We start from the raw sequence: 56,453 nt of genomic DNA, 5'->3' as shown, positions 1-56,453 counted from the left end.
GTCGGCGCGGACGCGGCGCATCTCCAGGCCGCCGCTGCCGAGCTGCTGTTCCAGTCGGTCGACGGACCGGGTGAGGTCGTCGAGGCAGCGCTGGACCGCTGTCAGGTCGTCGTGCACGGACATGCCATGACCTCGCTTCCGTGGGCGTCTCGCCCGGGACGGCAACGTTCATGCGCCTGCGAGTGTTGCGCGTCACACCGGTGGATGTGAAGGCGTGTGCAGCGATTGGCGGATGCGGAAGGGGTGCGTTGCTCCGCACGAGTGGCCTTGGACGGCCCCGCCGCCGTGTCGCCGTCGGCAGGCGAACCGTTTCCCTTTCAGTGGGCCGTAGATCTGATGAACACCAAAATACCGCCAAATGTGATCAGAACGCACCGGCAGCGGCTCACCGGAGGTACCAGAGATGTCCCACCACGGCGTCGGCCCGCGCGCGGTGACGCGCTCGGTCGCCTTCCTCACCGCAGGCGTGCTCGCGGTGCCCCTGCTGACGGGCTGCGGTTCACCCGACGAGGCCGGCCGGCCCCTGGCCCGCCAGGACGTCGCCCGGGCCGCCCGCGCATCCGTCGCCGAGGGCGGCACACTGCGCTGGGCGGTGGACGCCGTCCCGGAGACTTTCAACACCTTCCAGTCGGACGCCGACGCCACGACCGCGCAGGTCGCCCAGGCCGTGCTGCCGTCCATGTTCCGGATGGACGCCAACGGCCGGCCGCAGCGTGACGCCGACTACCTGGAGTCCGCGAAGGTCGTCGCCACCGAGCCCAAGCAGGTCGTGCTGTACAAGCTCAACCAGCAGGCCGTCTGGAGCGACGGCCGGGAGATCGGCGCCGCCGACTTCGCCGCCCAGTGGCGGGCTCTGTCGGGCAAGGACAGCGCGTACTGGACCGCACGCAACGCCGGCTACGACCGCATCGAGAAGATCGAGCGCGGAGCCAACGACCTGGAGGTCAGGGTCACCTTCAGCCGGACCTACGCCGACTGGAGGTCGCTGTTCTCCCCGCTGTACCCGAAGGACGTCATGGGCACGCCCGACGCCTTCAACGACGGCGCGCGGCGCAAGCTGAAGGTGACGGCCGGGCCGTTCGCCGTGAAGAAGGTCGACCGCAAGAAGAAGCAGGTGAGCCTCGTCCGCAACCCCCGCTGGTGGGGGAAGCCGGCCAAGCTCTCGGAGATCGTGCTGACGGCCGTCCCGAGGGACGAGCGGACGTCCGCGCTGGCCGCCGGGAAGATCGACCTGGCCGAGATCGATCCGTCCGACGCGCAGAACCTCGACGGCGCCGCGAAGGGCACGGCCGGACCGCCCGCCGGCTCCGGACCCGCCGGCGTGGAGGCCCTGCGGAAATGGGCCCTCGCCCACGGCATCGACACGGCCAAGGACGCGTCCGACGACGAGTCCGACGAGCAGTCCGACGACGGGTCCGACGACGGGTCCGACGACGGGTCCGGCGACGAGGGGAAGTCCTCGGACGGGGCCGCGGGCGCGGACGGGGCCAAGGCCCGCGCGAAGCTGACCAAGGCGATCGCGAAGTGGGAGAGCCGGCAGAAGGCGCTGCGCGCGTTCGAGGTGCGCAGATCGCTGGAGCCCGCCTACACCCAGCTGGCCCTGAACGGCTCGCAGGGGCCGCTGGCGGACGAGCGGGTGCGGCGGGCCGTGGCCCGCGCCCTGGACCGCAAGGAGCTGGCCAAGGTCGTCCTGAAGCCGCTGGGGCTGCCCGCGGAGCCCGTGGGCAGCCATCTGGCCCTGGCCGGGCAGGACGCCTACGCCGACGCCAGCGGAGCGCTCGGCGGGCAGGACACGGCCGAGGCGCAGGCGCTCCTCGCGGACGCCGGCTGGGTGGCCGGGGGCCCCGTCAAGGGCAAGGACAAGGGTGAGAAGGCGGCCGGCTCGGCGGGCGAGAAGACGGACGGATCCGCCGACAAGAAGACCGACGGTTCCTCGGGCAAGAAGTCGAAGGGTTCCTCGGGCGAGAAGTCGGAGGGTTCCTCGGGCGAGAAGTCGGACGACGACGGCACGTACGTCGTCGGCGAGGACGACAAGGCGCCCATCGAGACCGGCCGTGACGAGCGGTACCACGCCGCGAAGAACGAGACCGGCGGGCAGCGGCTCGCCCAGGACGGCAAGCAGTACAAGGGGCCGCACCAGGGAGGCGCCCCCGGCGCCTACGCCCCGATGGGCACCGCCGCGCCCCGGACCGACGCGGAGCTGCAGGCCGGCGCCGCTCCGAAGGGCGGCGCCACGCCCGTCGGCGCCCCGGCCAAGGCGCTGGCCAAGGACGGCAAGGCGCTCGACCTGCGGTTCGTGCTGCCGTCCGGCCCGGGGTCGCAGTCCCTGGAGACGGTCGCCGAGCGGATCACGAAGATGCTCGCGAAGGTCGGCATCCGCACCGAGATCACCAAGGTCTCGGACGCGAGCTACTTCAAGGACCACATCGCGTCCGGCGAGTACGACCTGGCCCTGTACTCCTGGCCCGCGTCCGCCTTCCCGGCCACCGACGCCCGGCCGATCTACGCCAAGCCGCGGCCGGCCGCCGACGGCTCCCTGGCCGTGGAGCAGAACTACACCAGGGTCGGCACCGACCAGGTCGATCAGCTGTTCGCCCAGGCGCTCGCGACCCTGGACCGGGACGAGGCCCGCTCGCTGATCCGCAAGGCGGACTCGCGCATCTGGGCGGCCGCCGGATCGATTCCCCTCTACCAGCGGCCGCAGCTCACGGCCGTGCGGAAGAACGTGGTGAACGCGGGCTCCTTCGGTTTCCAGACGCCCGTCTACGAGGACATGGGCTTCCTGAAGAAGGGCGCGAAGGCCGCCGGGAGCCCCGCCCGGAAGTGAGCCCTGACCGGGCCCGGAACCGGCGTGGAACCGGGCCCGGAGGTGGGCGCGGACCGGGCCCGGAGGTGACCGCGAGGTGATCGCCGGATGAACCGTGCGGCCCTGCGGAGGCCTTCCCCCGCGGGGCCACGTACGATGGGGTGAGGCCGTGGCGTGTCAAGCCCGGCAGGGCCCGCGTAACACAGACGTACGCAGCAGGGTCGCCCTCACACTCCGGGAGAACGCCGCTTTATGGCCACGCGCCACGACATTCGCAACGTAGCCATCGTCGCCCACGTCGACCACGGCAAGACGACTCTGGTCGACGCCATGCTCAAGCAGGCCGGCGCCTTCGCGGCGCACGCCGCCGAGTCGCTCGACGACCGCATGATGGACTCGAACGACCTGGAGCGTGAGAAGGGCATCACGATCCTCGCCAAGAACACGGCGGTGAAGTACCACCCCAAGGACGGGGGGGACGTCGTGACCATCAACATCATCGACACCCCCGGTCACGCCGACTTCGGCGGCGAGGTGGAGCGCGGCCTGTCGATGGTCGACGCCGTCGTGCTGCTGGTGGACGCCTCCGAGGGCCCGCTGCCGCAGACCCGCTTCGTGCTGCGCAAGGCGCTGCAGGCCCGCCTGCCCGTCATCCTGTGCATCAACAAGACGGACCGCCCGGACTCGCGCATCGACGAGGTCGTCAACGAGGCCTACGACCTCTTCCTCGACCTCGACGCCGACGAGGACCAGATCGAGTTCCCGATCGTCTACGCCTGCGCGCGGGACGGCGTCGCCTCGCTGACCAAGCCGGAGGACGGCACGGTCCCGAAGGACAGCGACAGCCTGGAGCCCTTCTTCTCCACGATCCTGTCGCACGTCCCGGCCCCCGAGTACGACGAGGAGGCCCCGCTCCAGGCGCACGTCACCAACCTGGACGCCGACAACTTCCTCGGCCGTATCGCGCTGCTGCGCGTCGAGGAGGGCGAGCTGCGCAAGGGCCAGACCGTCACGTGGATCAAGCGTGACGGCTCGATGTCCAACGTGCGCATCACCGAGCTGCTGATGACCGAGGCGCTCACCCGCAAGCCCGCCGAGAAGGCCGGCCCGGGCGACATCTGCGCCGTCGCCGGCATCCCGGAGATCATGATCGGCGAGACCCTCGCCGACCCCGAGAACCCGATCGCGCTGCCGCTCATCACGGTCGACGAGCCGGCCATCTCGATGACCATCGGCACCAACACCTCGCCGCTGGTCGGCCGGGGCGGCACCGGCAAGGGCGCGGACAACAAGGCCGCGGTCAAGGACCGCAAGGTCACCGCCCGCCAGGTCAAGGACCGCCTCGACCGCGAACTGGTCGGCAACGTCTCGCTGCGGGTCCTGGACACCGAGCGTCCCGACGCCTGGGAGGTGCAGGGCCGCGGTGAGCTGGCGCTGGCCATCCTGGTCGAGCAGATGCGCCGTGAGGGCTTCGAGCTGACCATCGGCAAGCCGCAGGTCGTCACCAAGCTCGTCGACGGCAAGGTCTACGAGCCGGTCGAGCGCATGACGATCGACGTGCCCGAGGAGCACATGGGCGCCGTCACGCAGCTCATGGGCGTCCGCAAGGGCCGGATGGACAACATGTCCAACCACGGCTCCGGCTGGGTCCGCATGGAGTTCGTGGTTCCCTCCCGCGGCCTCATCGGCTTCCGCACCGAGTTCCTCACCGGCACGCGCGGCACGGGCATCGCCCACTCCATCCACGAGGGCCACGAGCCGTGGTTCGGCACGCTGACGACCCGTAACAACGGCTCGCTCGTCGCCGACCGCGCCGGCGCCGTCACCGCGTTCGCGATGACCAACCTCCAGGAGCGCGGCGTCCTGTTCACCGACCCCGGCACCGAGGTGTACGAGGGCATGATCGTCGGCGAGAACTCGCGCTCCGACGACATGGACGTGAACATCACCAAGGAGAAGAAGCTCACGAACATGCGGTCGTCCTCGGCCGACTCGTTCGAGGCGATCGTGCCGCCGCGCAAGCTGTCGCTGGAGCAGTCCCTGGAGTTCTGCCGCGACGACGAGTGCGTCGAGGTGACCCCGGAGGCGATTCGCATCCGCAAGGTCGTCCTCGACCAGCGCGACCGGGCCCGTACGGCGAGCCGCGCCAAGCACAGCTGATCCGCGAGCAGTTCGCGGGCGGGCGCACGCGCTCGCAAGCCCGGGTTCCCTCAGGGGCCCGGGCTTTTCGCGGCCCGCCGCCGCTTCAGGCCGGCACGGCCAGGGTGATGATCTCCGGGCTCGTCGCCGTCAACGGACCCCGGGCCCAGTCCCCGTACTGCGCATCCACCCGCAGCCCCGCCTCCGCGAGGAAACGGTTCAGGGCCGCGGGCGTGAGGAAACGCAGGGTCGCGCGGCTGGTACGGCGCTCGGGCCAGTCGTCCGAGTCGAAGCTCTCCGTGAAGGTGACCCGGTCGCCGGAGGGCTCGTCCTCGACCTCGTGCCAGACCCGTACGAGGCGGCCGTGGGCGTCGGCGACCTCGCGCACCCGGTCCGGGGTCCAGGCCTGCCAGGCCCGCGCCGCCGGGTTGCGGGTCTCGAACACGAACCGTCCGCCCTCGCCCAGGGCGCACCGCACGGCCCGCAGGGCGGCGCGCAGCTCCTCGTCGCCCAGGAGCGCCTGGAAGGCGTGGCCCGTCATCGTGACGAGGTCGAACTCGCCGTTCCACAGGCGGGTACGCAGGTCCCCGAGCAGCCACTCCACGCCGGGCGCCCGGCGCCGTGCCTGAACGAGCATCGCGGCCGCCGGATCGAGACCCGTGAGCCGGCCGGGGTGGCCGTCCGCGGCGGCTCGCGCGAGGAGGCGGCCGGTGCCGCAGCCGACGTCGAGCACCGCGTCGGCCGAACTCACCAGGTCCAGATAGAAGTCGTCGTCCGGCCCCCACGGATTGATGCTGTCGTACAGCGCGGCGAGTGCGAGATCCGCGAACGAATGATCGACCACCGCGGCAGTGTGCCACAGCCCGCCGCGCGGGAAGACGAGATCCACGACATCGCGGACCCCCCCCGGCCAGCAGGCGACGCGCCGCCGGCCGAACCGGGGTGGAGTCCCGACGGGGAAATCCGCGCGGCCGCCGCCGGAACTCCCTCGACAGGGAAGCGGGGACCCGGACATGCTCGGCGGGATGACGAGAACAGACGACATGCCCACCGCCTGGGACGAACGCACCCAGCTCACCACGTTCCTCGACTACGCCCGGGACACCGTCCGCGTCAAGTGCGCGGACCTCTCCGACGCGGACGCCCGCAAGGCGCCCCTGCCGGGCTCGCCGCTGATGACCCCGAGCGGCCTGATCAGCCATCTGCGCTGGGTCGAGTACTACTGGTTCCGGGTCGTGTTCCTCGGCGAGGAGGACGAGGGTCCCTGGACCGACGACGACCCCGACCGCGAGATGCGCATCGCCGTCGGCCTCCCGCTCGCGCGCCTGCTCGACGAGTACGCCGAACACGCCGAAGAGCACCGCGTGCTGGTGGCCGGGCAGGACCTGGGCGCCCGGGCGCGGCGGCCGTCCAGCGGCGGCCGCCATGTGGACCTGCGCTGGATCCTCCTGCATCTGATCGAGGAGACGGCCCGGCACAACGGCCACCTCGACGTCCTGCGCGAGCTGATCGACGGCAGGACCGGCGTCTGAACACCGGGCGACCCGCCGCCCTGCCCGTGCACGCCGTGACCGAAGACCGCTCGACGACCCCTCGAAAGCGCGATGAAAGACCGACGAAAGACCGACGAAAGACCGACGAAAGACCGACGAAAGGACGCTGAAAGACCGACGAAAGGACGCTGAAAGACCGACGAAAGGGCGTGGAAAGGGCGTAGAAAGGGCGTTGAAGGAGCCGGGAAAGACCGTTCGCGGAGACTGGTGGTGCGGGGCGGGCGACCGACGGGGGACACGCGGCGCCCGCCCCCGCGTCGCCTCGTGCCAGCCCCGCGTCGCCTCGCGGCGGGCCACGCCGACGGCGCCCGCACCGGACGCCGGCAGTTGGCCGGATCCCGACCCCGGGCGGCCCGGAGATTCGCGTCGGCGAAGCCTCGCGTTGCTCGGCGGTCGACGCTGGACTACGTTCTGTCAATGCTCACCCCACGGCTCCGGTTCCGTCTGCTCGGACCCCTGGACGTCGAGATCGACGGACGGGCCGTCTCGCTCACCGGACGGCAACGGGCGCTGTGCGCGGTCCTCCTGCTGCACGCCAACCACGTCGTCTCCGTCGACCGGCTGATCCAGTGCCTGTGGGACGACCGTCCGCCCGGGGCCGGCGCGGCCCGCGTACGGGCGCTCGTCGCCGAGGTGCGGCGTGCTCTCGGGCCCTCGGGGCCGGACCTGCTGACCACCCGCCGCCCCGGCTACGTCATCCACGCCGGCCCGGCCGAACTGGACCTGCTGGCCTTCGAGAACCTCGTCAGGGACGGTTCGCGGGCCGCGGCCGACGGCGACTGGCGGACGGCCCGGCGCTGCGGCGAGGAGGCCCTCGAGCTGTGGCGGGACGAGCCCCTGGCCGACCTCCCGGAGGTCGCGGTGCGTGAGGCCGAGCGTCAACGCCTGGGCGAACTGCACCTGGTGGCCCGCGAGAGCGTGGCCGAGGCGGAGATCGAGACCGGCCGGCACCGGCAGGCCATCGCCGAGCTCCTGCGGCTGACCGCCGCCCACCCGCTGCGCGAACGCCCGCACGGACTGCTGATGGCCGCCCTGCACCAGGACGGCCGCAGCGCCGAGGCGCTGGAGCTGTACACCGCGCTGCGCCGGCGCATGGTGGACGAACTGGGCATGGAACCCTCCGTCGACCTCAGGGACCTGCACCAACGCCTGCTGGGCGGCGGCAGAGCCGGCGCGGTCCTCGCCGGCGGACCCGGCGTCCGCCCGTCGCGGTTTCAGCCCCGGTCGCCGTCATCCTCACGGTCGCATCCGCAGCCGCAGACACATCCGCAGGCGCCGACCGCCGCTCCCGAGCGGCCCGTGCCCCGCCAACTCCCGCCCACACCGCGCCGTTTCGTCGGCCGGGGCCGGGAACTCGACTGCCTCGACTCCTGCCTGCGCGACGCCGAACCGCTCGCCCTCATCGTCGGACCGGCGGGCGTCGGCAAGAGCGCCCTGGCGCTGAACTGGGCGCACCGGGTCGCCGACCGCTTCCCCGACGGCCAGCTCTTCCTCGACATGCGGGGCTTCGACAACGCCGAGCCGATGACCCCCGACGAGGCCCTGCCGCTCCTGCTTCAGGGCCTGGGCTGCGCCCCGCGCGACATCCCGCTGGGCGCCGAGGCGCAGACCGCGCTGTACCGGACGATGCTGGCGGACCGCCGGGTGCTGGTCGTCCTCGACGACGTGGCCGACGCGTCCTACGTACGGCGGCTGCTGCCCGCCTCGGCCGGCTCGCTCACGCTGGTGACGAGCCGTGACAAGCTCAGCGGCCTGGTCACCCTGGACGGCGGCTACCGGGTGTCCTGCGACGTCCTCGACGACGCCGCCGCGCTGGAGCTGATCAGCGGCGCGGTCGGCGCGGAGGCCGTCGCCGCCGATCCGGAGGCCGCGACCCGGCTCGTCGAACTCTGCGACCGCCTGCCTCTCGCCCTGTGCGTGGCGGGCTCCTGGATCGGCGACCGGCCAGGCAGTATCCGGGCATACGTCCGTGACCTCGCCGACCGGGGGCGACTGGCCCGGCTGCACGTCGAGGGGGAGGAGTCCGTCGCCGTACGGGCCGCGCTCGACCTGTCCTACGGGACGCTGCCCGACGACGCCCGGCTGGCCTTCCGCCGGCTGGGCACGCTGCCGGGCACCGGCCGGTCGGTCCCGGCGGCCGCCGCCGCCGCCGGGCTCGACGAACGCCGCCTGGCCGACCTGCTGCGGCTGGCCCAGCGCGTGCACCTGCTGCGCGACGTCGAGCACGGCCGCCCCGCATGGCACGACCTCGTGCACGAGTACGCCCGCGACCGCACGGCAGCCGAGGACACCCCCGACGAGCGCGAGGCCGCCGTCACCCGGGTCCTCGACCACTATCTGCAGAGCGTCGTCAACGCCGCCGCCACAGCGGGCCTGTACGTCATGCGCACCCGCCCGGGGCCCGTGGAGGGCTCGCTGCCGCGGGAGTTCGGCACGACCGAGGAGGCCTACGCCTGGTTCGACGGCGAGTGGGACGACATCGCGGCCGCGATCGGACACGCGGCCGAGCACGGCCCCGCGCCGTTCGTGTGGTGGCTGGTGGACGCCCTCCAGGACCTCTTCCACCATCGCCGGCCGCTGTCCGACTGGATGCGGCTGGCCACCCTCGCCCGGGAGGTGGCCGCGCGTCACGGGGACGAGGTCGGCCAGGCCTCCATGTGCCTGTCCCTGGGCAGCGCCCGCTGGCGCAACGGGGACCTGCGGGGCGCGCTGGCCGAGTACGAGGAGGGGGAGCAGCTGGCGCGCCGGGCCGGCTGGGCGTACGGCGAGGCCGGCAGCCTCCAGGGCAAGGGCGTGACCCTCAAGCTCCTCGGCGAGCTGCGCCGCGCACTGCCCTGCTACGACCGGGCGCTCGCGCTCTACCGCACCCTCGGGAACGTCAAGAACGAAGAGATCATGCTGATCAACACGGCGTCCCTGAACCTGGCACTGGGGCGGCTGGACGCGGCCGAGGAGGCGGCGTGCGCGGCCCTCGACCTGGTCGGCGACACGGTCCACCACAACCGGGCGATGGCACTCGTCAGCCTCGCCCAGGTGCGGCAGCGGCAGGCCCGGTTCGACGAGGCGGCGGCGGCGCTGCGCACCTGCTTCCTCGTCTCCCGCGACTCCGGCTCCACCTACACCGAGGCGGTGGCCCTGGAGGCGCTCGGCCGGGTCCGCGCCGACGCCGGCCGGGACGACCGCGCGCTCCTCGCCTACGAGGACGCCCTCGCCGTGTCCCGCCGGGTGGAGAACCGCAACTGCCAGGTCGACAGCCTGGTCGGGATCGCCTCCGTGAAACTGCGCGCGGGCCGCGCCGAGGAGACGGCCGAACACCTCGACGCCGCCTTCGACACGGCGGAGCGCACCGGCCACCGCGCGGGCCTCGTCGAGGTGCTGCTGGCCCGCGCCGACCTGGCCCGCGCCCAGGGCCGCCCCGCCGACGCCCTGGACTGCCTGGAGCGCGCCGAGGGTCTCGCCACCGACGGCACCCCCCTCGTCCTCCCCCGGATCCACCTCACCACCGCCTTGACGCTCCTGAACATCGCCACGACCACAACCACGACCACGACCACGACCACAACGGCAGTCGCAGCCGGCGCCACGGACACAGGCGCAGGCGCCGACCCGGACACCGGCACCCGCACCGGCACCGGCACCGGCACAGAGGCGGACACGGACGGCACCGGCACCGGCACCGGCACCCGTGCCCAGGCCCTGACCCGGGCCCGGGCCGAGGCGAGCCGGGCCGTCGCCCTGGCCGAGGCCTCCGGGCAGCGCCTCCTGCACGCTCACGCCCTGACGGCTCTGGCCACCGCTCACGAGGCGCACGGCGACGCCGAGTCGGCGCACACCGCCCGGGCGCGCGCCGAAGCGCTGTACCGGACGATCGGAGTACGGACCGGGCACCGGACGCCGCCGCGCCCCCTGGCGGGGCACCGGCACCGCGAGCTGCCCCAGGACGCGGAGTCGCGTCTCACCCTCTATCTGACCGAGCACTTCGAGGGCTGACCGCGGCCGTCGGCGAGGCCGCTCAGACGGACGTGGCATACGCGCTGCCGAGCCCCAGCCGGGGGTCGCGGGCGAGGATGCGTTCCTGCAGCGACCGCAGGTCCGGACCCGGCTCGCAGCCCAGGAGGTCGACCATCCGCAGGCGCAGCACCTGGAAGCAGTCCAGCGCGTCCGCCTGACGTCCGCCGCGGTGCAGGGCGAGCATCAGCAGGCCGGCGACCTTCTCGTCGAAGGGGTGCATCTCGGCGAGCCAGTGCAGCTGCGGCAGGCACTCCTCGTGGCGTCCCGCGCGCAGGTACAGCTCGGTGCTGCCGATCAGCGCCTCCCGGTGTTCGCGCCGCAGCGCCGTCCGGGCCGACTCCGCCCAGGGCGTGCGCACGTCGGAGAGCGGCTCGCCGCGCCACAGTTCGAGAGCCCGCCCGTAGAGACCGAGGGCGGTGTCGGTCTCGCCCGCGCGGGCGGTGTGCTGCGCCTGGCGGACGAGGGCGCGGAACCGCGCGGTGTCCACGGACCGCTCGTCGACGGCGAGGACGTACCCGCCCCGCCTGCGGGCCAGTTCGAAGCTCCCGGTCCGCTGCCCTTCGGCCCCCAGCGCCTTTCGCAGCCGGGTGGCCTGGATGTAGAGCGCGTCACGCGGATGCACGGGCCGACGCTCCTGCCACACCCGCTCGATCAGCGTCTCGTCGGCCACGAAGACGCCCGGAGTCCATGCCAGCGCCGCCAGCAGCAGTTTGGTGCCGTGCGGAAGCGGGAGTTTGTCACCGGAGTGGGCGCGGGCTTCCACGCAGCCCAGCAACTGGATTTCCATGCCGTACCCCCGTACCTCGAACCACTTGAGACACCACTGTGCGCGCGGGGTGTTCGGGTGGCGCATGGATGCTGCACGGAAGGACGCCGACCGGCCGGGCGCGGGCACCCTCGGCGGGAGACCGAGGGGTTGAGGACCACGTAGGGAAAACCCTTCATCATGGCCATGAAGTCCGCTCCAAGCGGCTTTGCCACTAACCTGCGGTGTGAACGGACGGCCTGCGCGGCTTCGAGCGCGCCTCCGTGTGTCTCCGGACGCCCCGTCACGGGCAGCTCGACACGGCCGATGCACACGGTCGACCCGGAGGCAAGTGAATTTCCTCTCCTCGCTGTCCGCAATACGGACAGTCACCCCCGATAGATGTGTAACAAGTCCGTTTCGCAGGGATCTTTCTGCTAGCTGTTTGTCCGGATTTTGGAAGAAGTACACATCAGGTGTGATCGAACCGAGACCTTTGGGGTGTGGTTCGCTCTTCGCCCATGGCAGATAGTTAGGCGCGTAGAGCTCGGAATGAACGGGTCACGCGCTGCAGATGCGGCGACTCGCGAGCCCGGGGGGCACCCGACTGTTTCAGGCACCGGTGACGGTGGTGTCAGGTGTCCCTTCATGCGGTGAACCAATGGACTCATGAGGAGGAGCCCCATGCGTGGTGCCAAGAGCGCCAAGTGGGTTGCGATAGCCGCCGTTGTGGCGCTGGGTGCGACGGCCTGTGGCGGTGGCGGGGACTCGGGCAGCTCGGCCAAGGGCGACGGCACCGTGTCGGTGGAGATCGGCGAACCGCAGAACAGCCTGGTTCCCACCAACACGTACGAGACCGAGGGCGGCCAGGTCATCAACGCCCTCTTCACGGGTCTGACCAAGCTTGACGCCAGCAACAAGGTCGTCAACGCCATGGCGCAGTCGATCGAGTCCAAGGACAACAAGGTCTGGACGATCAAGCTGAAGCCGGGCTACACCTTCCACAACGGGGAGAAGGTCACCGCCCAGTCCTTCATCGACGCCTGGAACTACGGCGCGAACCAGACCAACGCCCAGCAGACCAACCCGCTGTTCAGCCACATCCAGGGCTACAGCGACCTGAACCCGGGCGAGGGCAAGAAGCCCACGAGCGACAAGCTCTCCGGTCTGAAGGCCGTCGGCGACGACACGCTGCAGGTCACCCTGACCGGCGCGTTCTCCGCGTTCCCGTCGCAGCTCTCCTTCACCGCGTTCGTGCCGCTTCCCAAGGCGTTCTTCAAGGACCCCAAGGGCTTCGGCGAGGCCCCGATCGGCAACGGCCCCTTCGAGATGAAGGGCAAGTTCAAGCACAACGAGTCGATCAGCACCACGAAGTACGACAAGTACCCGGACGCCTCGAAGATCGAGGTCAAGGGCGTCAACTTCAAGATCTACTCGAACCTGGACACCGCCTACAAGGACCTCGTCGCCGGCAACCTCGACAGCCTGCTGACGATCCCGACCTCGGGTCTGCCGACGTACAAGAAGGACCTGCCGAACCGTACGATCGACGAGGCCGACTCGGCCGTCGGCTACATCGGCTTCCCGGTCAAGTACAACAAGGCCTTCCAGAACGCGGATCTGCGCAAGGCCGTCTCCATGTCGATCGACCGGAAGACGATCTCCGACAAGATCTTCCTCGGCGCCCGCACCCCCGCGGACGACTACATCAGCCCCATCATCGACGGCTACCGCAAGGGCGCGTGCGGTGACGCCTGCACGCTGAACCCGGCCAAGGCCAAGGAGCTGTACAAGAAGAGCGGCGGGCTGCCCGGCAACACGCTGGAGATCGGCTACAACGCCGACGGCGGCCACAAGGACTGGGTCGAGGCTGTCGCCAACCAGATCCAGCAGAACCTGGGCGTCAAGGTGACGGCCAAGCCGTTCGAGCAGTTCCAGACGATCCTCAACGACCTGGACGCCAAGAAGTACAGCGGCGCCTTCCGCATGGCGTGGAGCATGGACTACCCGGACATGGAGGACTACCTCCGTCCGGTCTTCTCCAAGGACGCCATCGCCAACGGCTCGAACTACTCGGGTTACGTCAACGAGGACTTCGAGAAGCTCCTCGTCCAGGGCGACCAGGCTCCGTCGCACGAAGAGGCCGTCAAGAAGTACCAGGAGGCGGACGACGTCCTGCTCAAGGACCTCCCCTACATCCCGGTGTACTTCTACACGATGAACGCGGGCTTCAGCGACAAGATCAAGTCGATGAAGGTCGCCGGTCACCAGATCCTGTGGGACACGGTCAAGCTCAGCTGACCCGAGTCTGAGCAGTTCCGAAACACTGCGGAACAGGGTGAGCAGGGGGGCGCTTCACCAGCCTTCCCCTGCTCACCCCTTCTGCCGTCTCCCGTCCGACAGTGCCGCCTTCCCGGCAGCGGGCGGGTCGAGCACCCCCCTCTGGAGTACCGATGGGCCGATACGTCGTGCGCCGCCTCCTGCAGGTAATCCCTGTGGCGATTGGCGTCACGTTCATCATCTTCTGCCTGGTCTTCGCTCTGCCCGGCGACCCGATCCAGGCACTGGCCGGCGACAAGCGCGCCGACCCGAACATCGCGGCGATCCTGCGCGATCACTACCACCTCAACCAGCCGCTGTACCTGCAGTACTGGCACTACATCAGCGGCGTCTTCACCGGCGATCTCGGCGAGACGTACAACGGGCGTGCCGTCTCCGACCTCGTGTCCCAGCGGTTCCCCATCACGTTGAAGCTGGGGCTGACCGCCTTCGCCCTCGAAGCCGTCATCGGCATCGTCGCGGGCATCTTCGCCGCGCTGAAGCGCGGCAAGTTCCTCGACAACGTGGTGCTGGTCTCCACGCTGGTGCTGATCTCGATCCCCGTCTTCGTCCTGGGCAGCGTGCTCCAGCTCGAGTTCGGCGTGAACCTCAAGATCACACCGGTGGCCGGCATCCAGCAGGGCTGGCCGCAGAGCTACATCCTTCCGGCCATCGTGCTGGCCACGACCTCGATGGCGTACATCGCCCGGCTCACCCGGGCGAGCATGACGGAGTCGGTCCGCGCCGACTACGTGCGCACGGCGGTCGCCAAGGGTCTGCCGCAGCGCCGGGTGATCGGTCTGCACGCCCTGCGCAACTCCCTGATCCCCGTCGTCACCTTCCTGGGCTTCGACCTCGGGGCCCTCATGGGCGGCGCCATCATCACCGAGCGCGTGTTCAACATGCCGGGCATCGGCCAGCAGTTGGCGCAGTCCCTCTATCTGCGCGAGCGGCCCGTCGTCGTCGGGCTGGTCACCCTCCTGGTGCTGATCTACCTGGTCGCGAACCTGCTCGTCGACCTGCTGTACGCCGTGCTCGACCCGAGGATCCGTTATGAGTGAGAAGACGATAGAGAGGCCGACGACCGACGAGGCCGCCCTCGCCAAGGAGATCGAGGCCGACGAGAAGGCGGCGGCACGTCAGGCCAGCCTGCTCAAGGACGGCTGGGCCGACCTGCGCAAGCGTCCGATGTTCATCGTGTCGGGGCTCGTCATCCTGCTCCTGCTCGCCCTGGCGGTCGCTCCCGGCCTGTTCACGGCGCGCTCCCCGTTCTCGGACGGCTTCTGCCAGCTCCAGAACTCGATGACCCCGCCCACCTCGGGCCACCTGTTCGGCTACGACGTGCAGGGCTGCGACATCTACACGCGGACCGTGTACGGCGCCCGCAACTCGATCATCGTGGGCGTGGTGACCACCATCGCCACGACGCTGATCGGCGGTCTGGTGGGCATGCTGGCCGGCCTGATCGGCGGCTGGATCGACGCCCTGCTGTCCCGTGTCACCGAGGTCTTCTCGGCCCTGCCGCTGCTCGTCGGCGGTCTGCTGATCATGTCGATCTGGGGCGGCGGCGACGTCTGGTCGGTGTCGCTGATCATGGCGGTCCTCGGCTGGCCCCAGGTCTTCCGCATCATGCGCGGCGAGGTCATCTCCAACAAGTACAACGACTACGTGGCGGCGGCCCGTGCGCTCGGCGCGGGCTCGGGGCGGATCGCGTTCCGGCACATCCTGCCGAACACGCTCGCCCCCGTCATCGTCATCACCACGATGAACCTGGGCGTCTACATCGCGGCCGAGGCCGCCCTGTCCTACCTGGGCATCGGCATCCAGTACCCCAACATCTCCTGGGGTCTGATGATCAGCGACGCCCAGGACCGGTTCCTGACCTCGCCGCACGCACTGCTGTTCCCGGCCGGCGCCCTGAGCATCACCGTGCTGGCGTTCATCATGCTCGGCGACGTGGTGCGCGACGCCTTCGACCCCAAGATGCGCTGAGGGAGGCGTACGTGACCATCATCGATCAGACAGACGCCGTCCCGGCTCCGCGTGACGGCGAGAGCACCGGCCCGCTTCTCGACGTGCGGGACCTGCACGTCGAGTTCCACACCCGCGAGGGCGTGGTCCGGGCCGTCAACGGGGTCAACTACTCCGTGAACTCCGGCGAGACGCTCGCCGTGCTCGGCGAGTCCGGCTCCGGCAAGTCCGTGACGGCCCAGGCCATCATGGGCATTCTCGACATGCCGCCGGCCCGCATCCCCCAGGGCGAGATCCGCTTCCACGGCCGGGACATGCTCGCCATGTCCGAGGAGGAGCGGCGCAAGATCCGCGGTGCGCGCATCGCGATGATCTTCCAGGACGCGCTGTCCTCGCTCAACCCCGTGCTCAGCGTGGGCTTCCAGCTCGGTGAGATGTTCCGCGTCCACCAGGGGATGTCCCGCAAGGACGCCAAGGCCAAGGCCGTGGAGCTGATGGACCGGGTGAAGATCCCGGCGGCCGCGGCGCGGGTGAACGACTACCCGCACCAGTTCTCGGGCGGTATGCGCCAGCGCATCATGATCGCGATGGCGCTCGCCCTGGAGCCGGACCTGATCATCGCCGACGAGCCGACCACGGCCCTCGACGTGACCGTCCAGGCCCAGGTGATGGACCTGCTCGCGGAGTTGCAGCGCGAGTACCGGATGGGTCTGATCCTCATCACCCACGACCTGGGTGTGGTCGCGGACGTCGCCGACAAGATCGCGGTGATGTACGCGGGCCGGATCGTGGAGACCGCGCCGGTGCACGAGCTGTACAAGCGCCCCGCCCACCCCTACACGCGCGGTCTGCTCGACTCGATCCCGCGTCTGGACCAGAAGGGCCAGGAGCTCTACGCGATCAAGGGCCTGCCGCCCAACCTGCTGAAGGTGCCGAAGGGCTGTGCCTTCAACCCCCGTTGCGACCGCGCGCAGGACGTGTGCCGCACGGACGTCCCGCCGCTGGTCCAGGTGACCGAGCGCGACGGGACGGCACTGCCCGGCCGCGCCAGCGCGTGCCACTTCTGGAAGGAGACGATCCATGGCTGAGACGACCAAGGCCACCGAGCCCGGGGACGCCACGCCCAACGTCTCCCCGCTGGAGGTCGCCGACGTGCACTCGGTGGAGGAGAAGGTCGCCGCTCTCGACGCGCCCGTCGAGCGGGGCGAGCCGATCCTCCAGGTGCGCAACCTCGTCAAGCACTTCCCGCTGACCCAGGGCATCATCGTCAAGCGGCACGTCGGCGCGGTGAAGGCCGTGGACGGTGTCTCCTTCGACCTGTACCAGGGCGAGACCCTGGGCATCGTGGGCGAGTCCGGCTGCGGCAAGTCGACGGTCGCCAAGGTTCTGATGAACCTGGAGAAGGCGACGGCCGGCGAGGTCTTCTACAAGGGCCAGGACATCACAAAGCTGTCCGGGCGGGCGCTGAAGGCGGTCCGCCGGAACATCCAGATGATCTTCCAGGACCCGTACACCTCGCTCAACCCGCGGATGACGGTGGGCGACATCATCGGCGAGCCCTTCGACATCCACCCCGAGGTGGCCCCCAAGGGCGACCGGCGGCAGCGGGTGCGCGAGCTGCTGGACGTCGTCGGTCTGAACCCGGAGTACATCAACCGCTACCCGCACCAGTTCTCGGGCGGTCAGCGTCAGCGCATCGGCATCGCCCGCGGCCTGGCGCTCAACCCCGAGGTCATCATCTGCGACGAGCCGGTCTCCGCTCTGGACGTGTCCGTCCAGGCCCAGGTCATCAACCTGATGGAGCGACTGCAGGACGAGTTCAACCTGTCCTACGTCTTCATCGCGCACGACCTGTCGATCGTCCGGCACATCTCGGACCGGGTCGGCGTGATGTACCTCGGCCGGATCGCCGAGATCGGCTCCGACGAGCAGATCTACGAGCACCCGACGCACCCGTACACACAGGCGCTGCTGTCGGCGGTCCCGGTGCCCGACCCGGACGCCCGTGAGGGCCGCGAGCGGATCATCCTCACCGGTGACGTGCCGTCGCCGGCGAACCCGCCGTCCGGCTGCAGCTTCCGCACCCGCTGCTGGAAGGCCCAGGACAAGTGCGCCGAGGAGACTCCTCTCCTGGCCGTCCCCGAGCGCTTCAAGGGGGTGGACACGCCGGCGGCCCACGAGTCGGCCTGTCACTTCGCCGAGGAGAAGGACGTCGTCCACGCGGGGTGACCCGCCGGGCGGCGTCTGCCCGCACACACGAGAGCGGCCCGCCGGGTATCCCGGCGGGCCGCTCTCGTCACGCTGCCTCCCCTCCAGGCCCCAGACGTCGGCGTGCTTCCCAGGCCGGAGGACGGGACGCCCGAACGGCCCAACCCGGTCACTCCGCGACCGTCTCCTCGGCCCCGACACAACCCGTACGGGTGTGGTGAGGGTGCACCGCCTGTGCAATGTGCCGATATTGACTGGCAAAGGATCAAAATCCCGGCGTCGACGGCACTTCGCCGCTCAGGACAGGCGCGCGGTCAACGAGGAGGCATCCATGCGTGGAGCCACGCACGCCAGGTGGGCCGCATTGGCGGCGGCGGCAGCGCTCACGGCGACGGCCTGCGGGGGCGGGGGGAGCGGCAGCGGGAGTGGCGACGGCGGCGCGGTGCTCAGCTCGTCCTGGGGAGACCCGCAGAACCCGCTGGAGCCCGCCAACACCAACGAGGTGCAGGGCGGCAAGGTCCTCGACATGATCTTCCGCAGCCTGAAGAAGTACAACCCGGAGACCGGCGCGGCCGAGGACATGCTGGCCGAGAAGATCGACACCACGGACTCCCAGAACTTCACCGTCACCGTCAAGGACGGCTGGACGTTCAGCAACGGCGAGAAGGTGACGGCGAAGTCCTTCGTCGACGCCTGGAACTACGGCGCGAGCCTGAAGAACAACCAGAAGAACGCCTACTTCTTCCAGTACATCGACGGCTATGCCCAGGTCCACCCCGACGGGGGCACGCAGAGCGCCGACACCCTCTCCGGCCTGAAGGTCGTCAACGACAAGACCTTCACCGTCAAGCTCACGCAGAAGTTCTCCACCTTCCCCGACACCCTGGGCTACCCCGCGTTCGCGCCGCTGCCCCAGGCCTTCTTCAGCGACCACGCGGGCTGGCTGAAGAAGCCGGTCGGGAACGGTCCGTACACGATCGACTCGTACACCAAGGGCTCCCAGATGGCCCTGAAGAAGTGGGACGGGTACCCGGGCGACGACAAGGCGCAGAACGGCGGGGTGACCCTGAAGGTCTACACCGACAACAACACCGCCTACACCGACCTGCTGGCCGGCAACCTCGACCTGGTCGACGACGTGCCCGCGGCCCAGCTCAAGAACGTCAAGGCCGACCTCGGCGACCGCTACCTCAACACCCCGGCCGGCATCATCCAGACGCTCGCCTTCCCGTTCTACGACCCGAAGTGGAACACCGCCGGCTCGGCCAAGGTCCGCACCGGTCTGTCCCGCGCGATCGACCGCAAGCAGATCACCGAGACCATCTTCCAGAACACCCGCACCCCCGCCAGCGACTGGACCTCCCCGGTGCTCGGCGAGGAGGGCGGCTTCAAGAAAGGCCTGTGCGGGGACGCCTGCGACTACGACCCCGCGGCGGCGAAGCAGCTCATCAAGGAGGGCGGCGGCCTCCCCGGCGGCCAGGTCAAGATCACGTACAACGCGGACACCGGATCCCACAAGCAGTGGGTCGACGCGGTCTGCAACTCGATCAACAACGCCCTCGGCAACGACAAGGCCTGTGTCGGCAACCCGGTCGGCACCTTCGCGGACTTCCGCACCCAGATCGGCGACCGGAAGATGAGCGGCCCGTTCCGGGCGGGGTGGCAGATGGACTACCCCCTCATCCAGAACTTCCTCCAGCCGCTCTACTACACGAACGCCTCGTCCAACGACGGCAAGTGGTCGAACAAGCAGTTCGACTCGCTCGTCAACCAGGCCAACACCGAGACCGACACCGCCAAGGCCGTGCAGCTCTTCCAGCAGGCCGAGGGGGTCGTCCGCGACAACATGGCCGCCATCCCGCTCTGGTACCAGAACGGCAGCGCCGGCTACTCCGAGCGGCTCTCAGGCGTCAAGCTCAACCCCTTCTCCGTCCCGGTCTACAACGAGATCAAGGTCGGCTGACCCGGCATGGGCCGGTATGTGATCCGGCGTCTGCTCCAGATGATCCCGGTGTTCATCGGGGCCACGCTGCTGATCTTCCTGATGGTGAACGTGATGGGCGACCCCATCGCGGGTCTGTGCGGCGACCGGCAGTGCGACCCGGCCACCGCCGCCCAGCTGAAGAAGGAGTTCGGCCTCGACAAGCCGGTCTGGCAGCAGTACCTGACCTACATGGGGAACGTCTTCACCGGAGACTTCGGTACGGCGTTCAACGGTCAGCCGGTCACTGAGCTGATGGCGTCGGCGTTCCCGGTCACCATCCGGCTGACGATCGTCGCGATCCTCTTCGAGATCGTCATCGGCATCGCCCTGGGCGTCGTGACGGGCCTGCGCCGGGGCCGGCCCGTCGACACCGGGGTGCTGCTGCTCACCCTCGTGGTCATCTCCGTCCCCACCTTCGTCACCGGTCTGCTGCTGCAACTGCTGCTCGGCGTCCAGTGGGGCTGGATCAAGCCCTCGGTCTCCACGGAGGCGACCTTCGGCGAGCTGATCGTGCCGGGCCTGGTGCTGGCCTCGGTGTCCCTGGCGTACGTCACCCGGCTGACCCGCACCTCCATCGCGGAGAACAAACGGTCCGACTACGTCCGCACGGCCGTCGCCAAGGGACTGCCCCGGCGCCGGGTCGTCACCCGGCATCTGCTGCGCAACTCGCTCATCCCCGTGGTGACCTTCATCGGCACCGACATCGGGGCCCTGATGGGCGGCGCGATCGTCACCGAGCGCATCTTCAACATCCACGGCGTCGGCTTCCAGCTCTACCAGGGCATCCTCCGCCAGAACACCCAGACCGTCGTCGGCTTCGTGACCGTCCTCGTCCTGGTCTTCCTGGTGGCCAACCTGCTCGTCGACCTGCTGTACGCCGTACTCGACCCGAGGATCCGCTATGCCTGAGCCGACGCCGCCGGAGCATCACCTGCCGGGCGCGGGCCGCACCCCGGAGGACGGCGCCATCGCCGACACCGGCATGGGCGGGGCGATGGACCTGGCCACGGCGGAGGGCGAGACCCTGGAGGGGAAGCCCGGCGGACCGCCGGGCACGGGACCGTCGGGGCGGGACGCGGGAGGGGCCTCGGGCGAACGGGCCCGGTCGCTGTGGTCCGACGCCTGGCGCGACCTGCGCCGCAACCCGGTCTTCATCATCGCCGCCCTGGTCATCCTGTTCCTGGTCTTTATCTCCCTGTGGCCCTCGTCCATCACCTGGATGAGTCCCCTCAAGTGCCAGCTCTCCAAGGCCCAGGAGGGCTCCCAGCCGGGCCACCCCTTCGGCTTCGACGGCCAGGGCTGCGACGTCTACACCCGCGTCGTCTACGGGGCGCGGACGTCCGTCACGGTCGGCGTCCTGGCCACGCTCGGCGTCGCCCTGTTCGGCAGCGTGCTCGGCGGTCTCGCCGGCTTCTTCGGCGGGGCGTGGGACTCGCTGCTCTCCCGGATCACCGACGTCTTCTTCGCCATCCCGGTCGTCCTCGGCGGACTCGTCCTCCTCTCTGTGGTGACCAGCAACACCGTCTGGCCGGTCATCGGGTTCATGGTGCTGCTCGGCTGGCCGCAGATCTCCCGCATCGCCCGCGGCTCGGTGATCACCGCCAAGCAGAACGACTACGTCCAGGCCGCCCGCTCCCTGGGCGCCTCGAACTCCCGTCTGCTGCTGCGTCACATCACCCCGAACGCGGTCGCCCCGGTCATCGTCGTGGCGACCATCGCGCTCGGCACGTACATCGCGCTGGAGGCGACCCTGTCCTACCTCGGCGTCGGTCTGAAGCCGCCGACCGTCTCCTGGGGCATCGACATCTCGGCCGCCTCCCCCTACATCCGCAACGCCCCGCACGCCCTGCTGTGGCCCTCGGGCGCCCTGGCCGTCACGGTCCTGGCGTTCATCATGCTCGGCGACGCGGTCCGCGACGCCCTCGACCCGAAGCTGAGGTGACGGTCGGATGCTGCTCGAAGTGCGTGATCTGCACGTGGAGTTCCGCACCCGGGACGGGATCGCCCGGGCCGTCAACGGCGTCAGCTACGGCGTGGACGCGGGGGAGACCCTCGCCGTGCTCGGCGAGTCCGGCTCCGGCAAGTCCGTCACCGCCCAGGCGATCATGGGCATCCTCGACATGCCGCCCGGCCGGATCACCGCGGGCGAGATCGTCTTCCGGGGCCGCGACCTGCTCACGCTCAAGGAGGACGAGCGCCGCAAGGTCCGCGGGGCCGAGATGGCGATGATCTTCCAGGACGCCCTGTCGTCCCTGAACCCCGTGCTGTCGGTGGGGGACCAGCTCGGCGAGATGTTCGTCGTGCACCGCGGCCTGTCGAGGAAGGACGCGCGGGCCAGGGCCGTGGAGCTGATGGACCGGGTCCGGATCCCGGCCGCCCGCGAACGCGTCCGGGACTACCCGCACCAGTTCTCCGGAGGCATGCGCCAGCGCATCATGATCGCGATGGCGATGGCCCTGGAACCGGCGCTCATCATCGCCGACGAGCCCACCACCGCCCTGGACGTCACCGTTCAGGCCCAGGTCATGGACCTGCTCGCGGAGCTCCAGCGCGAGTACCACATGGGCCTGATCCTCATCACCCACGACCTGGGCGTCGTCGCGGACGTGGCCGACCGCATCGCGGTGATGTACGCGGGCCGGATCGTCGAGTCCGCCCCGGTCCACGACATCTACAAGGCCCCGGCCCACCCGTACACCCGAGGTCTGCTCGACTCGATCCCGCGGCTGGACCAGAAGGGCCAGGAGCTCTACGCCATCAAGGGCCTGCCGCCCAACCTGATGGACATCCCGCCGGGCTGCGCCTTCAACCCGCGCTGCCCGATGGCCCAGGACGTGTGCCGCACGGACGTGCCGCCGCTGTACGAGGTCACCGACGTCCCCCGGGCCGCCGGGACCGACGAGCCGCCCGCGGACCGCACGAGCGCGTGCCACTTCTGGAGGGAGTGCCTGCATGACTGAGCCGCTGTTGGAGGTCAGCGGGCTGCACAAGCACTACCCGCTGACGCAGGGCATCGTCTTCCGCAAACAGGTCGGTGCGGTGCGGGCCGTCGACGGCGTCGACTTCACGCTCGGCCGGGGCGAGACCCTGGGCATCGTGGGGGAGTCCGGCTGCGGCAAGTCGACCGTCGCCAAGATGCTGGTCAACCTGGAGCGGCCGACCCGGGGGCAGATCCGCTACAAGGGCGAGGACGTCACCAGACTGTCGGGCCGGGCCCTGAAGGCCGTCCGCCGCAACATCCAGATGGTCTTCCAGGACCCGTACACCTCCCTCAACCCGCGCATGACCGTCGGCGACATCATCGGGGAGCCGTACGAGATCCACCCCGAGGTGGCGCCCAAGGGGGACCGGCGCAGACAGGTCCAGGACCTGCTGGACGTCGTCGGGCTCAACCCCGAGTACATCAACCGCTATCCGCACCAGTTCTCCGGCGGTCAGCGCCAGCGCATCGGCATCGCGCGCGGGCTGGCCCTGCGCCCGGAGGTCATCGTCGCCGACGAGCCGGTGTCGGCGCTGGACGTGTCGGTCCAGGCGCAGGTGATCAACCTGATGGACCGGCTGCAGAGCGAGTTCGACCTGTCCTACCTCTTCATCGCGCACGACCTGTCGATCGTCCGGCACATCTCGGACCGGGTCGGGGTCATGTACCTCGGACGGATCGTGGAGATCGGCCGCGACGCCGAGATCTACGACCATCCCACCCACCCCTACACCCAGGCCCTCCTCTCCGCGGTCCCGCTGCCGGACCCGCAGGCGCGGGAGCGCCGCGAGCGGATCATCCTGACGGGCGACGTGCCGTCCCCGACGAACATCCCCTCCGGCTGCCGCTTCCGCACCCGCTGCTGGAAGGCGCAGGAGCGCTGCGCCCAGGAGGTGCCGGCGCTCGCCGTCCCGGCGGCGTTCCGGCTCGCGACGGGCCCGGCGGCCCACCCCTCGGCATGCCACTTCGCCGAGGAGAAACAGGTGGTCCCCCCGGAGGAGCGGGAGAGCTGACCAGGGCGGGGCACACCGGCCCATTTGCACAGCAACCGCGTTAACACGCAGGCAACTTGACCGACCCGGTTCCGATATACGGACGCGTCAGGCTGGACAGCGTACGGCCGTGCGGGTGCCGTAAACGGGCCGGGGCGCATCATGTCGCCCCGGCCCGTTGCCCGTGTCAGGGCCGCGCGAGGCCCAGGGAGCGGCGGAGGAAGTCCAGCTGCAGGTGCAGCAGGTTCTCGGCGACCCGCTCCTGCGGGGTCATGTGCGTCACGCCCGACAGCGGCAGCACCTCGTGCGGCCGGCCGGCCGCGAGCAGCGCCGAGGACAGCCGCAGCGAGTGGGCGACCACCACGTTGTCGTCCGCCAGCCCGTGGATGATCAGCATCGGGCGGGCCGGCTCGACGGCGTCCACCAGACCCTCGTCGTCGATCAGCGAGTTGCGCCGGTAGACCTCGGGACGCTCGCCGGGGTGGCCGAGGTAGCGCTCCTGGTAGTGCGTGTCGTACAGGCGCAGGTCGGTGACCGGGGCGCCGACCACCGCCGCGTGGAAGACGTCGGGGCGGCGCAACGCGGCGAGTGCGGCCAGGTAGCCGCCGAAGGACCAGCCGCGGACGGCCACCCGGGTCAGGTCGAGCGGGAAGCGTTCGGCGAGCGCGTGCAGGGCGTCCACCTGGTCCTGCAGGACGATCGCGGCGATGTCGTCCTTGATGGCCTTCTCCCAGGCGGGGGAGCGGCCCGGCGTTCCCCGGCCGTCGGCGACGATCACCGCGAAGCCCTGGTCGGCGAACCACTGCGAGGTCAGATGCGCGTTGTGCGCGGCCAGCACCCGCTGTCCGTGCGGCCCGCCGTAGGGGTCCAGGAGGACCGGCAGAGGGGTGTCACCGGGGTAGTCCGTCGGCATAAGCACGGCGCACGGGATGCGCCGTGCGCCCCCTTCGGTGAACGTCACGCGGGCAGACAGGCCGGGATCCTCGGCATATGACCGGACGGTCGTCGCCTGTTTCCCCTCCCGCAGCACCCGCGCCACGCTCCCCGGCCGGTCCGGCGCCGCCGACACCATCACGGTCACCGGCCCCGAACGCACCGCCGAGTGCACCCCGGGCTCCTGGGAGAGGCGCTCCACGCCGAGCTCGTTGACGCGGTAGACGTGCACCTCGCCGATCTCCGGCGTGGCCGCGTCCTCCCCGGCGGAAGCCGAGACCAGCACGTCGTGCGCCGTCACGTCCAGCACCGCCCGCACATGCAACTGAGCTCCGGTGAGCGGGCGTTCGCCCACGGTGAGCACACGCGCCCCACCCTCGTCCGCGATCCGGACCAGCTGTCCGGAGGGGCTCCAGCACGGCGCCCCGGGGAAGAGTTCCAGCCAAATCCGATCTTCGTCGGCATGCACCATCCGGGTCGTCCCGGAGTCGGTGTCCACCGCCAGGAACAGCTGACTGCGCTGGTCGCGCGCCTGTACGAGCAGCAGCGGCGCACCCGCCCCTGACCAGTGCACTCGCGCCAGATACGGGTAGCGCGAACGGTCCCAGGAGACCTCGGTGCGCACGCCGTCGAGCCCCAACACGAACAGCCGCACCTCCGCGTTGGCCGTCCCGGCAGCCGGATAGGGCACGTGTTGTGGGTCACGTTTCGGCTGGGCCGGATCCGAGATCCACCACCGCTCCACCGGCGTGTCGTCCACCCTCGCGACCAGCAGCCGATCCGACTCGGGGGCCCACCAGAAGCCGCGCTGTCGGCCCATCTCCTCCGCCGCGATGAACTCGGCCAATCCATAGGAGACCGTGTCCGATTCCGGCTCCGCCACCGCCCGGTCGTCCTCGCCCCCGGCGCCCACCACCCGCAGGGCGCCTCCCGCGACGTAGGCGACGAGCCGCCCGTCGGGAGACGGCCGGGGGTCGATCACCGGCCCGGCGACCTGGAGTTCGGCGGCCGTGCCGGCCCGCAACTCGGCCGTGAAAAGCCGCCCTGACAAGGCGAAAGACGCCAGCTCAGCGGCCTCGTCGGTGGCGTAGCCGACGATGCCGGCGCCCCCCTCGCGGCTGCGTTCGCGGCGTGCCCGTTCCTGGGGCGAGAGGTCCTCCGAGGCGCCGCCGAGCAGAGCGCCCGGGTCGGCGGCGAGGCGTTCCGTGCCATCGGCCGGATCGAGCACCCACAGGGCTCCCGCACGGTCCGTGCCGGAGCCGGACCGCAGGAAGACGACCCGTGAGCCGTCGGGGGCCACCGTGAACGAACGCGGCGCGCCGAGGGTGAAACGCTGGGTGCGGGCGTGCCTGCGGGGGAAGGAGCCGGAGTCGGTCGTCATCCCCCGACCATATTGGCCATGCTCCCCCCTTGTGCGGCTGTGCGCCGAGAGATGCGCGCCCACACATAGTTATGATCACTAGCGCTGTGTGGGTATCAACCTGCTGGCTGATGTATGGATTTACCAGTTCCCTCGGTCTGTCGTCCCCCACGTTCCCGGGTCCTTGGAGGTGAGCCGCCGTGGCACTCTCGATTTCGGCGGTGGTGCTGCTGGCGATCGTCGTCTTCCTGCTGGTCAAGAAGTCGGGACTGAAGGGCGGTCACGCTGTCGTCTGCATCCTGCTCGGCTTCTACCTGGCCTCCTCGACGATCGCGCCCACGATCAGCGATCTGACCACGAGCGTGGCCAGCATGATCGGCAGCATCAAGTTCTGACGGTCGAGCGGACCGTCAGCCCCTGGACGCGTACGGCACGAAGTCGGCCCAGGCCTTCGGCGAGAGCCGGAGGCGGGGGCCGGCGGTGTGCTTGGAGTCACGGACGTGGATGAGGGCGGGGGTGGTGGCGATCTCGACGCAGGAGTCTCCGTCAGGGCCGTCGCTGTAGCTGCTCTTGAACCACGCCAACTCGGAGTTCTCTCCAGCGGAACCCTTGTGGATCATGTCTCTCCCAGCAGTTGTTCGATGAAGGTCAGCGACTCCCGTGGCGTGAGAGCCTGGGCCCGGATGGTGCCATACCGCAGTTCGAGGATTCGCAGCTGCTTCGGATCCGAGATCGGTCGGCCGTTGTACGCGCCGTCGGAACGGCCCACTGCCGTGCCGTCCGGGAACTTCAGCACCTCGATCTTTCCGCTCAGCCCAGGGTGAGCCTCGGAGCTCGTCGGCATCACCTGAAGCGTGACGTGGCGCAACCGGCCCACCTCCAGCAGATGTTCGAGCTGCCGACGCCACACCATTGTGCCTCCGACCGGCCGACGCAGTGTCGCCTCTTCCTGGACGAAGCTGAGAGCGGGGGCGGGTGACCGCTCGAAGATCGATTTCCGGGCCATACGGGCAGCCACCCGCCGCTCCGCCTCCTCCGGTGAGTAGACGGGCTGCCAGACCTCGAACAGCGCCCGCGCGTGCTCCGGCGTCTGCAACAGCCCATGCAGGCTGAGCCCGACGTACACCCCGAGCTCGACCGCCTGCGCCTCCAACTTGGCGATCTCGCGGACGTTCTTGGGGTACCGGACCTTCTTCACGTCCTCCTTCATCGCCGAGAGCAGCCCGCCCGCCCCCAACACCTTGTCGGCCTTGTCCAGGTACTCGGGGCGGGGGATCCGCTTCCCGCTCTCGATCTTGTAGACCAGGTCCTCGCCGTACCCGACCGCCAGCCCGAACTCGGCCGCGCGCATCCCCACGGCCTCTCGCCGCAGCTTCAGCTGTCGCCCCACCGTCTCCACGACGGCGACGCCCCAGTCGTCGTCCGGGTCCACCTCCCAGCCAGGCTCGTCCGCCTCCTCCTTGAGCTGGACCGGCTTGCCGTTCACCTGCGTCATTCGCATCCCTCCGCCACCGAACCGACAGTCCGGACACGCCCGGACAACGCCCGGACGGTCACCGTACGCAACGGCTCCCTCACTGTTCACGGTAAGCGGGAACGGCCACTCTGAGTGACGTGATCCAGGAATCCGTCTTCTCCGGGAACCGACCCGGCCAGTACTTCCGCAACTTCAGCGTGCGGTTGTCTCCCACGCCTCGCGGAGCGCGCCTCGCCCGTCTGCTGACCGTCGAGCAACTGCGCTCCTGGGGAATCCCGGCGGACCCGGCCGGCCAGATCGTCGCCGAACTCGCGGCGAACGCGGTGACCCACGGGCGCGTGCCGGGCCGGGACTTCAGGCTCACGCTCTACGTCATCGCGCACACGCTGCGCGTCGAGGTGACCGACACGGCGGGTGACCGCCCTCCCCGGCCGCCGCACTCGGGCCCCGGCCCCGACGCCGGCGCCGAGTCCGGCCGTGGGCTGCTCCTGGTCGAGGCGCTCGCCGACCGGTGGGGCTGGGCTCCGGAGCTACGCCCGCGCAAGACGGTCTGGGCCGAGGTCGTGTTCCCGCCGGAGGACGCTCAGAGCCGCTACGACTCCTGACCGCCGGAAGGCCAGGACGGGACATGGCGCGCGTCCGTCACCGGAGCCCGGATTCTCGCGCTTCGGTGCCAGGGGCGCTCTCTCCAAAGAACCACGACCGCGGAGAAAGGACCCGACCAAGCCCCACCCCTCCCGCCCGTCGAGCAAACTCACTCCCGCGAGTGAATATGCCCAACTCGACTGGATTCGTGACGGGTTGCCTGCCTTACGCTCAGCGCAACGCAGGACCCCAGTGCAGGACCCCGAAGCAGCATCACAGCCGCAGACATGCGACGGCCCCCGCCGGGACGGCAATCCCAGTGCGAGGGCCTGACCACCGAGGAAGTAGGAGCTTCCCGATGGATACGCAAAACCCTAGCGCGCCCTCATGCGCCGAGTCCCGTAACGCGGGCAAAAACCACCCCCGCGCGGGCGGTCTGACCCACGACAACGCCCGTCACACCACCCGCTTCACGGTGATCGGCAACCACCTGGCCCAGCACCGGGAGCTCTCGCTCCTGGCGATCGGGCTGGGCGTGCACATCCAGTCGCTGCCCAAGGGCGCCCGCGTCGACATCAAGTCCCTCAGCGCCCGCTTCCCCGAGGGCGCCACCCGTATCGCCGCCGCCCTGCGCGAACTGGAGTCCCACGGGTATCTGCGCCGCGAGCGCTCCCGGATCCCGGGCGGCCGCATCGTCACCCGCACGGTCTCCTGCAACCAGCCCGGCCGCCACGACCGCAGCCCGGCAGCCGCCGAACACGCCCACGACACCCCGACCCCCGCCAAGCCGAGGACGCGCGCACCCCGCAAGCCGCTCCCCGCCGTCCCGCGCCCCGGCTACCCCGCCCCCGCTCTCCTCCAGGCGGCGACGGACATCCTTGCCGGCCTGCGCCGACACGATCCCGGCCTCCTCCTCTCCGCCTGCGACACCGCCCACCTCGCCCCCGGCGTCGCCGCCTGGCTGGAGCGGGACGTCAGCCCAGCCGCCGTACGCCAGGCCCTCACGGCCGACCTTCCGCCCGAGGGAGTGCGCCGCCCTGTCGCCCTTCTGGCCCACCGGCTCACAGCCCTGCTGCCACCGCCGCCACCGTTCCGCGGGCCCGCGGCCCCACCGTCGCCCGCCCCGCACCGGATGCGGAACTGCGACGGCTGCGACCGGGGCATCCGCTCACCCGAGCCAGGCGCCCGCTGCCGTGACTGCAGGGAGCAGTCGGCGCCGACCCTCTGAAGACCCCACAAGCAAGGAAAACGCATGGTCAACTCGTCCCACGAGGCGATGCACCGCATCTTCCAGGAGTACCCCGGCCTGTTCACACAAGGGCTCGGCGTCAATCGCCCGGCCGGGGAACTCTGGAGGAACCTGGTGGCCGTGGACCTTTCCTTCTACAAGTCGTACATCTTCGAAGAGTTCCGTGACGAGGGTCGCGCCCAAGGGCGTGCCGAGGACATCGTGCTGGTCCTGGAGGCGCGTGGCCTCGACGTCTCCGACGAGGTGCGCGAACGCATCACCGGCTGCGACGACCCCGGCCTTTTGCGGGACTGGCTCACCCGAGCCGTCACCGTGTCGTCGGCCGAAGCGATCTTCACGGGCGGCCGAGAAGGCGCCTGAGACTCGCCGGTCGCCCTGGCCGTCGCCCACGTGCTCGACGGCGAGGCGCGGCGGGCGGGTGCGTGACCGGTGGAGGGGGGTCGCCTCGTAGGGTGGGCCCATGACGGAACTGCCCGCGCGGCGTCTGCTGCTGGTGCACGCGCACCCGGACGACGAGTCGATCAACAACGGCGCGACCATGGCCAGGTACGCGGCCGAGGGCGTCCACGTGACGCTGGTCACCTGCACCCTCGGCGAGCGTGGCGAGGTCATCCCGCCGCAGCTGCGGGAGCTGACCGGCGCCGCTCTCGGGGAGCACCGCAGAGGTGAGCTCGCCGCCGCCATGGCCGAGCTCGGCGTCGACGACTTCAGGCTGCTCGGCGGCCCCGGCCGCTACGGCGACTCCGGGATGATGGGCCTGGCCGACAACGACGACCCCGCGTGCTTCTGGCAGGCCGACGTCGACGCCGCCGCCGCGTCCCTCGTCGAGGTGATCATGGAGGTGCGCCCGCAGGTCCTCGTCACCTACGACGACGACGGCGGCTACGGCCACCCCGACCACATCCAGGCCCACCGCGTCGCCATGCGAGCCGTGGAGCTGGCCGAGGCCGCCGGATGGCGCATCCCCAAGGTGTACTGGAACCGCGTCCCGCGCTCCGTCGCCGACGACGCCTTCGCCCGGCTCCGCGACGAGCTGCCGGCGCTCCCCTTCACCAGGAGCGCCGTCGTCTCCGACGTGCCGGGCGTCGTGGACGACGAACGCGTCACCGCCGAGATCGACGGCACGGGCGCTCCCGCCGCCGCGAAGGCCGCCGCGATGCGCGCGCACGCCACCCAGATCGAAGTCGCCCCGGGCGACCGGTACTTCGTTCTGTCCAACGAGCTCGCCCAGCCTCTCTTCCCGGCCGAGTACTACGAGCTCGTGCGCGGGGAGTCCGCCGGGAAGAGGGAGACCGACCTCTTCGCGGGCGTCGGCGACACGGCGGGGACGGTCTGATGTCCGACCGTGGCTCGATGCTCGCCCAGCCGCTGCGGATGCCCCCCGCCGGACGGATCGCCGCCTGTGCGGGACTCCTGCTGCTCGGCGCGGTCGTCGGCGTCGCCGGCGCACTCGTCCAGGCCGGCTCGTTCCCCGGCGGTCTGCTCCTCGCGCTCGTGGGCGCGGCCGGACTGTTCGTCGGCGGCGCGCGGGCCCTCGACAGCCGTGCCGGGGCCGTCGCGCCCGCGGTCGGCTGGATGGTCTCCGTCGTGCTGTGCACCGCGGGGCGCCCCGAGGGCGACTTCCTGTTCGGCGCGGGAGGCGGCTCGTATCTCTTCCTGCTCGGTGGCATGGCACTCGCTGTGATCTGCGCCACTATGGGTTTGGGGCGGCAACCGGTCGGCGACGACGTCCGACTTGGGAAGTGACGTACCACTTCACCGCGACCCGCCCGTGGGAGTCCCGTGTGGGTTTCCCCGGCGGTCGTGGGATACGGGCCAGAAGTGGCCAGTATGGTGGTGCGCGCCGCCGAGCTGCCCGTGAGGTCGTGGCGGGCGGCGGAGCCAACCTGGAGAACCTGCCTTGAGTCGTGAAACTGACAGTCCGTCCTCCGGGCCCAACGGGTCCAACGGGCGCGGCGGAGCCGCATACCCCTCGGGCACGCCGCCGTACGGCACCCCCGTGGTGTCCGACGGCGGTGCCGACGCGGGCCGTTCGGCCGCGCGGCCGGAGGAACGCAAGACCGAGACCACGCTGACGACGCGTATCCGCATCAACATCCCCGGATCGCGGCCCATTCCGCCGGTCGTGATGCGCACGCCCGTGGCCGACGCGGACCTCGCGGGCGACGACGGCCCGGGCGGCAAGGCCGATCCCGGCGTCGACGCGCAGCAGGCTGCGCCCCCGGGCACGCCCGGCCCGACCTCGTCCGACACCGGCTCGTTCGAGCTGCCCGCCGACCCCGCGGCCGGCGCCGAGGACAAGACGAGCGACTGGTTCGCGCCGCGCAAGTCCGCGCCCGGCAAGCCCGGTCAGAGCGGCGGCGGGACGAACGGAGCCGGGCTGCCGGGCGGTTCGGCCGCCGGAACCGGCACGCCCGCCGACGCCCCGGCCGCCGCACCCCCTCCCGGCGCCGCACCCCCTCCCGGCGCCGCGCCCGCCCCCGGCGGCGCACGGCCGGGCCCCGGGCGTCCCGGCGGCGTGGTCGGCTCCATGAGCGTGCCCGGCGGCGCCCGCTCCGGCGGCGCCAACGGCGCCGGACTCCCCGGCGCCACCGGCGGTCCCGTGGCTCCGGGGCACGGCGGCGGCACGGGCTCCTTCGACGTGACCGAGGCGCTCGCCGCGGGCCCCCTGGGCAACGGCTCGCGTCCGGGCCAGGGATCGGGCCAGGGACCGACGCAGGGTCAGGGACCGATGCAGGGCCAGGGACCGGGCCCGGGCGGCGCCGAGTCGGGCCGCGACAACCTGCCGTACTTCTCCGGCACGGGCCAGAACGGCCTCCCCGGCCCGAACGGCAGCGCCCCCGGCCCCAACGGCGGCCCCAACGGCCTCCCGGGCGGTCCTCAGGGCCTTCCCGGCGGTCCGGGCGGTCAGGCGGGCCTCCCGGCCGGTCCGGGCGGCCCAGGCGGCTCCTACGACTTCAACGGGCCCGACGGGCCCGGCGGTCCCGGCGGCCGAGGCGGCCCGCAGGGCGGCCCCGCGGGCCCGACCACCGGCCCCGTCACCGGCGACGGCCCGATGGTGCCCCCGATGAACGGCGGCGCGCCCGGCGCGACGCGCGCTCCCGGCGGCCCCGGCCGGCCCGGCGCACGGTCCGGTCCGGGCGGTCCCGGCGGTCCCGGCGGCCCGCGGTCCGCCGCTCCCGGCGCCGGCGCCGGCGTCGGCCGGCTCCCCGGCGGGGGCCTGAGCGACGACACCGCGATCCTCACCCCGCAGAAGCCCGCCCCCGAACCGGGCGCGGGCGGCCACGGCGGCCGTCCGGTCGACAACGTCTCCGGACACACCGTCACCAGCGGCATCCCCGTGGTCCCGTCCGGCGGCCCGGGCGGTTCGGGCAGCCCCTTCACGGGCGGCGCGCCCGCCGACGGACCGCTGCCGCACACCCCGCCCAAGGCGGCGGAGCAGGGCAGGCAGAGCCCGTCCGCGGGGGACTCGAAGAACAAGAAAAAGAAGAAGGGGCGCGGCAAGCTCCCGCTGCTCGGCGGTCTGGTGGTCGTCGCGGGAATCGGGCTCTACGGCGCCGGCCTGCTGATGAACCACTCCGACGTGCCCAAGGGCACCACCGTCCTCGGCGTCGACATCGGCGGCGGCACCCGCGACGACGCCGTCAAGAAGCTCGACGACGCCTTCGGCAAGCGGGTCGCCCAGCCGCTGAAGCTGTCCGTCGACGGCGGCGCCGTCACCCTCAAGCCGGACCAGGCGGGTCTGCAGTTCGACTTCCAGGCCACGGTCGACGACGCCGCACAGAGCGACTACAACCCGGTCTCCGTGGTCGGCTCGCTGTTCGGGCAGCACCGCGAGGTCGAGCCCGAGATGCCGGTCGACGAGGAGAAGCTGCAGGCCGCTCTGCAGAGCGCGGCGGGCGGCTCCGGCTCGGCCACCGACGGCACCATCAAGTTCGAGTCCGGCAAGGCCGTCCCCGTCTACGGCAAGGCCGGCAAGGGCATCGACGCGGCCAAGGCGCAGGACGCCGTCGTCACGGCCTACCGCACCCAGGTGGAGACCGGCACGGCGGCCGGCGTGAAGGTGCCGACGACCACCAGGCAGCCCACGGTGCCCGACGCCGAGGTCGACCGCATGATGAAGGAGTTCGCCGAACCGGCGATGTCCGGCAAGGTCACCGTCATGACCGACGCCGCGCACGCCGTCTCGTTCAGCCCGAAGAACTCCCTGTGGAAGTTCCTCCAGGTCAAGGCGGTCAACGGCAAGCTCGTCGAGAGCTACGACCAGGCGGCGCTGACGAAGCTGTACGGCGGCACCTTCAACGGCGTCCTGATCACCCGCGGCACCGGTCAGAAGACGGCCGTCACCGTCCAGGACGTCATCGGCGCGCTGCGTCCCGCCCTCAAGAGCGAGACGAACCGGATCGGGGTCATCGACACCGACCCGAGCTGACGCCCCGGCGGCGCCGCATGACATCTGTCATGCGGCGCCGCGGACGTCCGACACTGCCGCCCCGCGGGCCGTCCGCGCGACGATGACCGTCATGACGACGCAGACAGCACCGGCGGTCGGGTTCGACCAGGTGAGCAAGAGCTTCGGGAACGTAAAGGCCGTGGACGGCCTGACGCTCTCGCTGCGCCCGGGGGAGACCGTGGCGCTGCTGGGACCCAACGGGGCGGGCAAGTCCACCACCCTCGACCTGCTCCTCGGCCTCAAACAGCCCGACAGCGGCGCGGTCCGCGTCTTCGGGGTCACCGCGCGCGAGGCGATCGTCGCCGGCCGGGTGGGCGCGATGCTGCAGAGCGGCGGACTGATGGACGAGGTCACCGTCGCCGAACTCGTCGGCCTCGCCTGCGCCCTGCACCCCAAGCCGTACAAGGCCTCCGACGTGATGGCCCGCGCGGGCATCGCGCAGATCGCCTCCCGCAAGGTGAACAAGCTCTCCGGCGGCCAGGCCCAGCGCGTCCGGTTCGCCCTCGCCACCGCGGGCGACAGCGACCTGATCGTCCTGGACGAGCCGACCACCGGCATGGACGTCACCGCCCGCCAGGCCTTCTGGGCCACCATGCGCGAGCAGGCCGACCAGGGCCGCACCGTCCTGTTCGCCACGCACTACCTGGAGGAGGCCGACGCCATAGCCGACCGGGTGCTGGTCCTGCACCGGGGCCGGCTGCTGGCCGACGGCACGGCCGCCGAGATCAAGGCGAAGGCGGGCGCGCGGCGGATCTCCTTCGACCTGGAGGGCGAGATCGACGAACGGGCCCTGCGCGAGCTGCCCTTCCTCACCGCCCTCGACGTGTCCGGGCACACCGTGCGCATCCAGTCCGCCGACGCCGACGCCACCGTCCACGCGCTGTACGGGCTCGGCCTCTACCCCCGCAACCTCGAAGTCGCCGGGCTCGGCCTGGAGCAGGCCTTCGTCGCCATCACCGCCGCCGAGGAGGCGAAGACCAAGTGAACAGCCTGATCAAGCTCGAGCTCGCCCGCGCCATGCGCAACCGCAAGTTCCTGTTCTTCTCCGTGATCTACCCGTCGGTGCTGTTCCTGCTGATCTCCAGCACCTCCGACACCACCACGAAGGTCGACGGGACGGGCCTGACCCTCCCGACGTACATGATGGTCTCGATGGCCTCCTTCGGCGCTCTCACGGCCGTCCTGATGGGCAACAGCGAGCGCATCGCCAAGGAGCGCGAGAGCGGCTGGGTACGGCAGCTGCGGCTGACCACGCTCCCGGGCCGCGGATACGTCCTCGCCAAGACGGCCAGCGCGGCCGTGGTCAGTCTCCCGTCCATCGTCGTGGTGTTCGTGTGCGCCGCCACCCTGAAGGACGTACGGCTGGACGCCTGGCAGTGGGGCGCGCTCACCGCCGCGATCTGGGCCGGCAGCCTCGTCTTCGCCGCCCTGGGGGTCGCGATCGGCTACCTCGCCGACGGCGACGCCGTCCGCCCGATCACGATGATCACCTATTTCGGGCTGTCGATCCTCGGCGGCCTGTGGTGGCCCACGGCCACCTTCCCGGCCTGGCTGCGGGGCATAGCCGAATGGGCCCCCACCCACGCGTACGCTGCCCTGGGCCAGGCGATCGAACAGAGCCAGGCCCCGCACGCCAAGGACATCGCCATCCTGGTCGCCTTCTTCGCCCTGTTCACGGGCGGTGCGGCCTGGCTGTACCGGAAGGACACGCTGAAGGCGTGAGCGTCATGACGGACGACCAGTCGAACGAGTCCCGGCGGGAGCCCCGGATCCTGCCGGGCAGACCGGCCCTCAACCAGCGCGAGCTGTGGCGCCGCAAACTGCTCTGGATCGGCGTCTGGCTGGTCTTCCTCAGCTCACCGGTCCACGACCTCGTCTCCGGGAACCACACCACCGGCGCGACCGTGGCCGGCTGGCTGGGCCTGGCGCTGTTCGTCGCCGTCTATCTCGCCCTGCTGTTCCGGAACATGGGGGACGCGCCCTTCGTGTCCACGCTGGTCGGCGTCCTCATCGGCTCCATGGCGGTGCTCGCCACCGTCCTGGTCCTCACCATGGGCTCCGCCTGGCTCGGCCTGTACTGCTACGTCTCGGTGGCCTGCGGGAGCGTGCTCCCGATGCGGACGGCGTTGTGGACCATCCCGGGCGCGGGCGCCGTCATGCTCCTGGTCGGTCTGCGCTCCGACGAGGAGGAGGCGCTCAACCTCCTGCCGCTGGTCCTGCTCATCGGGTTCGCGATGACGGGTGTGAGCCAGCTGGTCCGCACGACGGTGGAGTTGCGCAAGGCCCGCGCGACGGTCGCCCAGCTGGCCGCCAACGAGGAGCGGCTGCGGCTGGCCAGGGATCTGCACGACCTGCTCGGCCACTCGCTGTCCCTCATCACGCTCAAGAGCGAGCTGGCCGGCCGTATGCTCCCCGACCACCCGGACAAGGCCGCCCAGCAGGTCGCCGACATCGAACAGGTCAGCCGCCAGGCCCTGGTGGACGTCCGCGAGGCCGTCACCGGTTACCGGCGCCCCCGGCTGGCGTCCGAACTGGCCGGCGCCCAGGTCGCGTTGACGGCGGCCGGCGTCGTGGCCGCGATACCCGCGGAACCGGACCTGGAGGGCGTCCCCGAGGAGAGCGAGTCCGCACTGGCCTGGGCGCTGCGCGAGGCGATCACCAACGTCGTACGGCACAGCGGCGCGACCCGCTGCACGGTGGACGTCGTACGGCGTCAGACCCTCGACGGCCCGGTCGTCGAACTCTCCGTCGAGGACGACGGCTCCGGCGGCTCCGGCAAGGGCCCCGGCAACGGTCTCACCGGCCTGACCGAACGTCTGGAGAAGGCGAGCGGCACACTGGACGCGGGCCGCCTGAAGAAGGGCTTCCGGCTGACCGCCCGGGTCCCGGCCGGCCCGGCGCCGGACATAGGATCCGGCTCATGAGTGGTGGCGTGATCAAAGTCCTGCTGGCCGAGGACCAGTCCATGGTCCGCGAGGCTCTGGCGGCCCTGCTCGGCCTGGAGGGCGACATCGAGGTGGTCGCCCAGGTGGCACGCGGCGACGAGGTCCTCGCCGCCGCCCGCGCCCACGACGTCGACGTGGCCCTCCTGGACATAGAGATGCCGGGCGCGACGGGCATCGAGGCCGCCGGGCAGCTCCACCGCGAGTTCCCGCGGCTGAAGCTGGTCGTCCTCACCACGTTCGGCCGTCCCGGCTATCTGCGCAGCGCGATGGAGGCGGGCGCCGACGCGTTCCTCGTCAAGGACGCCCCGGCCGCCCAGCTCGCCCAGGCGGTCCGCAAGGTCCTCGCGGGCGAACGGGTCATCGACCCGACGCTCGCGGCGGCGGCCCTGGCGGAGGGCGCCAACCCGTTGACCGACCGTGAGCGGGAGGTCCTGCGGGCGGCGGCCGACGGCTCGACCAACGCCGAACTCGCCGCGGCCCTGCACCTGTCCCAGGGCACGGTCCGCAACTACCTGTCGACGGCCATCCAGAAGCTCGCGGTGCGCAACCGGGCCGAGGCGGTCCGCACCGCCAGGGAGAAGGGCTGGCTGTGAGGCCCGAGCCGCGGCCGGTGTGACCGGCCGGGGCGCGGGGCGTCAGTTCAGGAGCGCCCGCGCGGCGAACGCCTCCTTGCGCACCCGCTCCGCGGTCGCCTCGTCCACGATCTCCACCAGCGACGCGTACTCCTCCAACTCGACGGCCCCGCCGACGAAGTCGCCCCGCTGAACCAGCAACTGCCCCTTCTCGTAGCGCAGTCGAGCCGGATGTGAGGGCACGGCCAGCCCCAGCTCGACGGCCCACAAGGCGACGTCCGACCGCTCCGGACGGGCCGCGGCCCACGAGCGGATGTTGTTCAGGATCCGCATCACCACGTCCAGCGGCTCCGCCGGGCCCAGCATCGACGGCTCCAGCCGCGCCCCCGTCGCCCCGGTGACCAGCTGTTCCGCGTCGCCGCCGCTCAGCACCCGGCCGCCGTCGAAGGGGTCGACGAGCACCTGCCCCTCGATGTCCCCGGGCGGCCCGAACCCCACCACGAAGTGCCCCGGCAACGCGACCCCGTACACCGGGGCCCCGGCCCGCCGCGCCACCTCCACCCACACCACGGACAGCAGGATCGGCAGCCCCCGCCGCCGCGTCAGCACCGCGTGCAGCAGCGAGGACTCCAGCCGGTCGTAGTCCGCGGCCGACCCGCCGAACCCGTACCGCCCGCCGAGCAGATCGCGCAGCGCCACGGCCCACGCGTGCGGTCCGCCGGGCCGGAAGGGCAGCTGCCCCGCCAGCCGGTCCAGCTCGATCTGAGCGGCGTCCAGGGCGGCCTCGTCCAGCAGCGGATCGGCCGCCGCGCCGATCAGCAGACACAGCAGCGCCAGATCGGGCCGCTCGGCCCGCGCCTCCTCGGCGAACCGCCGGCGCACCTCGCCGCCGTCGATCCCGCTCCCGGCCTCGCTCACGACGGCCCCGCCGAGGACTCCCGCGACGGCTCCCGCGAGGGCTCCCGGTAGTGGTGGTAGGCGTGATGCGCGGCGAAGCCCATCCGGGCGTACAGCGCCCGCGCGCCCGCGTTCTCCTCCTCCACCTGCAGCCAGGCCGCCGAGGCCCCCTCCGCCAGCGCCCGGCGGGCCAGCGCGGCCATCACGGCCGTGGCGAGGCCCTCGCGCCGCCGCGCCGGGTCGACCTCGACGGCGGCGAACCCGGCCCACCGCCCGTCCACGACGCACCGTCCGATCGCGGCCGGCGTCCCGCCGTCCGGTCCCGGCACGGACGCGAACCACACCGACGGCGCGTCCCCGCTCCCGGCCTCGCCCGAGCGGGGCGACCCCCCTGCGAGCACCTTCAGAGCCGCCTCGCCGACCCCCTTGCGCCCATACCGCGCCAGCCACGCCGCGTCGGCCTCCCGGGTCAGCACCACGCCCGTGGGCTCCGCCCGGTCGGCGACCGGCGCCAGCCCGCCGATCCACAGCTGAGCCGTCACCTCACGCACCCAGCCGCGCTCCTCGAGCCGGGCGCTCAGCAGTTCCTCCGCGCCCTCGGCCCCCGTCGCCGTCTGCACATAGGCGGGCAGCCCGCGCCGGCCGTACCAGTCCCGCACGACGTCCAGTGCCGCGTCGAGCGGCATCCCGGGGTCGCCGAGCGGCAGCACCGAGTTGGCCCGCCGCGTGAAGCCCGCGGCGGCCCGCAGCTCCCACGCGCCGAGCCGCTCGCTCTCCACGGGACGCCAGGCCCGCGCGGCGACCCGGGCGAGCTCCGGGTAGGAGGCGGCGGGCCCGCGCCGGCGGGCGGGGGCGGCCGGCACGACCTTCCCGGCGACCAGCGAGGAGGCGTCAACACGGACGCTCTCGCCGCTCTTCCGTGTGATCACGAGCACATCGTCGTCCCATGATGTGAGAACACCGACCGTGTCGGTGAATTTGTCCCCCGTGGACGCAGCGCCGCTCAAGCACCGTACGGAGACACGTTTGCCCACGTCAGCGGCGGTGATGCGGACCTCCAGGCGTCCGGCGGCCGAGATTTCCACAGGTCGGTTCACCCCTCCTGTTCGGATCATGCCCAAGAACGGAGATACTAGGGGCGGGCATCGACGACGCCGCGCTCCCGCGCGCCAGGCGGCGGAGCCTGAGGAGGCCCGCCGGCGCCCTATCGAGGAGGAACGACAGCGTGACCTACGTCATCGCGCAGCCTTGTGTCGACGTGAAGGACAAGGCCTGCATCGAAGAGTGCCCGGTCGACTGTATCTACGAGGGCCAGCGGTCCTTGTACATCCACCCGGACGAATGCGTCGACTGCGGTGCCTGTGAGCCGGTCTGCCCGGTTGAGGCGATCTTCTACGAGGACGACACTCCGGAGGAGTGGAAGGACTACTACAAGGCGAACGTCGAGTTCTTCGACGACCTCGGCTCGCCCGGCGGCGCCAGCAAGCTGGGTCTGATCGAGCGCGACCACCCCTTCGTCGCCGCGCTGCCGCCGCAGGCGGCCGAGTAATCCGCAGCAGCGGCCCGCACTCCGTGCCGCCTCGGTCCCGTACGGCCTGATCCCGCCCGATCGCCGTACGGGACCGAGGCGTTTGCCGTCCGTACGAAAGTGAGCCAGTCACCGTGTCCTCCGTAGTCTCCGACCGCCTTCCCACCTTCCCCTGGGACAAGCTGGAGCCGTACAAGAAGACGGCCGCAGCGCACCCGGACGGCATCGTCGACCTGTCCGTCGGCACCCCGGTCGACCCGGTTCCCGACCTGATCCAGAAGGCCCTGATCGACGCCGCGGACTCGCCGGGCTACCCGACCGTCTGGGGAACCCCGGCCCTGCGGGACGCGATCACCGGCTGGCTGGAGCGCCGTCTGGGCGCCCGCGAGGTCACCCACCGCCACGTCCTGCCGATCGTCGGCTCCAAGGAGCTCGTGGCCTGGCTCCCGACCCAGCTCGGGCTCGGTCCCGGCGACCGGGTGGCCTTCCCGCGGCTGGCCTACCCGACGTACGAGGTGGGCGCGCGGCTGGCCCGCGCGCAGTACGAGGTCTACGACGACCCCACGACCCTGGATCCCGCGAACCTCAGGCTGCTCTGGCTGAACTCGCCGTCCAACCCCACGGGCCGGGTCCTGTCCAAGGCGGAGCTGACCCGGATCGTCGCCTGGGCGAGGCGCCACGGGGTGCTGGTCTTCTCCGACGAGTGCTACCTGGAGCTGGGCTGGGAGGCGGACCCGGTCTCGGTCCTGCACCCGGACGTCAACGGCGGCTCGTACGAGGGCGTCGTCGCGGTCCACTCCCTCTCCAAGCGCTCGAACCTGGCCGGCTACCGGGCGGCCTTCCTCGCGGGCGACCCGGCCGTCCTCGGCCCCCTGCTGGAGATCCGCAAGCACGGCGGCATGATGACCTCGGCGCCCACCCAGGCGGCGGTCGTGGCGGCCCTCGGCGACGACGTTCACGTGCGTGAGCAGCGCGAACGCTACGCGGCCCGCCGCGCCCTCCTGCGCGAGGCCCTGCTGTCCCACGGCTTCCGCATCGAGCACAGCGAGGCCAGCCTGTACCTGTGGGCGACGCGGGACGAGTCCTGCTGGACCACGGTCGCCGACCTGGCCGCCCGGGGCATCCTGGTGGCCCCCGGCGACTTCTACGGCGAGGCGGGCGAGCGGTTCGTGCGCGTGGCCCTCACGGCGACGGACGAGCGGGTGCGAGCCGCGGTGGAGCGCCTGTAGCCGGTTCCCGCGCAGCGACGGGGCCCGGGGAGGATCTCCCCGGGCCCCGTCCGCGCTCACGCGCTCGGGTCGGCTGCTAGCCGATCGGCAGGCTCTTCACCGGCAGGGTCTGCGCGCCGGGCAGCCCGCCCTTGGTGAGGGAGTCGGTCGGCAGCCCGCCCTTCGTGGCGGTCGACGCGGTGTCCCCGAGGAGACCGCCGGCGGAGCCCGCCGCGTCGCCGGCCGTCTTCTGCGCCACCGGCGCCGCCTTCGCCACGGTCTTGCCGCCGGCCTTGTCCGCGAGCCCGGTGACGTTGTGCGCCGCGCCGTCGACCGTGCTGCCGACGTTCGCCGTGTCCAGGGCGGTCAGTCCGCCGAGGTTCGGAGCGGCGGGCAGGGCGGGGGCCGCGCCGGCGGAGCCGGCCGCACCGACCCCGGCGGCCGCTCCTGCAGCGACGAGCAGCGCGGCACGGGCGATCCGGCGGGTCAGGGGGAGAGACATGATGCTCCTTCGACGGGAGAGAACAAGGACTGTCTGTGACTGCTGTGACTGCTGTGACTGTCTGTCTGTCCGGGCCCGGACGCAGTGACTACCGCTCGAAGCCCGCGAAGGTTGCGCACGGCCGACGTAAAGAGTTGGCAATGCGTCGCATTATCGGCTGCGGATAAAAACGGGCAAAAACCGCCCGATGTGAAAGTCCGCCAAACCCGTGCGGCCCTTTGCCCTCAAGGGTTTACCCGCCTGCGAGGGTGACGGCGCGAAAACCTGAGCACACGGCCGCCGGAACCCCCCGCACACGACCCGGACGGGTGAAGACCCGTACTACTGCTCGGTGACGATCCGCACGCTGTCCGACCCGCCGCCCGCCGCCGGACGCCCGGCGGCCTCCGCGCTGGTGGAACCGGTCGCCCGCCACTGGCTGTCGGAGCGTCCGGAGACCCACTCCCGGCCCGCGTACGCGACGCGCTCGATCCGCAGCGCCGAGGCGTTGGCCACCGCCCAGTGCGCCAGCTGCCAGCCGCGCTCACCGACACTGCGCCCGCCGGCGGTGGTGTCCTCGGACACGGGCAGCGTCAGGGTCCGCCCGGAGCTCTCGGCGACGGGAGTCCGGGCGCCGGCCGACGACGCCTTCCCCGCGCCTGCGCCGGTCTGCGAGCCGGTCTTCGAGCCCCCCTGCCGCGCCGCGCCGCGCCCGAAGTCACGGGTCAGCGCCGCCCGCACCGCCGCCGGCCCGGTGGCCGCCGTGGCCCGCGAGCGGCCGTCGCAGGTCAGCGTCGCCGCCGAGGTCCCGGTCAGTGCGGCGGCCAGCAGTACGGCGTCCTGCTCGTGCTTGGCGTACGCCTCCGGGTACCCGCTGCGCTGCACGCGCTGCGCGGCGACCGTCAGCGGGAGCTCGGTGTAGTCGTGGACCTTGGCGAGGTGCGCGTAGAAGACGTCCGCCGCGTACGCCGGGTCCGTGACCTGTCGCTCGGTGCCCCAGCCCTGCGAGGGCCGCTGCTGGAACAGGCCGAGCGAGTCCCGGTCGCCGTGGGCGAGGTTGCGCAGCCCCGACTCCTGGATGGCGGTCGCGAGGGCGATGGCCACGGCCCGCTCGGGCATGGCCCGGTCGGTGCCGACGGCGGCGATCGTGGCCGCGTTCACCGCCTGCTCCGGCGTGAACTCGTACGTCGCCCCGTCGCCGTCGCCGGAGACGACCCGGCAGCCGGGATCTCCCGTCCCGCCGGAGACGTACTGGACCACGGCGTAACCCGCGACGGCGGACAGGACCACGCAGGCCGCCCCGAAACGGAGGAGGCGGCCGCGGCGCTTGGGGGAAGGCGACGGCTCTGGCACGCGTACAAGGTACTGGAGAGTACGGAGGAGCAGGAGGGGGGTGCGCACCGGCGGGGAAGGGGGGGCGTCCGACCGGCGCGTTAGGGTCGACGGCATGGCCGACACCCCGCTTGACCTCACCCAGGACGCCGCGGCGCTCACCGCGTGGCTCGTCGACTTCCGTTCGGAGAGCGGCGACGAGAAGCCGCTCGCGGACGCGATCGAGACCGCCCTGCGCGCGCTGCCCCACCTGACGGTGGACCGCCACGGCAACAACGTGATCGCCCGCACGAACCTGGGCCGCGCGGAGCGCGTCGTCCTGGCCGGCCACATCGACACCGTGCCGATCGCCGACAACGTCCCGTCGAGGCTGGACGAGGACGGGGTGCTGTGGGGCTGCGGCACCTGTGACATGAAGTCCGGGGTGGCGGTCCAGCTGCGCGTCGCGGCGACGGTCCCGGCGCCCAACCGCGACCTGACCTTCGTCTTCTACGACAACGAGGAGGTCGCCGCCGACCTCAACGGCCTCAAGCACGTGGCCGAGGCCCACCCCGATTGGCTGACCGGTGACTTCGCGGTGCTCCTCGAACCCTCCGACGGCCAGGTCGAGGGCGGCTGCCAGGGCACCCTGCGGGTCCTGCTGAAGACCAGGGGCGAGCGGGCCCACTCGGCACGCGGCTGGATGGGGTCCAACGCGATCCACGCGGCCGCCCCGATCCTGGCCCGGCTGGCCGCCTACGAACCACGGCGCCCGGTCATCGACGGCCTGGAGTACCGCGAGGGCCTCAACGCGGTCGGCGTCACGGGCGGGGTGGCCGGCAACGTCATCCCCGACGAATGCGTGGTCACCGTCAACTTCCGCTACGCGCCCGACCGCAGCGAGGAGGAGGCCGTCGCGCACGTCCGGGAGGTCTTCGCCGACTGCGCGGTCGCGGAGTTCGTGGTCGACGACCACAGCCCCGCCGCCCTGCCCGGCCTTTCCCACCCGGCGGCGGCCGCCTTCATCGAGGCGGTCGGCGGAACCCCGCTGCCCAAGTACGGCTGGACGGACGTCAGCCGCTTCTCCGCGCTGGGCGTGCCCGCCGTCAACTACGGCCCCGGCAACCCGCACTTGGCCCACAAGCGGGACGAACGCGTGGAGACGGCCAAGATCTTGGCCGGCGAGGAGCGGCTGAGGGCCTGGCTCACCGCCTGATCCGGCGTCGAGCCGACGGCGGGCCCGCGGCGGACACGCCGACGTCCCCCGCCCGTAACCCGCGTGGATCTACGCTGAGGTGGAACGAACGAAGCGGAGGGAGTTCACCATGCCTACAGGGAACCCCGAGGGAAAGAAGCAGCCACCGGACGAACAGCGCCTGGGCCCCGTCCTGCGACGGCGCGACCAGGTGCAGGCGAGCACGACGGACCAGCGGCTGCTGGACGAACGGGCCCCCTCGGACTGGGTGCACACCGACCCCTGGCGAGTGCTGCGGATCCAGTCGGAGTTCATCGAGGGGTTCGGCACCCTCGCCGAACTCCCCCCGGCCATCAGCGTGTTCGGCTCCGCCCGCACACCGGTCGGCTCCCCGGAGTACGAGGCGGGCGTACGGCTGGGCAGCGCCCTCGTCGACGCCGGCTGGGCCGTGATCACGGGCGGCGGGCCGGGCGCGATGGAGGCGGCCAACAAGGGCGCGAGCGAGGCGGGCGGCACGTCCGTCGGCCTGGGCATCGAGCTGCCCTTCGAGCAGGGGCTCAACCCCTACGTCGACATCGGCCTGAACTTCCGCTACTTCTTCGTCCGCAAGATGATGTTCGTGAAGTACGCGCAGGGCTTTGTCGTCCTGCCCGGCGGCCTCGGCACCCTGGACGAGCTCTTCGAGGCCCTCACCCTCGTCCAGACCCAGAAGGTCACCCGCTTCCCCATCGTCCTCTTCGGCACCGAGTACTGGGGCGGCCTGATCGACTGGCTCAAGAACACCCTCATCGCCCAGGGCAAGGCAGCCGAGAAGGATCTCCTCCTCTTCCACGTCACGGACGACGTGGACGAGGCGGTGGCCCTGGTCTCGAAGGAGGCGGCCCGCTAGAGCCCGGCCCGCGGCTCCCGCGGCCTACGCGAGCCCCCGGCGGGCCACCGCCGGGGGCCGCTGGCCCGCGATCGACGCGACCATGTCGAGCAACTGGCGCGTCTCCGCCACCTCGTGCACCCGGTACACCTGCGCCCCGAGCCACGCGGACACCGCGGTCGTGGCCAGCGTGCCGACCACCCGCTCCTTCACCGGCCGGTCCAGCGTCTCGCCGACGAAGTCCTTGTTGGACAGGGACACCAGCACCGGCCACCCCGTCTCCACCATCTCCCCGAGCCGCCGGGTCGCCTCCAGGCTGTGCCGGGTGTTCTTGCCGAAGTCGTGCCCCGGATCGATCAGGATCGACTCCCGCGGCACCCCCAGCCCCGCGGCCCGCTCCGCCAGCCCCACCGTCACCCGCAGGATGTCGGCCATGACGTCGTCGTACGTCACCCGGTGCGGACGCGTCCGCGGCTGCGCGCCGCCCGCGTGCGTGCACACCAGACCGGCCCCGTAGCGCGCGGCGACCTCCGCCAGCCGCGGATCCACGCCGCCCCACGCGTCGTTCAGCAGGTCGGCGCCGGCCTCGCAGACCGCCTCCCCGACCTCGGCCCGCCAGGTGTCCACGCTGATGACCACGTCCGGGAAGCGCCGCCGCACCTCGGCCACGAAACCCACGGTCCGCCGGGCCTCCTCCTGCGCGGTCACCTCTTCACCCGGCCCGGCCTTCACCCCGCCGATGTCCACGACGGCCGCGCCCTCCGCCACCGCCTGCTCCACGCGCGCGAGGGCCGGCTCGTCCCGGAAGGTCGCGCCCTGGTCGTAGAAGGAGTCCGGGGTCCGGTTCACGATCGCCATGATCACCGGCTCGTGCGCGCCGAATTCACGCCTGCCCAGCCTGAGCATCCCCTGTGACCTCTCCTAGTACGTCCTGCACATCCGCCGCCTGCGACCCTAACTGCCGGACCCGCATGGCACGATCGGACCCACACACATCCGCTCCGAGCACACCGAGTGTGGAGACCCACCGATGGTTATGTTCCTGTTCCTGGTCATCGCGCTCGCCGTCGTGGTCGCCGCGGTGACACTCGCCGTGGTGGGCGGCGGCGAAGGCACCGGCCCGCTGCCGGAGGTCGCCCCCGAGCGGCTGCACGACCCGCTGCCCCCGGACCGTCCGGTCGACCGTGCCGACGTCGACCGCCTGCGCTTCCCGCTGAGCGCCCGCGGCTACCGCATGGCGGACGTCGACGACGTCCTGAACCGTCTCGCCGCCGAACTCGCCGAGCGCGACGCGCGCATCGCCGACCTGGAGTCGGCCCTGGCCGGCGCGCAGGCCCCCGCCGCGCCCCACGTCTCCATGGAGAAGCAGACCCCCGAGGACCAGCAGTGAGCGACGGCGCCGCCCTCGCCGGTGCGGACGGCGCGCTGCGCTGTCCCTGGGCCCTGTCCACGCCGGACTACGCGACGTACCACGACGAGGAGTGGGGCCGCCCGGTCCACGGCGACGACGCGCTGTTCGAACGCCTCAGCCTGGAGGCCTTCCAGTCGGGCCTGTCCTGGATCACGATCCTGCGCCGCCGCGCCGGTTTCCGCGCCGCCTTCGCCGGCTTCGAGATCGCCTCGGTCGCGGTCTTCACCGACGAGGACCGCGAACGCCTCCTGGCCGACCCGGGCATCATCCGCAACCGCGCCAAGATCGACGCCACCCTCGCCAACGCGCGCGTGCTGGCCGGGTGGGCGCCGGGCGACCTGGACGAGCTGATCTGGTCGCACGCCCCGGACCCCGCCGGCCGGCCGGCGCCGAAGACCCTGGCCGACGTCCCCGCGGTCACGGACGAGTCGACGGCGCTGGCCAAGGCGCTGAAGAAGCGGGGCCTGCGGTTCGTCGGGCCGACGACGGCGTATGCGCTGATGCAGGCATGCGGCCTGGTGAACGACCACCTGGCGTCGTGCGCGGCGCGAAGCGCCCTCTGACGGGGCGGGTGAGGGGGCCCTGACGGGGCCGGGTGACGGGGCGGGTGACGGGGAGCGGCCGAGCGACCGCCCCCCTCACAAGCGCGCACACCGCGCACCCACGCAGGGGCGGTCGGCGTCAGCGGCCCAGGTACTCCGGCGTCTCCTTGTGGACGAACGCCCGCACCGCGATCGCGTGGTCCTCGGAGGCCCCGGCCCGCGTCTGCAGCTCGTCCTCCTTGTCCAGCGTCTCGGAGAGGGTGTGCGTCGACCCGTAGGCGACGGCCTCCTTGATCGCCGCATAGGCCACCGTCGGCCCCGCGGCGAGGGCGCGGGCCACCTTCTCCGCCTCCGCGCGCAGCGCGTCCGCCGGCACGACCCGGCTCGCGATGCCCAGCTCGTAGGCCTCCTGGGCCTTGATGCTGCGCGGGAAGAGCAGCAGGTCGGCGGCCCGGCCCGGACCGATCACCCGGGGCAGCGTCCACGAGACGCCCGAGTCGGCGGTGAGCGCGACCCCCGCGAACGAGGTGTTGAAGGACGCCGTGTCGGACACGACGCGGTAGTCCGCGGCCAGCGCGAAACCGAGGCCGGCGCCCGCGGCGACCCCGTTCACCGCGGCGACGACCGGCTTCGGGGCCTCCGTCAGCGCCCGCACGATCGGGTTGTAGTGCTCCGCGACCGTGCTCATGACCTGCTTCGAGCCTTCGGCCAGCAGTCCGATGTGCTCCTTGAGGTCCTGCCCCACGCAGAACGCCCGGTCGCCGGCCGCGGTCAGCAGCACGGCCCGTACGGCGTCGTCGTCGGCCGCGGACCGCACCGCGTCCCGGAGGGCGACCTTGGTCGCGATGTTCAGCGCGTTCATCGCCTCGGGGCGGTTCAGCGTGATCGTCGCGAGCCCGTTGCTCACCTCGTAGAGCACGGTGTCGACCATGGCGTTTTCCCCTCCGTGTCGCGGCTGGGACGCCCTACCGGCCGGTACGTCCCCTGTACGAGGACAGCATGGCGGAGATCACCGCTCGAGGACCGGACCCGACGTGTGACCTGCGTCAAAGAATTCGGGACGGATTCCGGCGGCCGGAAGCGCGTGCGGCCGCGCAGTATCGCAGCCACATCGCCGAATTGAGTGGTTTTGCTCGCGCGCGTTGCCCAAGCGATGCCGACCGATGTTGGTCATCGGGTCCTGAGATGCGGGATAATGGCCTGGAAGCAATGTGTTCGATGCCGGTGCCGCGGGTCCCACGCTGGACCGCGGCTGCCCTCCCAGGGCCGTCGGCTTTGGCGATGAGCTGGTTTCAGGAAGGGGAACGAGCATGGCGGCCATGAAGCCGCGAACGGGTGATGGCCCGCTCGAGGTGACCAAGGAGGGGCGGGGCATCGTCATGCGCGTTCCGCTCGAAGGCGGCGGGCGGCTCGTCGTCGAGCTGACCCCTGACGAGGCCGACGCGCTCGGCGACGCGCTGAAGAAGGTCGTCGGCTGACGCGAGGCGACCCTGCACTTTCGACCGCTCCGGCGTCCCTCTGGGTGTCGGAGCGGTTGTCTTTCTTCCGGGGTCTTCCTGAGGTCTGCACACCGGTTTTCCCGGGGCTTCCCGGAGGCCTTCCCGGGTTCGCGGTGGCCGCTCGGCCCGAAAGGCCCAACGCCGGGGCCCGAACCTCTCAGCGCCTCAGCGCTTGACCGCGCACAGGAGCCCGTCGCCCACCGGCAGCAGCGACGTCACCAGCTCCTGGCTCTCGCGCACCGCCCGCAGCAGCTCCCGGATGCGTATGACCTCCGTGGGCTGCGGCCCCGAATCGACCGTGCGGCCGTTGGCGAAGACGCCCTCGAAGACGACCAGCCCGCCCGGCCGCAGCAGGCGCAACGATTCAGCGAGGTACTCCAGCAGCTCCAGCCGGTCGCCGTCACAGAAGACCAGGTCATAGCCGGCGTCCGCGAGGCGGGGCAGGACGTCGAGCGCGCGGCCGGGGATGAACCGGGCCCGGTTGCTGGCGAAGCCGCAGGCGCGGAAGGCCTGCCGGGCGAACTGCTGGTGCTCCGGCTCGGGGTCCACGGTCGTCAGGACGCCGTCCGGGCGCATCCCGTGCAGCAGGTGGATCCCGGAGACGCCGGTGCCGGTACCGATCTCGGCGACCGCCTTCGCGTCCACGGTGGCGGCGAGCATCCGCAGCGCGGCGCCCGTGCTGGGCGACACCGAGCGCAGCCCTGCCTCACGGGCCCGGTCGCGGGCCCAGCGCAGCGCTTCGTCCTCGGCGGCATAGGCGTCGGCGAACGCCCAGCTTGCCTGCCGGTTGCCGGTAATGACCCTCTCCTGTCCCCGTGGTTGCCTGGGCGTGACTGTATCCGTTGCCGCCGGGAACCCGCAGATGGGACCGGGCGTTTGAAGGGGTGGGAACGACTACGGGGGGGACACGGTTGGATCACGACGTGGGACAGGGCGCCGAGCAAGTGATGACGCAGCCGCATGAGCCGTGTCAGCACAGATCAATTTCTCGTAAAACCGCTTATCCGGAGCTAACGGGCGAGGTGGCTATGGTAGGGGCTCCACTGGACACCACCAATGCCGACAGGGGAGGTGCGGCCGCGCCTGTGGATCGGGGAGGAGTGCTGCGGCGCTTTCTCGGGTCGGCAGTCAGGCCGAAATCCGTGAACGACACCGCTGCTGACCCCAGCCACTCCGCCGGCATCGCCGTCGGCCCAGCCCAGACCGCGACCTTCACCACCGACGCGGACGGGCAGGCGTGGACTCCGCCCACGTGGGAGGAGATCGTCAGCATGCACAGCGGCCGGGTCTACCGGCTCGCCTATCGGCTGACCGGCAACCAGCACGACGCCGAGGACCTCACCCAGGAGGTCTTCGTCCGCGTCTTCCGCTCCTTGTCGACGTACACGCCGGGCACCTTCGAGGGCTGGCTGCACCGCATCACGACCAACCTCTTCCTGGACATGGTCCGCCGCAAGCAGCGCATCCGCTTCGACGCCCTCGGCGACGACGCGGCCGAGCGGCTGCCCAGCAAGGAGCCCACCCCGCAGCAGGTCTTCAACGACGCCCACTTCGACGCGGACGTCCAGCAGGCCCTCGACACCCTCGCGCCCGAGTTCCGCGCCGCGGTCGTGCTGTGCGACATCGAGGGGCTCTCCTACGAGGAGATCGCCGCGACCCTCGGCGTCAAGCTGGGCACGGTCCGCTCGCGCATCCACCGCGGCCGTTCGCAGCTGCGCAAGGCCCTCGCGCACCGTGCGCCCGAGGCCCGCGCCGGGCGTCGTTCCTTCGTGGCCCGCGTGCCCGCACTGGGAGGAGGGGGCGCGACCGCGTGAGTGCATCCCGACACGACGCAGCCGAGCGGCTCCTCGCGGAGCAGCATCTCGGCGACCGGCTCTCGGCCCTGGTGGACGGCGAGCTCGGTCACGACACCCGCGAACGTGTGCTCGCACACGTGGCGACCTGCCCTAAGTGCAAGACGGAGGTCGACGCCCAGCGCCGGCTGAAGAACGTCTTCGCCGAGGTCGCCCCACCCGCCCCCTCGGAAAGCTTTCTGGCCCGCCTCCAGGGGCTCCCCGCAGGAGGTGACTCCGAGGGCGGTGGCACGCCGCTGGGCGGGGGAGGCTTCGCCGACGGAGTCTTCGGAGTGCGGGGCACGAGACGGGACGATCCGTTCGAGTTCCGCTTTGCGCCCGCCCGGGAGCACGGCTCCGTCCTCTCTCCCGCCTCGGACCGCGGCTTCCGCGTCCATCCCGTCGGCCGCGCCGGCGACCGGCACGACGCCGAGCGCTCGCGCGGCATGCGGTTCGCGTTCGTCGCCGCCGGCGCGGTGTCGCTGGCCGCGATCGCGCTGGGGGGCATGAGCACCGTCGCCCCGGTCGACACGTCCGCGGACGGCCGTGCCGGGTCGGGCTCCGGAAGCAATGTGACACCGGCCCGCACCCCGGGCACGGGCTCCGCGGCGGGGGAGAACCAGCGCCGCCGTGCCGCAGGCCCCCTGCTCTCCCAGGGCGGACAGCTCGGCGACACCCCGGTCACCCCGACCGAGGTGTCGGCGCCTCTGCTGCCCGGGATGCCCGCTCAGCCCGGCAGCCCGGTCGAACAGGCCCTGCACCGGCTGACCACGCCCATGGTGGCCGGCGCCGCGGTCATGTCTCCCCTGATACGTCCGCTCGGCACGAACTCGCCGGTCTCCCTGAGCACCTGGACCGCCGCCGGCGCCAAGCTCGCCGATCCCGGTCTGCCCGCCGCACCCGTCCCCCTCACCACGTCCGTACCCAGCTCCTCTTCTGCCCTCCCGCCGGCACGGCACACCCGCTGACCGCCCCCTGCGCCTCGCCCGGCGAACCTGGTTGAATCGCGGTGGACCGCGTCCAGCCAGGCAGCCGGGCGCTACGGCGGAGTGCGCCGGGCAGGGCCGGGGGCGCGCACCGGTGCGACGCCCCGGCCGGCTCGACTGGGGGAGAGAGCATGGACGAGGGGAAGCCCGCGAGGGCGAAGTGGTGGAGCCTGCCCCGGCCGCAGTCGTCCCCGGCGCGACAGAGCCCGGCGGGCCGGGTCGACGACGACACGACGGCCGAGCCGGTGGGCCGGGTGCCGGATCCTGCCGACGGCGACTTCGAACTGGCCCGGCCGAACCGGGCGGCGAGCGCCTTGGACGCGCCCGGGGAACCGGCCGCCGCGGCAGGGCCGGAAACACCGGAAGCGAACGCCCCCGCGGCCGCCGCGCCGGCCGTCGGCGTTGACGACGGCGACGGCGACGGCGACTACGAACTGAGGCGTCCGGCGACTCCGTCCGAGGCGACCGTCGCGCAGCGCCCAGAAGAGGGTCCGGCGGCGACACCGGCCCCGGGCGGCGAGGCCGACTCCGATGCCGTCTGGGCCGATGGCACCCGCGCGGGGGATCCCCTCGATCCCGTCGATGCCGTCGCCTCGGGGGCGCCCGCTTCGGCCGGTTCGCCCGCTTCGGCCGCACCGCCGTCGGGCGCAGTCGTGGGAGAACGGCGGGGAGGGCCGTTGCACGATCCCGATCCCTACAGCACCCCGCCGTACGGGCAACCCGGCCCCTGGGCCCCCGCGCCCCCGGTCCAGCACCCGGCCGTCGCCCCCGTTCCCCTTGCCGCTCCCGTTGCGGCGCCCGGGATCGCGGCCCCGGCCCCCGGAGTCGACGTCACACCCGTGACCGCCGTGCACCCCTCGCAGGGCCCGCAGGCGCAGTCGGGCGCGGGGCTCCTCGCGCCTCCCGACCTTGCCGCTTCACCCCCATCACCCCCTTCGCCCCCTTCGCCCCTCTCTTCCCCTGTGTTCCCCGCCTCGCCCGCGTCCCCCGACCCCTCTTCTGCCTTCCCTCCCGCAAGCCCCTGGCAGCGGTACGACCCCTGGTCCGCGGCCCCGTTCGGCGGCGTCACCGGGGCGGAGCCCGTCGGCGAGGCCCGGTGGAACCGGCAGATGCGCGGGAAGCTGGTCGGCGGCGCGCTGGCCGTCGCCCTCGTCTCCGGCGGGCTCGGCGGAGCCGTCGGCACCTACCTGGAGCGCAACGGCGGGCTCCGCCCGATACAGCTGCCGCAGGCCTCCGCCGAGCCCACCGGGCGGGCCGCCGACGGCGTGGCCGGGATCGCCGCGCGGGCCCTGCCCGGCGTCGTCACCCTGCATGTCAGCGGCGGCGACGAGGCCGGCACCGGAACAGGCTTCGTCCTCGACTCCCTCGGCTACATCCTCACCAACAACCACGTGGTCGAGTCCGCCAAGAGCGGCGGCGGGATATCCGTCGTCTTCGACGGCGGCCAGACCGTCGGGGCCGAGGTCGTCGGCCGGGACAGCGGCTACGACCTGGCCGTGGTGCGGGTGACCGGGGTGAAGGGCCTCAAGCCCCTCTCCCTCGGCAACTCCGACGACGTCCGGGTCGGCGACCCCGTCGTCGCCATCGGCGCGCCCTTCGACCTGGAGGGCACGGTCACCTCCGGCATCATCAGCGCCAGGGAGCGGCCCGTCATCGCCGGCGGCGGGAGCGGCGGGAGCGGCGGGAGCGGCGGGAGCGGCGACGCGAGCGACGTCTCGTACGTGGACGCCCTCCAGACCGACGCGCCGATCAATCCCGGCAATTCCGGCGGCCCCCTCCTCGACGCGCGGGGCCGGGTCATCGGCGTCAACTCCGCCATCCGGTCCGGCGCCGACGGCGCCGACACGTCCGACGCCCAGGGCGGCTCGATCGGCCTCGGCTTCGCCATCCCGATCAACCTGGGCAAACGCGTGGCCGAGGAGCTGATCAACACGGGCCGGGCGACCCACCCGGTCATCGGAGTCAGCCTCGACACGGACTACGCGGGGGACGGCGCCCTCGTCAGCGCCACGGGCGCCGACGGGAACGCCCCGGTCACGCCGGGCGGCCCCGGCGACCGGGCCGGGATCAGGGCGGGCGACGTCATCACCGAGGTCGACGGGCGGCGGGTCCACACCAGCGGGGAGCTGATCGTCAGGACCCGCGCCCACCGCCCCGGCGACCGTCTGGAGCTGACGGTCGAGCGCGCCGGGCGGGAGCGCACGCTGACCCTGGTCCTCGGCTCGTCCGACGGCGGCTGAGGCGGTGCGCCCGTCGCCGCACGGCGGGCGCAGGCGTCGGCCCGCTCCCGGCGACGGACGCGAACATCACAGGCCGGACCCCGAAATGTGGCCCCCCATGGCAAACAACGCGGAAACTCGGCGGCATACACCCGGTCGGAGGGCTCGGGACGGTACCGGTCGGACAGGTGCGACAGGTACCGTGGACCCGGCCCGGACCACGGAAGACCCGAACTTGACCACTGAGGGCCGAGGGCCGAGGACCGCGGACATCGCAAGGAGCTTCAGGTGTTCAATGACATAGGACCGCTCGAGCTGGTGACGATCATCGTCCTGGCCGTGCTCGTCTTCGGTCCGGACAAGCTCCCGAAGGTCATCCAGGACGTGATGCGCACCGTCCGGAAGATCCGTGAGTTCTCGGAGAGCGCCAAGGCGGACATCCGCAGCGAACTCGGCCCGGAGTTCAAGGACTTCGAGTTCGAGGACCTCAACCCCAAGACGTTCATCCGCAAGCAGCTGGACAACGACGAGCTGGGGCTGAAGGAGATCCGCAACGGCTTCGACCTGAAGAAGGAGATGGCCGAGGTCACGGACGCGGTCCACAGCCGCGACACGGACGCCCCCTCCGCTCCGGGTTCCGCGGCCGCGTCGGGCGGGGCGCGCGTCGACATGACCAAGCGCCCCGAGGCGCCGGGCGAGGACGACCGTCCGCCCTTCGACGCGGACGCCACCTGAGCCGTCGGCGATCGCCGGTATGAGCCCCGATGTGAGGGGGCGCACGCTCCACGCGCCGGGCGGGTTCCCGGCAGCCCGGAGCGGGGTGGCTATGCTGCCTGGTTGTTGTGCGGAGCGGACGAGTACGCCCGAAGGGGGGCGGGCCGGTCGTTCCGTCGAGAACGAGGAGGCGTCCGGGCACATGGAGACGACGAGTCGGGCAGTCGCGCAGACGCCGGCCGCGGAGGACGGACAGCAGGTCCCCTCCGGGCGGCGCACGGTCGACGGCTACCTGGAGGCACCCTTTCCCTGGTACGGCCTCGACGAGGCCTTCACGGGGCCGCGCTGGCTGATGCAGGTGGGCACGGCCGCCGACGGGGCCGTCGAGCACGGTTCCATCGGACACGGGGACGAGCCCTCGGTGCGGCACGAGACGGCCGGCGAGGACCGCGGGAAGTTCGCGGTCGTCGTGACCGTCGCCGCGAACCCCGTACGGCGCAGCGCGGACGGCACCGGTCTGCTGGAGGCGACCTCCGTGTCGTCGGCGGCCTGGCTCGCCGGGGTGGGCCTGCTGTCCTTCACCTGGCCGGGCCAGATGGACCACAGCCTGCGCGACGACTGGCTGGACCAGCAGACCGAGACGGCGTGGGTCCTCGCCGACGACCTCGCCGGCGAGGACTGGTCCACGCTGTCCCTGCCGGTCGACGGCGTGCCGACCCCGTTCCACTACCGCGAGTCCGAGTTCGGCTGGGTGCTGGCCGGCTCGACCTCGCAAGGGGTGCACGTGGGGGCGTACGGGAGGGGCATGAGCGCGTACGGCCTCGGCTTCGCCATGATCAAGGACATCGAGACGTACGCCTGACCGGCCGTACGCCCCAGCTCCGATGACAGTGGGGGCGCCGTCCGGACACGGACGGCGCCCCCACTGTCATCGGGCGGAGCGAAGGACGGCACCCGCGAGCGGGCCGGGACCTCCTAGAACTTGTTGCGCGGGGTGATGCCCAGCGACAGGCCCGACAGACCGCGCTGGCGGCCGCCCAGCTTGCCGGCGATGGCGCGCAGCGCCGAGCCCGCGGGGGACTCGGGGTCGGTCAGGACGACCGGCTTGCCTTCGTCGCCGCCCTCGCGCAGCCGGACGTCGATCGGGATGGAGCCGAGCACCGGGACGTTGGCGCCGGTGGTGCGGGTGAGTCCCTCGGCCACCGACTGGCCGCCGCCGGTGCCGAAGACGTCGACCATCTCCCCGCAGTGCGGGCAGGGCAGGCCGGACATGTTCTCGACCACGCCGACGATCTTCTGGTGCGTCTGCACGGCGATGGAGCCGGCCCGCTCGGCGACCTCGGCCGCCGCCTGCTGCGGGGTCGTCACGACCAGGATCTCGGCGTTCGGGACCAGCTGGGCCACGGAGATCGCGATGTCGCCCGTGCCGGGCGGCAGGTCCAGGAGCAGGACGTCCAGGTCGCCCCAGTAGACGTCCGCGAGGAACTGCTGGAGCGCGCGGTGGAGCATCGGGCCGCGCCAGACGACCGGCGCGTTGCCCGGGGTGAACATGCCGATGGAGATGACCTTCACGCCGTTCGCGGACGGCGGCATGATCATGTTCTCGACCTGGGTGGGACGGCCGTCCGCGCCCAGCATGCGCGGCACGCTGTGACCGTAGATGTCGGCGTCGACCACGCCCACCTTCAGGCCGTCGGCCGCCATCGCCGCCGCCAGGTTCACCGTCACCGACGACTTGCCGACGCCGCCCTTGCCGGAGGCGACCGCGTACACGCGGGTCAGCGAGCCCGGCTTGGCGAACGGGACCTCGCGCTCGGTCTGGCCGCCGCGCAGCGCGTTCGCCAGCTCCTTGCGCTGTTCGTCGCTCATCACGTCGAGGGTGACGTCGACGCGGGTGACGCCCTCCACCGCGGAGACCGCGTCGGTCACCCGCTGGGTGATCGTCTCGCGCATCGGGCAGCCGGAGACCGTCAGGTACACGGTGACCGCGACCGCCCCGTCCGCGGCGATCTCCACCGACTTCACCATCCCGAGTTCGGTGATGGGCCGGTTGATCTCGGGGTCGTTCACCGTCGCCAGTGCCTCGCGCACCGCGTCTTCGCTAGCCATAGGACGATGGTACGGCGACCTGCGGGGACCCCGGTAAGCCCGTCACCGGTCGTCTACGTCACGTCCCCGCGACCGTTCTGCCGGGAATACGGCGTGTTCGCGGTGCCCGTCCCGCCGTTCCTCCAGCTCCTTGACCATGTCCTGCAGCTCGGAGCGGATCCAGTCCCGGGTCGCGACCTCGCCCAGACCGATGCGCAGGGCGGCGATCTCCCTGGTCAGGTACTCGGTGTCGGCGATGGACCGCTCGTTGGACTTGCGGTCCTGCTCCAGGTTGACCCGGTCGCGGTCGTCCTGCCGGTTCTGCGCGAGGAGGATCAGCGGGGCCGCGTAGGAGGCCTGCAGGGACAGCATCAGGGTCAGGAAGATGAAGG

51 protein-coding genes and 1 pseudogene (2 of these 52 running past the window's edge) are annotated in these 56,453 nt (G+C 71.7%); 37 read left to right on the top strand and 15 right to left on the bottom strand.

Going from position 1 to position 56,453, the window contains the following annotated elements; genetic code table 11:
* A protein-coding gene (locus Sri02f_RS20830) for an Rv0250c family protein (RefSeq protein ID WP_069768174.1) crosses the window boundary here: on the bottom strand, window positions 1-123 show its beginning. It extends 168 nt beyond the left edge of the window; the window shows 123 of its 291 coding nt (coding positions 1-123); the start codon lies at window positions 121-123; its stop codon lies off the left edge, out of view.
* Between the two features lie 280 nt (window positions 124-403).
* Between Sri02f_RS20830 and Sri02f_RS20825 the strand changes: the two genes are divergently transcribed.
* Together Sri02f_RS20825 and typA are read left to right on the top strand one after the other, a co-directional pair.
* On the top strand, window positions 404-2,827 hold the full coding sequence (locus tag Sri02f_RS20825; protein ID WP_109002826.1) for an ABC transporter family substrate-binding protein: 2,424 nt from the start codon (window positions 404-406) through the stop codon (window positions 2,825-2,827).
* A 231-nt stretch (window positions 2,828-3,058) separates the two neighbouring features.
* On the top strand, window positions 3,059-4,966 hold the full coding sequence (gene typA / locus Sri02f_RS20820) for a translational GTPase TypA (RefSeq protein ID WP_109002825.1): 1,908 nt from the start codon (window positions 3,059-3,061) through the stop codon (window positions 4,964-4,966).
* Between the two features lie 85 nt (window positions 4,967-5,051).
* On the opposite strand, the gene Sri02f_RS20815 is transcribed toward typA, so the two are convergent.
* Window positions 5,052-5,789, bottom strand: a complete 738-nt coding sequence (locus Sri02f_RS20815) for a class I SAM-dependent methyltransferase (protein WP_109003189.1) — start codon at window positions 5,787-5,789, stop codon at window positions 5,052-5,054.
* 181 nt (window positions 5,790-5,970) lie between these two features.
* Between Sri02f_RS20815 and Sri02f_RS20810 the strand changes: the two genes are divergently transcribed.
* On the top strand, window positions 5,971-6,477 hold the full coding sequence (locus Sri02f_RS20810) for a DinB family protein (RefSeq protein ID WP_109003188.1): 507 nt from the start codon (window positions 5,971-5,973) through the stop codon (window positions 6,475-6,477).
* Between the two features lie 438 nt (window positions 6,478-6,915).
* Window positions 6,916-10,488, top strand: coding sequence for an AfsR/SARP family transcriptional regulator (locus Sri02f_RS20805; RefSeq protein WP_109002824.1), 3,573 nt, complete (start codon window positions 6,916-6,918; stop codon window positions 10,486-10,488).
* A gap of 22 nt (window positions 10,489-10,510) precedes the next feature.
* Here the strand turns inward: Sri02f_RS20805 and Sri02f_RS20800 are convergent, their stop codons facing one another.
* Window positions 10,511-11,362 carry an AfsR/SARP family transcriptional regulator gene (locus Sri02f_RS20800; RefSeq protein WP_245970707.1) on the bottom strand — a complete coding sequence of 284 codons (852 nt, stop codon included), beginning with the start codon at window positions 11,360-11,362 and terminating at the stop codon, window positions 10,511-10,513.
* Window positions 11,363-11,938: 576 nt separating this feature from the next.
* On the opposite strand from Sri02f_RS20800, the gene Sri02f_RS20795 reads away from it, so the two are divergent.
* From Sri02f_RS20795 to Sri02f_RS20750, 10 genes are all read left to right on the top strand, one after another.
* Window positions 11,939-13,555, top strand: coding sequence for a peptide ABC transporter substrate-binding protein (locus tag Sri02f_RS20795; protein WP_109002822.1), 1,617 nt, complete (start codon window positions 11,939-11,941; stop codon window positions 13,553-13,555).
* Window positions 13,556-13,707: 152 nt separating this feature from the next.
* Window positions 13,708-14,634: an ABC transporter permease gene (locus Sri02f_RS20790; protein WP_109002821.1), complete on the top strand. Its 927-nt coding sequence runs from the start codon at window positions 13,708-13,710 to the stop codon at window positions 14,632-14,634.
* Window positions 14,627-15,565, top strand: coding sequence for an ABC transporter permease (locus Sri02f_RS20785; protein ID WP_109002820.1), 939 nt, complete (start codon window positions 14,627-14,629; stop codon window positions 15,563-15,565). The genes Sri02f_RS20790 and Sri02f_RS20785 overlap by 8 nt, the downstream gene beginning before the upstream one ends.
* An 11-nt stretch (window positions 15,566-15,576) precedes the next feature.
* Window positions 15,577-16,632: an ABC transporter ATP-binding protein gene (locus tag Sri02f_RS20780; RefSeq protein WP_109002819.1), complete on the top strand. Its 1,056-nt coding sequence runs from the start codon at window positions 15,577-15,579 to the stop codon at window positions 16,630-16,632.
* Entirely contained in the window at window positions 16,625-17,773 is a 1,149-nt protein-coding gene (locus Sri02f_RS20775; RefSeq protein ID WP_109002818.1) for an ABC transporter ATP-binding protein, read from the top strand. The genes Sri02f_RS20780 and Sri02f_RS20775 overlap by 8 nt, the downstream gene beginning before the upstream one ends.
* A 310-nt stretch (window positions 17,774-18,083) precedes the next feature.
* The gene (locus Sri02f_RS20770; RefSeq protein WP_109002817.1) at window positions 18,084-19,715 is read left to right on the top strand and encodes a peptide ABC transporter substrate-binding protein; all 1,632 of its coding nucleotides are present in this window, start codon (window positions 18,084-18,086) and stop codon (window positions 19,713-19,715) included.
* 6 nt (window positions 19,716-19,721) lie between these two features.
* Window positions 19,722-20,645 (top strand): ABC transporter permease, encoded by a 924-nt coding sequence (locus tag Sri02f_RS20765; protein ID WP_109002816.1) that lies wholly within the window; start codon window positions 19,722-19,724, stop codon window positions 20,643-20,645.
* Window positions 20,638-21,678: an ABC transporter permease gene (locus Sri02f_RS20760; RefSeq protein ID WP_109002815.1), complete on the top strand. Its 1,041-nt coding sequence runs from the start codon at window positions 20,638-20,640 to the stop codon at window positions 21,676-21,678. Before Sri02f_RS20765 ends, Sri02f_RS20760 begins: the two co-directional genes overlap by 8 nt.
* A gap of 7 nt (window positions 21,679-21,685) precedes the next feature.
* On the top strand, window positions 21,686-22,696 hold the full coding sequence (locus tag Sri02f_RS20755; RefSeq protein WP_109002814.1) for an ABC transporter ATP-binding protein: 1,011 nt from the start codon (window positions 21,686-21,688) through the stop codon (window positions 22,694-22,696).
* Window positions 22,689-23,729 (top strand): ABC transporter ATP-binding protein, encoded by a 1,041-nt coding sequence (locus tag Sri02f_RS20750; RefSeq protein WP_109002813.1) that lies wholly within the window; start codon window positions 22,689-22,691, stop codon window positions 23,727-23,729. The genes Sri02f_RS20755 and Sri02f_RS20750 overlap by 8 nt, the downstream gene beginning before the upstream one ends.
* A gap of 166 nt (window positions 23,730-23,895) precedes the next feature.
* Here the strand turns inward: Sri02f_RS20750 and Sri02f_RS20745 are convergent, their stop codons facing one another.
* Window positions 23,896-26,022 (bottom strand): S9 family peptidase, encoded by a 2,127-nt coding sequence (locus tag Sri02f_RS20745; RefSeq protein ID WP_109002812.1) that lies wholly within the window; start codon window positions 26,020-26,022, stop codon window positions 23,896-23,898.
* A 179-nt stretch (window positions 26,023-26,201) separates the two neighbouring features.
* Between Sri02f_RS20745 and Sri02f_RS20740 the strand changes: the two genes are divergently transcribed.
* Entirely contained in the window at window positions 26,202-26,396 is a 195-nt protein-coding gene (locus tag Sri02f_RS20740; RefSeq protein ID WP_062641281.1) for a hypothetical protein, read from the top strand.
* 15 nt (window positions 26,397-26,411) lie between these two features.
* Here Sri02f_RS20740 and Sri02f_RS20735 read toward each other — a convergent pair whose 3' ends face one another.
* Entirely contained in the window at window positions 26,412-26,621 is a 210-nt protein-coding gene (locus tag Sri02f_RS20735; RefSeq protein ID WP_109002811.1) for a DUF397 domain-containing protein, read from the bottom strand.
* On the bottom strand, window positions 26,618-27,496 hold the full coding sequence (locus tag Sri02f_RS20730; protein ID WP_109002810.1) for a helix-turn-helix domain-containing protein: 879 nt from the start codon (window positions 27,494-27,496) through the stop codon (window positions 26,618-26,620). The genes Sri02f_RS20735 and Sri02f_RS20730 overlap by 4 nt, the downstream gene beginning before the upstream one ends.
* A gap of 110 nt (window positions 27,497-27,606) precedes the next feature.
* Here Sri02f_RS20730 and Sri02f_RS20725 point away from each other — a divergent pair, with 110 nt between their 5' ends.
* The 10 genes and pseudogenes from Sri02f_RS20725 to Sri02f_RS20675 all read left to right on the top strand — a co-directional run bounded on the left by Sri02f_RS20725 (window position 27,607) and on the right by Sri02f_RS20675 (window position 37,303).
* Window positions 27,607-28,083 carry an ATP-binding protein gene (locus Sri02f_RS20725; protein WP_373865115.1) on the top strand — a complete coding sequence of 159 codons (477 nt, stop codon included), beginning with the start codon at window positions 27,607-27,609 and terminating at the stop codon, window positions 28,081-28,083.
* A 338-nt stretch (window positions 28,084-28,421) separates the two neighbouring features.
* Window positions 28,422-29,291 carry a helix-turn-helix domain-containing protein gene (locus Sri02f_RS20720; protein ID WP_109002808.1) on the top strand — a complete coding sequence of 290 codons (870 nt, stop codon included), beginning with the start codon at window positions 28,422-28,424 and terminating at the stop codon, window positions 29,289-29,291.
* Window positions 29,292-29,378: 87 nt separating this feature from the next.
* Window positions 29,379-29,672: pseudogene (locus Sri02f_RS20715) on the top strand (hypothetical protein); the annotation flags it as partial.
* A gap of 100 nt (window positions 29,673-29,772) precedes the next feature.
* Window positions 29,773-30,648, top strand: coding sequence for an N-acetyl-1-D-myo-inositol-2-amino-2-deoxy-alpha-D-glucopyranoside deacetylase (gene mshB / locus Sri02f_RS20710; protein WP_109002807.1), 876 nt, complete (start codon window positions 29,773-29,775; stop codon window positions 30,646-30,648).
* Window positions 30,648-31,058: a DUF6113 family protein gene (locus Sri02f_RS20705; RefSeq protein WP_109002806.1), complete on the top strand. Its 411-nt coding sequence runs from the start codon at window positions 30,648-30,650 to the stop codon at window positions 31,056-31,058. The genes mshB and Sri02f_RS20705 overlap by 1 nt, the downstream gene beginning before the upstream one ends.
* A gap of 154 nt (window positions 31,059-31,212) precedes the next feature.
* Window positions 31,213-33,744, top strand: coding sequence for a hypothetical protein (locus Sri02f_RS41290; protein ID WP_167467578.1), 2,532 nt, complete (start codon window positions 31,213-31,215; stop codon window positions 33,742-33,744).
* Between the two features lie 91 nt (window positions 33,745-33,835).
* Window positions 33,836-34,750, top strand: coding sequence for an ABC transporter ATP-binding protein (locus Sri02f_RS20690; protein ID WP_109002803.1), 915 nt, complete (start codon window positions 33,836-33,838; stop codon window positions 34,748-34,750).
* Complete coding sequence (locus Sri02f_RS20685; RefSeq protein ID WP_109002802.1) at window positions 34,747-35,487, top strand: ABC transporter permease; 741 nt, start codon at window positions 34,747-34,749, stop codon at window positions 35,485-35,487. Before Sri02f_RS20690 ends, Sri02f_RS20685 begins: the two co-directional genes overlap by 4 nt.
* Entirely contained in the window at window positions 35,484-36,689 is a 1,206-nt protein-coding gene (locus tag Sri02f_RS20680) for a sensor histidine kinase (protein WP_373865108.1), read from the top strand. Before Sri02f_RS20685 ends, Sri02f_RS20680 begins: the two co-directional genes overlap by 4 nt.
* Complete coding sequence (locus Sri02f_RS20675) at window positions 36,686-37,303, top strand: response regulator transcription factor (protein ID WP_109002801.1); 618 nt, start codon at window positions 36,686-36,688, stop codon at window positions 37,301-37,303. Before Sri02f_RS20680 ends, Sri02f_RS20675 begins: the two co-directional genes overlap by 4 nt.
* Before the next feature lie 42 nt (window positions 37,304-37,345).
* Here the strand turns inward: Sri02f_RS20675 and Sri02f_RS20670 are convergent, their stop codons facing one another.
* Both Sri02f_RS20670 and Sri02f_RS20665 read right to left on the bottom strand, forming a co-directional pair.
* Window positions 37,346-38,200 carry a transglutaminase family protein gene (locus Sri02f_RS20670; RefSeq protein WP_109002800.1) on the bottom strand — a complete coding sequence of 285 codons (855 nt, stop codon included), beginning with the start codon at window positions 38,198-38,200 and terminating at the stop codon, window positions 37,346-37,348.
* Window positions 38,197-39,264 (bottom strand): GNAT family N-acetyltransferase, encoded by a 1,068-nt coding sequence (locus Sri02f_RS20665; RefSeq protein WP_109002799.1) that lies wholly within the window; start codon window positions 39,262-39,264, stop codon window positions 38,197-38,199. The genes Sri02f_RS20670 and Sri02f_RS20665 overlap by 4 nt, the downstream gene beginning before the upstream one ends.
* Before the next feature lie 140 nt (window positions 39,265-39,404).
* On the opposite strand from Sri02f_RS20665, the gene fdxA reads away from it, so the two are divergent.
* Together fdxA and Sri02f_RS20655 are read left to right on the top strand one after the other, a co-directional pair.
* Window positions 39,405-39,728 carry a ferredoxin gene (fdxA, locus tag Sri02f_RS20660; RefSeq protein ID WP_069768200.1) on the top strand — a complete coding sequence of 108 codons (324 nt, stop codon included), beginning with the start codon at window positions 39,405-39,407 and terminating at the stop codon, window positions 39,726-39,728.
* 113 nt (window positions 39,729-39,841) lie between these two features.
* The gene (locus Sri02f_RS20655; protein WP_109002798.1) at window positions 39,842-40,936 is read left to right on the top strand and encodes a bifunctional succinyldiaminopimelate transaminase/glutamate-prephenate aminotransferase; all 1,095 of its coding nucleotides are present in this window, start codon (window positions 39,842-39,844) and stop codon (window positions 40,934-40,936) included.
* A gap of 76 nt (window positions 40,937-41,012) precedes the next feature.
* On the opposite strand, the gene Sri02f_RS20650 is transcribed toward Sri02f_RS20655, so the two are convergent.
* Together Sri02f_RS20650 and Sri02f_RS20645 are read right to left on the bottom strand one after the other, a co-directional pair.
* Window positions 41,013-41,417 (bottom strand): ATP-binding protein, encoded by a 405-nt coding sequence (locus tag Sri02f_RS20650; RefSeq protein WP_109002797.1) that lies wholly within the window; start codon window positions 41,415-41,417, stop codon window positions 41,013-41,015.
* A gap of 321 nt (window positions 41,418-41,738) precedes the next feature.
* Window positions 41,739-42,749: a VldE C-terminal domain-containing protein gene (locus Sri02f_RS20645; protein ID WP_109002796.1), complete on the bottom strand. Its 1,011-nt coding sequence runs from the start codon at window positions 42,747-42,749 to the stop codon at window positions 41,739-41,741.
* 94 nt (window positions 42,750-42,843) lie between these two features.
* Here Sri02f_RS20645 and dapE point away from each other — a divergent pair, with 94 nt between their 5' ends.
* Window positions 42,844-43,923 carry a succinyl-diaminopimelate desuccinylase gene (gene dapE, locus Sri02f_RS20640; RefSeq protein WP_109002795.1) on the top strand — a complete coding sequence of 360 codons (1,080 nt, stop codon included), beginning with the start codon at window positions 42,844-42,846 and terminating at the stop codon, window positions 43,921-43,923.
* A gap of 109 nt (window positions 43,924-44,032) precedes the next feature.
* A complete protein-coding gene (locus tag Sri02f_RS20635; RefSeq protein WP_109002794.1) occupies window positions 44,033-44,791 on the top strand; it encodes an LOG family protein in 759 nt (252 codons plus the stop codon).
* 24 nt (window positions 44,792-44,815) lie between these two features.
* On the opposite strand, the gene folP is transcribed toward Sri02f_RS20635, so the two are convergent.
* Window positions 44,816-45,676, bottom strand: coding sequence for a dihydropteroate synthase (gene folP / locus Sri02f_RS20630; RefSeq protein ID WP_109002793.1), 861 nt, complete (start codon window positions 45,674-45,676; stop codon window positions 44,816-44,818).
* 130 nt (window positions 45,677-45,806) lie between these two features.
* Here folP and Sri02f_RS20625 point away from each other — a divergent pair, with 130 nt between their 5' ends.
* Together Sri02f_RS20625 and Sri02f_RS20620 are read left to right on the top strand one after the other, a co-directional pair.
* A complete protein-coding gene (locus tag Sri02f_RS20625) occupies window positions 45,807-46,160 on the top strand; it encodes a DivIVA domain-containing protein (RefSeq protein ID WP_174855687.1) in 354 nt (117 codons plus the stop codon).
* Complete coding sequence (locus Sri02f_RS20620) at window positions 46,157-46,744, top strand: DNA-3-methyladenine glycosylase I (protein WP_109002791.1); 588 nt, start codon at window positions 46,157-46,159, stop codon at window positions 46,742-46,744. Before Sri02f_RS20625 ends, Sri02f_RS20620 begins: the two co-directional genes overlap by 4 nt.
* 118 nt (window positions 46,745-46,862) lie before the next feature.
* Here Sri02f_RS20620 and chcB read toward each other — a convergent pair whose 3' ends face one another.
* Window positions 46,863-47,654, bottom strand: coding sequence for a 2-cyclohexenylcarbonyl CoA isomerase (chcB, locus tag Sri02f_RS20615; RefSeq protein ID WP_109002790.1), 792 nt, complete (start codon window positions 47,652-47,654; stop codon window positions 46,863-46,865).
* A 379-nt stretch (window positions 47,655-48,033) separates the two neighbouring features.
* Here chcB and Sri02f_RS20610 point away from each other — a divergent pair, with 379 nt between their 5' ends.
* Entirely contained in the window at window positions 48,034-48,201 is a 168-nt protein-coding gene (locus Sri02f_RS20610) for a DUF3117 domain-containing protein (protein WP_003966491.1), read from the top strand.
* A gap of 186 nt (window positions 48,202-48,387) precedes the next feature.
* On the opposite strand, the gene Sri02f_RS20605 is transcribed toward Sri02f_RS20610, so the two are convergent.
* On the bottom strand, window positions 48,388-49,086 hold the full coding sequence (locus Sri02f_RS20605; RefSeq protein ID WP_109002789.1) for an O-methyltransferase: 699 nt from the start codon (window positions 49,084-49,086) through the stop codon (window positions 48,388-48,390).
* A 164-nt stretch (window positions 49,087-49,250) separates the two neighbouring features.
* On the opposite strand from Sri02f_RS20605, the gene sigE reads away from it, so the two are divergent.
* The 5 genes from sigE (at window position 49,251) to Sri02f_RS20580 (ending at window position 54,835) form a co-directional block, all read left to right on the top strand.
* The gene (gene sigE / locus Sri02f_RS20600; protein WP_245970706.1) at window positions 49,251-50,036 is read left to right on the top strand and encodes an RNA polymerase sigma factor SigE; all 786 of its coding nucleotides are present in this window, start codon (window positions 49,251-49,253) and stop codon (window positions 50,034-50,036) included.
* Complete coding sequence (locus tag Sri02f_RS20595) at window positions 50,033-51,022, top strand: anti-sigma factor family protein (protein WP_109002787.1); 990 nt, start codon at window positions 50,033-50,035, stop codon at window positions 51,020-51,022. Before sigE ends, Sri02f_RS20595 begins: the two co-directional genes overlap by 4 nt.
* Window positions 51,023-51,171: 149 nt before the next feature.
* On the top strand, window positions 51,172-53,280 hold the full coding sequence (locus Sri02f_RS20590; protein ID WP_109002786.1) for a trypsin-like peptidase domain-containing protein: 2,109 nt from the start codon (window positions 51,172-51,174) through the stop codon (window positions 53,278-53,280).
* Window positions 53,281-53,547: 267 nt separating this feature from the next.
* Window positions 53,548-53,994: a sec-independent translocase gene (locus Sri02f_RS20585; protein ID WP_109002785.1), complete on the top strand. Its 447-nt coding sequence runs from the start codon at window positions 53,548-53,550 to the stop codon at window positions 53,992-53,994.
* A 181-nt stretch (window positions 53,995-54,175) separates the two neighbouring features.
* Window positions 54,176-54,835, top strand: coding sequence for a hypothetical protein (locus Sri02f_RS20580; RefSeq protein ID WP_109002784.1), 660 nt, complete (start codon window positions 54,176-54,178; stop codon window positions 54,833-54,835).
* A gap of 113 nt (window positions 54,836-54,948) precedes the next feature.
* Here Sri02f_RS20580 and Sri02f_RS20575 read toward each other — a convergent pair whose 3' ends face one another.
* Both Sri02f_RS20575 and Sri02f_RS20570 read right to left on the bottom strand, forming a co-directional pair.
* Window positions 54,949-56,082 (bottom strand): Mrp/NBP35 family ATP-binding protein, encoded by a 1,134-nt coding sequence (locus Sri02f_RS20575; RefSeq protein WP_109002783.1) that lies wholly within the window; start codon window positions 56,080-56,082, stop codon window positions 54,949-54,951.
* Between the two features lie 42 nt (window positions 56,083-56,124).
* Window positions 56,125-56,453, bottom strand: the 3' portion of a protein-coding gene (locus Sri02f_RS20570; protein WP_109002782.1) for a DUF1003 domain-containing protein. Its footprint extends 295 nt past the window's final position; the window shows 329 of its 624 coding nt (coding positions 296-624); its start codon lies off the right edge, out of view; its stop codon occupies window positions 56,125-56,127.

The organism is Streptomyces rishiriensis, from assembly GCF_003112535.1.
Lineage (GTDB): Bacteria > Actinomycetota > Actinomycetes > Streptomycetales > Streptomycetaceae > Streptomyces > Streptomyces rishiriensis.
Note: the sequence above shows the minus strand (reverse complement) of the source record. Positions and strands in the feature narration are given on the sequence as shown.

What these genes read in the sequence shown, in the direction of transcription:
- Sri02f_RS20760 (WP_109002815.1), top strand. Translation starts at nt 20,638, where the DNA reads ATGCCTGAGCCGACGCCGCCGGAGCATCACCTGCCGGGCGCGGGCCGC.
- Sri02f_RS20610 (WP_003966491.1), top strand. Translation starts at nt 48,034, where the DNA reads ATGGCGGCCATGAAGCCGCGAACGGGTGATGGCCCGCTCGAGGTGACC.
- Sri02f_RS20730 (WP_109002810.1), bottom strand. Translation starts at nt 27,496, where the DNA reads ATGACGCAGGTGAACGGCAAGCCGGTCCAGCTCAAGGAGGAGGCGGAC.
- Sri02f_RS20720 (WP_109002808.1), top strand. Translation starts at nt 28,422, where the DNA reads ATGGATACGCAAAACCCTAGCGCGCCCTCATGCGCCGAGTCCCGTAAC.
- Sri02f_RS20735 (WP_109002811.1), bottom strand. Translation starts at nt 26,621, where the DNA reads ATGATCCACAAGGGTTCCGCTGGAGAGAACTCCGAGTTGGCGTGGTTC.
- Sri02f_RS20750 (WP_109002813.1), top strand. Translation starts at nt 22,689, where the DNA reads ATGACTGAGCCGCTGTTGGAGGTCAGCGGGCTGCACAAGCACTACCCG.
- Sri02f_RS20590 (WP_109002786.1), top strand. Translation starts at nt 51,172, where the DNA reads ATGGACGAGGGGAAGCCCGCGAGGGCGAAGTGGTGGAGCCTGCCCCGG.
- typA (WP_109002825.1), top strand. Translation starts at nt 3,059, where the DNA reads ATGGCCACGCGCCACGACATTCGCAACGTAGCCATCGTCGCCCACGTC.
- Sri02f_RS20580 (WP_109002784.1), top strand. Translation starts at nt 54,176, where the DNA reads ATGGAGACGACGAGTCGGGCAGTCGCGCAGACGCCGGCCGCGGAGGAC.
- Sri02f_RS20790 (WP_109002821.1), top strand. Translation starts at nt 13,708, where the DNA reads ATGGGCCGATACGTCGTGCGCCGCCTCCTGCAGGTAATCCCTGTGGCG.
- Sri02f_RS20745 (WP_109002812.1), bottom strand. Translation starts at nt 26,022, where the DNA reads ATGACGACCGACTCCGGCTCCTTCCCCCGCAGGCACGCCCGCACCCAG.
- Sri02f_RS20690 (WP_109002803.1), top strand. Translation starts at nt 33,836, where the DNA reads ATGACGACGCAGACAGCACCGGCGGTCGGGTTCGACCAGGTGAGCAAG.
- folP (WP_109002793.1), bottom strand. Translation starts at nt 45,676, where the DNA reads ATGCTCAGGCTGGGCAGGCGTGAATTCGGCGCGCACGAGCCGGTGATC.
- mshB (WP_109002807.1), top strand. Translation starts at nt 29,773, where the DNA reads ATGACGGAACTGCCCGCGCGGCGTCTGCTGCTGGTGCACGCGCACCCG.
- Sri02f_RS20810 (WP_109003188.1), top strand. Translation starts at nt 5,971, where the DNA reads ATGACGAGAACAGACGACATGCCCACCGCCTGGGACGAACGCACCCAG.
- dapE (WP_109002795.1), top strand. Translation starts at nt 42,844, where the DNA reads ATGGCCGACACCCCGCTTGACCTCACCCAGGACGCCGCGGCGCTCACC.
- Sri02f_RS20650 (WP_109002797.1), bottom strand. Translation starts at nt 41,417, where the DNA reads ATGTCTCTCCCCCTGACCCGCCGGATCGCCCGTGCCGCGCTGCTCGTC.
- Sri02f_RS20825 (WP_109002826.1), top strand. Translation starts at nt 404, where the DNA reads ATGTCCCACCACGGCGTCGGCCCGCGCGCGGTGACGCGCTCGGTCGCC.
- Sri02f_RS20805 (WP_109002824.1), top strand. Translation starts at nt 6,916, where the DNA reads ATGCTCACCCCACGGCTCCGGTTCCGTCTGCTCGGACCCCTGGACGTC.
- Sri02f_RS20675 (WP_109002801.1), top strand. Translation starts at nt 36,686, where the DNA reads ATGAGTGGTGGCGTGATCAAAGTCCTGCTGGCCGAGGACCAGTCCATG.
- sigE (WP_245970706.1), top strand. Translation starts at nt 49,251, where the DNA reads ATGGTAGGGGCTCCACTGGACACCACCAATGCCGACAGGGGAGGTGCG.
- Sri02f_RS20625 (WP_174855687.1), top strand. Translation starts at nt 45,807, where the DNA reads ATGTTCCTGTTCCTGGTCATCGCGCTCGCCGTCGTGGTCGCCGCGGTG.
- Sri02f_RS20575 (WP_109002783.1), bottom strand. Translation starts at nt 56,082, where the DNA reads ATGGCTAGCGAAGACGCGGTGCGCGAGGCACTGGCGACGGTGAACGAC.
- Sri02f_RS20785 (WP_109002820.1), top strand. Translation starts at nt 14,627, where the DNA reads ATGAGTGAGAAGACGATAGAGAGGCCGACGACCGACGAGGCCGCCCTC.
- Sri02f_RS20765 (WP_109002816.1), top strand. Translation starts at nt 19,722, where the DNA reads ATGGGCCGGTATGTGATCCGGCGTCTGCTCCAGATGATCCCGGTGTTC.
- Sri02f_RS20635 (WP_109002794.1), top strand. Translation starts at nt 44,033, where the DNA reads ATGCCTACAGGGAACCCCGAGGGAAAGAAGCAGCCACCGGACGAACAG.
- Sri02f_RS20770 (WP_109002817.1), top strand. Translation starts at nt 18,084, where the DNA reads ATGCGTGGAGCCACGCACGCCAGGTGGGCCGCATTGGCGGCGGCGGCA.
- chcB (WP_109002790.1), bottom strand. Translation starts at nt 47,654, where the DNA reads ATGGTCGACACCGTGCTCTACGAGGTGAGCAACGGGCTCGCGACGATC.
- Sri02f_RS20800 (WP_245970707.1), bottom strand. Translation starts at nt 11,362, where the DNA reads ATGCGCCACCCGAACACCCCGCGCGCACAGTGGTGTCTCAAGTGGTTC.
- Sri02f_RS20755 (WP_109002814.1), top strand. Translation starts at nt 21,686, where the DNA reads ATGCTGCTCGAAGTGCGTGATCTGCACGTGGAGTTCCGCACCCGGGAC.
- Sri02f_RS20795 (WP_109002822.1), top strand. Translation starts at nt 11,939, where the DNA reads ATGCGTGGTGCCAAGAGCGCCAAGTGGGTTGCGATAGCCGCCGTTGTG.
- Sri02f_RS20775 (WP_109002818.1), top strand. Translation starts at nt 16,625, where the DNA reads ATGGCTGAGACGACCAAGGCCACCGAGCCCGGGGACGCCACGCCCAAC.
- Sri02f_RS20705 (WP_109002806.1), top strand. Translation starts at nt 30,648, where the DNA reads ATGTCCGACCGTGGCTCGATGCTCGCCCAGCCGCTGCGGATGCCCCCC.